The organism is Tianweitania populi (assembly GCF_014652875.1).
GTDB classification, from domain to species: domain Bacteria; phylum Pseudomonadota; class Alphaproteobacteria; order Rhizobiales; family Rhizobiaceae; genus Tianweitania; species Tianweitania populi.
The window spans coordinates 1-56,636 of sequence record NZ_BMZQ01000003.1 but is presented as its reverse complement, the minus strand read 5'-3'; the positions used below and the strand labels follow the sequence as shown (position 1 = coordinate 56,636).

At 60.4% G+C, this 56,636-nt stretch carries 53 protein-coding genes, 2 pseudogenes and 1 other annotated feature (1 of these 56 running past the window's edge); of the genes and pseudogenes, 30 read left to right on the top strand and 25 right to left on the bottom strand.

Translation table 11 applies throughout. The features are described from left to right. The 8 genes from IE166_RS16710 to IE166_RS16675 all read right to left on the bottom strand — a co-directional run. Positions 1-525 carry the beginning of a pyridoxamine 5'-phosphate oxidase family protein gene (locus IE166_RS16710; protein ID WP_189506200.1) on the bottom strand. It extends 1,479 nt beyond the left edge of the window, so 525 of the gene's 2,004 nt are visible here — the first part of the coding sequence; its start codon is at positions 523-525; its stop codon lies beyond the left edge, outside the window. 117 nt (positions 526-642) lie between these two features. After that, positions 643-2,253, bottom strand: coding sequence for a dipeptide ABC transporter ATP-binding protein (locus tag IE166_RS16705; RefSeq protein ID WP_189506199.1), 1,611 nt, complete (start codon positions 2,251-2,253; stop codon positions 643-645). A gap of 14 nt (positions 2,254-2,267) precedes the next feature. After that, complete coding sequence (locus IE166_RS16700; RefSeq protein ID WP_189506197.1) at positions 2,268-3,143, bottom strand: ABC transporter permease; 876 nt, start codon at positions 3,141-3,143, stop codon at positions 2,268-2,270. 11 nt (positions 3,144-3,154) lie between these two features. Then, positions 3,155-4,096: an ABC transporter permease gene (locus tag IE166_RS16695; protein WP_189506195.1), complete on the bottom strand. Its 942-nt coding sequence runs from the start codon at positions 4,094-4,096 to the stop codon at positions 3,155-3,157. A 21-nt stretch (positions 4,097-4,117) separates the two neighbouring features. After that, complete coding sequence (locus tag IE166_RS16690; protein WP_189506193.1) at positions 4,118-5,689, bottom strand: ABC transporter substrate-binding protein; 1,572 nt, start codon at positions 5,687-5,689, stop codon at positions 4,118-4,120. Between the two features lie 93 nt (positions 5,690-5,782). Continuing rightward, positions 5,783-7,249, bottom strand: coding sequence for an amidase (locus IE166_RS16685; protein WP_189506191.1), 1,467 nt, complete (start codon positions 7,247-7,249; stop codon positions 5,783-5,785). After that, complete coding sequence (locus tag IE166_RS16680) at positions 7,242-7,580, bottom strand: AtuA-related protein (RefSeq protein ID WP_189506188.1); 339 nt, start codon at positions 7,578-7,580, stop codon at positions 7,242-7,244. Before IE166_RS16680 ends, IE166_RS16685 begins: the two co-directional genes overlap by 8 nt. Beyond that, positions 7,573-8,922 carry an acyclic terpene utilization AtuA family protein gene (locus IE166_RS16675; RefSeq protein WP_189506185.1) on the bottom strand — a complete coding sequence of 450 codons (1,350 nt, stop codon included), beginning with the start codon at positions 8,920-8,922 and terminating at the stop codon, positions 7,573-7,575. The genes IE166_RS16680 and IE166_RS16675 overlap by 8 nt, the downstream gene beginning before the upstream one ends. Positions 8,923-9,016: 94 nt before the next feature. On the opposite strand from IE166_RS16675, the gene IE166_RS16670 reads away from it, so the two are divergent. Continuing rightward, positions 9,017-9,922, top strand: a complete 906-nt coding sequence (locus IE166_RS16670; protein ID WP_189506181.1) for a LysR family transcriptional regulator — start codon at positions 9,017-9,019, stop codon at positions 9,920-9,922. Between the two features lie 191 nt (positions 9,923-10,113). Here the strand turns inward: IE166_RS16670 and IE166_RS16665 are convergent. Next, positions 10,114-10,931 (bottom strand): annotated as a pseudogene (locus tag IE166_RS16665) (IS3 family transposase); the annotation flags it as partial. Further along, positions 10,567-10,683 (bottom strand) — a sequence feature (AL1L pseudoknot). It overlaps the preceding pseudogene by 117 nt. 189 nt (positions 10,932-11,120) lie before the next feature. Here IE166_RS16665 and IE166_RS16660 point away from each other — a divergent pair. Together IE166_RS16660 and IE166_RS16655 are read left to right on the top strand one after the other, a co-directional pair. Next, on the top strand, positions 11,121-11,405 hold the full coding sequence (locus IE166_RS16660; protein ID WP_210312985.1) for a type II toxin-antitoxin system RelE/ParE family toxin: 285 nt from the start codon (positions 11,121-11,123) through the stop codon (positions 11,403-11,405). Beyond that, positions 11,380-11,724, top strand: a complete 345-nt coding sequence (locus tag IE166_RS16655; RefSeq protein WP_210312984.1) for a HigA family addiction module antitoxin — start codon at positions 11,380-11,382, stop codon at positions 11,722-11,724. Before IE166_RS16660 ends, IE166_RS16655 begins: the two co-directional genes overlap by 26 nt. A gap of 473 nt (positions 11,725-12,197) precedes the next feature. On the opposite strand, the gene IE166_RS16650 is transcribed toward IE166_RS16655, so the two are convergent. After that, a complete protein-coding gene (locus IE166_RS16650) occupies positions 12,198-12,887 on the bottom strand; it encodes a GntR family transcriptional regulator (RefSeq protein ID WP_189506175.1) in 690 nt (229 codons plus the stop codon). Between the two features lie 164 nt (positions 12,888-13,051). Here IE166_RS16650 and IE166_RS16645 point away from each other — a divergent pair, with 164 nt between their 5' ends. The 8 genes from IE166_RS16645 (at position 13,052) to IE166_RS16610 (ending at position 21,789) form a co-directional block, all read left to right on the top strand. Continuing rightward, complete coding sequence (locus IE166_RS16645) at positions 13,052-14,272, top strand: aminotransferase class III-fold pyridoxal phosphate-dependent enzyme (RefSeq protein ID WP_189506173.1); 1,221 nt, start codon at positions 13,052-13,054, stop codon at positions 14,270-14,272. A 53-nt stretch (positions 14,273-14,325) separates the two neighbouring features. Continuing rightward, positions 14,326-15,204 (top strand): transketolase, encoded by an 879-nt coding sequence (locus tag IE166_RS16640; protein WP_189506170.1) that lies wholly within the window; start codon positions 14,326-14,328, stop codon positions 15,202-15,204. Then, positions 15,204-16,232, top strand: coding sequence for a transketolase family protein (locus IE166_RS16635; protein WP_189506157.1), 1,029 nt, complete (start codon positions 15,204-15,206; stop codon positions 16,230-16,232). The genes IE166_RS16640 and IE166_RS16635 overlap by 1 nt, the downstream gene beginning before the upstream one ends. An 80-nt stretch (positions 16,233-16,312) precedes the next feature. Beyond that, positions 16,313-17,908, top strand: coding sequence for an ABC transporter substrate-binding protein (locus tag IE166_RS16630; protein WP_189506154.1), 1,596 nt, complete (start codon positions 16,313-16,315; stop codon positions 17,906-17,908). A 24-nt stretch (positions 17,909-17,932) separates the two neighbouring features. After that, positions 17,933-18,961: an ABC transporter permease gene (locus tag IE166_RS16625; RefSeq protein WP_195826300.1), complete on the top strand. Its 1,029-nt coding sequence runs from the start codon at positions 17,933-17,935 to the stop codon at positions 18,959-18,961. Continuing rightward, positions 18,958-19,806: an ABC transporter permease gene (locus IE166_RS16620; RefSeq protein WP_189506148.1), complete on the top strand. Its 849-nt coding sequence runs from the start codon at positions 18,958-18,960 to the stop codon at positions 19,804-19,806. The genes IE166_RS16625 and IE166_RS16620 overlap by 4 nt, the downstream gene beginning before the upstream one ends. Then, positions 19,803-20,801, top strand: coding sequence for an ABC transporter ATP-binding protein (locus tag IE166_RS16615; RefSeq protein ID WP_189506145.1), 999 nt, complete (start codon positions 19,803-19,805; stop codon positions 20,799-20,801). Before IE166_RS16620 ends, IE166_RS16615 begins: the two co-directional genes overlap by 4 nt. After that, positions 20,794-21,789, top strand: coding sequence for an ABC transporter ATP-binding protein (locus IE166_RS16610; RefSeq protein WP_189506142.1), 996 nt, complete (start codon positions 20,794-20,796; stop codon positions 21,787-21,789). Before IE166_RS16615 ends, IE166_RS16610 begins: the two co-directional genes overlap by 8 nt. 12 nt (positions 21,790-21,801) lie before the next feature. On the opposite strand, the gene IE166_RS16605 is transcribed toward IE166_RS16610, so the two are convergent. Both IE166_RS16605 and IE166_RS16600 read right to left on the bottom strand, forming a co-directional pair. Beyond that, positions 21,802-22,533 (bottom strand): TetR/AcrR family transcriptional regulator, encoded by a 732-nt coding sequence (locus tag IE166_RS16605; protein ID WP_189506139.1) that lies wholly within the window; start codon positions 22,531-22,533, stop codon positions 21,802-21,804. A gap of 27 nt (positions 22,534-22,560) precedes the next feature. Beyond that, a complete protein-coding gene (locus tag IE166_RS16600; protein ID WP_189506137.1) occupies positions 22,561-23,811 on the bottom strand; it encodes a four-carbon acid sugar kinase family protein in 1,251 nt (416 codons plus the stop codon). A gap of 143 nt (positions 23,812-23,954) precedes the next feature. Between IE166_RS16600 and IE166_RS16595 the strand changes: the two genes are divergently transcribed. Further along, positions 23,955-24,602 (top strand): class II aldolase/adducin family protein, encoded by a 648-nt coding sequence (locus IE166_RS16595; RefSeq protein ID WP_385965232.1) that lies wholly within the window; start codon positions 23,955-23,957, stop codon positions 24,600-24,602. A gap of 414 nt (positions 24,603-25,016) precedes the next feature. Here IE166_RS16595 and IE166_RS16590 read toward each other — a convergent pair whose 3' ends face one another. Genes IE166_RS16590 through IE166_RS16575 form a run of 4 tightly spaced genes read right to left on the bottom strand, consistent with a single transcriptional unit; the run spans position 25,017 to position 28,857 of the window. Beyond that, on the bottom strand, positions 25,017-26,063 hold the full coding sequence (locus IE166_RS16590) for an extracellular solute-binding protein (RefSeq protein WP_189506132.1): 1,047 nt from the start codon (positions 26,061-26,063) through the stop codon (positions 25,017-25,019). 33 nt (positions 26,064-26,096) lie between these two features. Further along, positions 26,097-26,900, bottom strand: coding sequence for an ABC transporter permease (locus IE166_RS16585; RefSeq protein WP_189506129.1), 804 nt, complete (start codon positions 26,898-26,900; stop codon positions 26,097-26,099). Then, complete coding sequence (locus tag IE166_RS16580) at positions 26,897-27,763, bottom strand: ABC transporter permease (RefSeq protein ID WP_189506126.1); 867 nt, start codon at positions 27,761-27,763, stop codon at positions 26,897-26,899. Before IE166_RS16580 ends, IE166_RS16585 begins: the two co-directional genes overlap by 4 nt. Continuing rightward, the gene (locus IE166_RS16575; RefSeq protein WP_189506123.1) at positions 27,760-28,857 is read right to left on the bottom strand and encodes an ABC transporter ATP-binding protein; all 1,098 of its coding nucleotides are present in this window, start codon (positions 28,855-28,857) and stop codon (positions 27,760-27,762) included. The genes IE166_RS16580 and IE166_RS16575 overlap by 4 nt, the downstream gene beginning before the upstream one ends. Before the next feature lie 437 nt (positions 28,858-29,294). Between IE166_RS16575 and IE166_RS16570 the strand changes: the two genes are divergently transcribed. The 5 genes and pseudogenes from IE166_RS16570 (at position 29,295) to IE166_RS16555 (ending at position 34,650) form a co-directional block, all read left to right on the top strand. Continuing rightward, on the top strand, positions 29,295-30,929 hold the full coding sequence (locus tag IE166_RS16570) for a N,N-dimethylformamidase beta subunit family domain-containing protein (protein ID WP_385965256.1): 1,635 nt from the start codon (positions 29,295-29,297) through the stop codon (positions 30,927-30,929). A 394-nt stretch (positions 30,930-31,323) separates the two neighbouring features. Further along, positions 31,324-31,728, top strand: a pseudogene (locus tag IE166_RS20715) (recombinase family protein); the annotation flags it as partial. Further along, on the top strand, positions 31,714-31,887 hold the full coding sequence (locus IE166_RS21030; RefSeq protein ID WP_244641554.1) for a helix-turn-helix domain-containing protein: 174 nt from the start codon (positions 31,714-31,716) through the stop codon (positions 31,885-31,887). The pseudogene IE166_RS20715 and the gene IE166_RS21030, both read left to right, overlap by 15 nt. A gap of 123 nt (positions 31,888-32,010) precedes the next feature. Next, a complete protein-coding gene (locus IE166_RS16560) occupies positions 32,011-32,934 on the top strand; it encodes a 3'-5' exonuclease (protein ID WP_189506496.1) in 924 nt (307 codons plus the stop codon). Positions 32,935-33,495: 561 nt separating this feature from the next. Then, complete coding sequence (locus IE166_RS16555; RefSeq protein ID WP_189506118.1) at positions 33,496-34,650, top strand: ABC transporter substrate-binding protein; 1,155 nt, start codon at positions 33,496-33,498, stop codon at positions 34,648-34,650. A gap of 102 nt (positions 34,651-34,752) precedes the next feature. On the opposite strand, the gene IE166_RS16550 is transcribed toward IE166_RS16555, so the two are convergent. The 6 genes from IE166_RS16550 to IE166_RS16525 form a co-directional block, all read right to left on the bottom strand. Then, entirely contained in the window at positions 34,753-34,908 is a 156-nt protein-coding gene (locus IE166_RS16550) for a hypothetical protein (RefSeq protein WP_308430528.1), read from the bottom strand. Positions 34,909-35,023: 115 nt separating this feature from the next. Beyond that, on the bottom strand, positions 35,024-35,803 hold the full coding sequence (locus IE166_RS16545) for a cyclase family protein (protein WP_189506115.1): 780 nt from the start codon (positions 35,801-35,803) through the stop codon (positions 35,024-35,026). A gap of 14 nt (positions 35,804-35,817) precedes the next feature. Continuing rightward, complete coding sequence (locus IE166_RS16540; RefSeq protein WP_189506112.1) at positions 35,818-37,059, bottom strand: SDR family NAD(P)-dependent oxidoreductase; 1,242 nt, start codon at positions 37,057-37,059, stop codon at positions 35,818-35,820. Further along, positions 37,059-38,234 (bottom strand): thiolase family protein, encoded by a 1,176-nt coding sequence (locus tag IE166_RS16535; RefSeq protein WP_189506111.1) that lies wholly within the window; start codon positions 38,232-38,234, stop codon positions 37,059-37,061. The genes IE166_RS16540 and IE166_RS16535 overlap by 1 nt, the downstream gene beginning before the upstream one ends. 15 nt (positions 38,235-38,249) lie before the next feature. Beyond that, positions 38,250-38,678 carry an organic hydroperoxide resistance protein gene (locus IE166_RS16530; RefSeq protein WP_189506109.1) on the bottom strand — a complete coding sequence of 143 codons (429 nt, stop codon included), beginning with the start codon at positions 38,676-38,678 and terminating at the stop codon, positions 38,250-38,252. Next, positions 38,675-39,469, bottom strand: coding sequence for an aspartate/glutamate racemase family protein (locus IE166_RS16525; protein ID WP_244641541.1), 795 nt, complete (start codon positions 39,467-39,469; stop codon positions 38,675-38,677). The genes IE166_RS16530 and IE166_RS16525 overlap by 4 nt, the downstream gene beginning before the upstream one ends. Positions 39,470-39,940: 471 nt before the next feature. On the opposite strand from IE166_RS16525, the gene IE166_RS16520 reads away from it, so the two are divergent. The 6 genes from IE166_RS16520 (at position 39,941) to IE166_RS16495 (ending at position 47,085) form a co-directional block, all read left to right on the top strand. Continuing rightward, positions 39,941-41,095, top strand: coding sequence for an ABC transporter substrate-binding protein (locus IE166_RS16520; protein WP_189506106.1), 1,155 nt, complete (start codon positions 39,941-39,943; stop codon positions 41,093-41,095). 131 nt (positions 41,096-41,226) lie between these two features. Next, positions 41,227-42,273, top strand: coding sequence for a branched-chain amino acid ABC transporter permease (locus IE166_RS16515; protein WP_189506104.1), 1,047 nt, complete (start codon positions 41,227-41,229; stop codon positions 42,271-42,273). Then, on the top strand, positions 42,270-44,042 hold the full coding sequence (locus IE166_RS16510; protein ID WP_189506101.1) for a branched-chain amino acid ABC transporter ATP-binding protein/permease: 1,773 nt from the start codon (positions 42,270-42,272) through the stop codon (positions 44,040-44,042). Before IE166_RS16515 ends, IE166_RS16510 begins: the two co-directional genes overlap by 4 nt. Further along, positions 44,042-44,752 (top strand): ABC transporter ATP-binding protein, encoded by a 711-nt coding sequence (locus IE166_RS16505; RefSeq protein ID WP_385965246.1) that lies wholly within the window; start codon positions 44,042-44,044, stop codon positions 44,750-44,752. The genes IE166_RS16510 and IE166_RS16505 overlap by 1 nt, the downstream gene beginning before the upstream one ends. Before the next feature lie 140 nt (positions 44,753-44,892). Continuing rightward, positions 44,893-45,426 (top strand): MarR family winged helix-turn-helix transcriptional regulator, encoded by a 534-nt coding sequence (locus IE166_RS16500; RefSeq protein ID WP_244641540.1) that lies wholly within the window; start codon positions 44,893-44,895, stop codon positions 45,424-45,426. A gap of 12 nt (positions 45,427-45,438) precedes the next feature. Beyond that, entirely contained in the window at positions 45,439-47,085 is a 1,647-nt protein-coding gene (locus tag IE166_RS16495) for an ATP-dependent acyl-CoA ligase (protein ID WP_189506095.1), read from the top strand. Here the strand turns inward: IE166_RS16495 and IE166_RS16490 are convergent, their stop codons facing one another. Next, positions 47,086-47,814, bottom strand: coding sequence for an alpha/beta fold hydrolase (locus IE166_RS16490; RefSeq protein ID WP_189506092.1), 729 nt, complete (start codon positions 47,812-47,814; stop codon positions 47,086-47,088). 235 nt (positions 47,815-48,049) lie between these two features. Between IE166_RS16490 and IE166_RS16485 the strand changes: the two genes are divergently transcribed. The 7 genes from IE166_RS16485 (at position 48,050) to IE166_RS16455 (ending at position 55,422) form a co-directional block, all read left to right on the top strand. Next, entirely contained in the window at positions 48,050-49,144 is a 1,095-nt protein-coding gene (locus IE166_RS16485) for an NAD/NADP-dependent octopine/nopaline dehydrogenase family protein (RefSeq protein ID WP_189506089.1), read from the top strand. Next, entirely contained in the window at positions 49,141-50,130 is a 990-nt protein-coding gene (locus IE166_RS16480; RefSeq protein ID WP_189506087.1) for a 3-hydroxybutyryl-CoA dehydrogenase, read from the top strand. Before IE166_RS16485 ends, IE166_RS16480 begins: the two co-directional genes overlap by 4 nt. A gap of 105 nt (positions 50,131-50,235) precedes the next feature. Further along, entirely contained in the window at positions 50,236-51,198 is a 963-nt protein-coding gene (locus IE166_RS16475) for a PDR/VanB family oxidoreductase (RefSeq protein WP_189506083.1), read from the top strand. Between the two features lie 46 nt (positions 51,199-51,244). Then, the gene (locus IE166_RS16470) at positions 51,245-52,579 is read left to right on the top strand and encodes an aromatic ring-hydroxylating dioxygenase subunit alpha (protein ID WP_189506081.1); all 1,335 of its coding nucleotides are present in this window, start codon (positions 51,245-51,247) and stop codon (positions 52,577-52,579) included. Further along, positions 52,576-53,049 (top strand): aromatic-ring-hydroxylating dioxygenase subunit beta, encoded by a 474-nt coding sequence (locus tag IE166_RS16465; protein ID WP_189506075.1) that lies wholly within the window; start codon positions 52,576-52,578, stop codon positions 53,047-53,049. Before IE166_RS16470 ends, IE166_RS16465 begins: the two co-directional genes overlap by 4 nt. Positions 53,050-53,052: 3 nt before the next feature. After that, entirely contained in the window at positions 53,053-54,672 is a 1,620-nt protein-coding gene (locus IE166_RS16460; protein ID WP_189506072.1) for an AMP-binding protein, read from the top strand. 21 nt (positions 54,673-54,693) lie between these two features. Next, positions 54,694-55,422: an SDR family NAD(P)-dependent oxidoreductase gene (locus tag IE166_RS16455; protein ID WP_189506070.1), complete on the top strand. Its 729-nt coding sequence runs from the start codon at positions 54,694-54,696 to the stop codon at positions 55,420-55,422. 22 nt (positions 55,423-55,444) lie between these two features. Here the strand turns inward: IE166_RS16455 and IE166_RS16450 are convergent, their stop codons facing one another. Both IE166_RS16450 and IE166_RS16445 read right to left on the bottom strand, forming a co-directional pair. After that, entirely contained in the window at positions 55,445-55,945 is a 501-nt protein-coding gene (locus IE166_RS16450; protein ID WP_244641539.1) for a MarR family winged helix-turn-helix transcriptional regulator, read from the bottom strand. After that, on the bottom strand, positions 55,938-56,417 hold the full coding sequence (locus IE166_RS16445; RefSeq protein ID WP_189506068.1) for a MarR family winged helix-turn-helix transcriptional regulator: 480 nt from the start codon (positions 56,415-56,417) through the stop codon (positions 55,938-55,940). Before IE166_RS16445 ends, IE166_RS16450 begins: the two co-directional genes overlap by 8 nt. Between the last annotated feature and the right edge of the window lie 219 nt (positions 56,418-56,636).

Sequence of the window (56,636 nt, the reverse complement as noted above, 5' to 3'; positions counted from 1 at the left end):
GCTTTCGGAAGCCGTATCGTAGAGTACCGGGTCGCGGCGGCGGTCTGTCTGCCACTGGATGTCGCGTGCATAGATGGCAAGCACGTCATGCGTTGCCTTCAGCCCGGACTGGTCGACCCAGAAGCCGCTCGCCTCGAAAGCCTCGCTCGCTACGAGTTCCATCCGGGTTGGGTGCAGGATGATAACCGTCAGCGGACTGCTCTCATCGGCCGGGAAGGCAGCGATGTCGTCGTCCTGCTGAGAAATGGTGGCGCGAGCGAAGATGCGGAGATAGGCGTTTGAGGCACGGTTGAGGAGGAGCAGAGCTACTTCAGGGTTGCTCAACACGTTGCCGATCGTGTCGAGCCGCTTGTTGCCGACATAGTCGGGCAAGAGCAATGCGCCGTCTTCGCGCAAGCGCAGAACCGAGGGCTGGCCTCCGCGCGGCGAAACATCCATTGCGCCGTCGATGTTGCGCGATGCAATGAAGAGCAGGGTGGATCTTTCGATGAAAGTGCGCGCCTGGTCGTCCATGGTCTGTTTCATCGAACTGCTTCTGCCCTGCGCCCAAAATTGACATCAGCGGCTACGGCTAGCCGGCCTGGGGACTTTGGAAATATGCGGCAACGAACGCCACCATCCGTCCTTTGCATCCCACAGCCGTCAAGCGGCCGGCGTCAGGTCCCATTCTCCCGGGATGGCATTGATCAACTCGCGTGTGTAAGCGGCCTGGGGCGCCGTGAAGATGGTCTGGGTCGGTCCGACTTCCACCACCCGGCCACGATGCATGACCAGAACACGATCGCAGATGTTCGAGGCGACCCTCAGATCATGGGTGATAAAGAGCATCGCGAACCCAAAGTCATTCTTGAGGCCTTCAAAGAGGGCCAGCACCTGCGCTTGAACGGAAACGTCGAGTGCTGAAACAGCCTCGTCGGCGATTACGAGACGCGGCCGCATGGCCAATGCTCTGGCGATGCAGATTCGTTGTCTTTGCCCACCCGAAAATTCATGCGGAAAGCGGTTCATCGCATCGCGCGGCAAGGAGACACGATCGAGAAGCTCATGAGCTCGCCCAACAGCCTCGGCCTTGCTGACCCCGTTTTCGATAGGGCCCTCCGTCAGAGACAGACCGACTTTTCGGCGGGGGTTCAAGGACTTGAATGGGTCCTGGAAGACCATTTGCACGTCGGCCCGATAGCGGCGCAAGGCTTGTCCACGAAGCTTGGTCGCGTCTTCGCCGAACACCTGCAACTGGCCGTTATCGGGCGTTTCGAACAGCATCAGCGTTCGTGCAAGCGTCGATTTGCCTGATCCGGACTCGCCGACGACGCCCAGAACTTCGCCCGGATCGATGTTGAAACTGACTTTGTCGAGTGCCTTTACCTGGCGCGTGCGACCAGTGAAGCCGCGTGTCGTGTAAGTCAGTTCCAGGTCATGGGCGCTAACAAGCGGCGTATCGGACGGCGGCAGGGGAGAACGAAACCGATATTTCGGAACCGCTGCAATCAGGCTGCGCGTGTAAGGGTGCTGCGGCGCCTTGAGGATGTCCGCGGCAGAACCATGCTCGACGACCTGTCCATTCTGCATGACATAGACGGTGTCGGCGACTTCCGTGACGACGCCGAAATCGTGCGTTATCAGGAGAATTCCGCTTTCATGGCGCGTCATCAATTCGCGAAACAGCTTCAGGATTTGAGCCTGCGTCGTGACATCGAGCGCCGTTGTCGGCTCGTCTGCGATGATGAGGGCGGGCTCCAGCGCAAGAGCCATCGCGATGACCACGCGCTGTCGCTGTCCGCCGGACAATTGATGCGGGAATGCCATCAGCGTTGCGGGAGGATCGGGAAGGTGTACGTCGCCAAGGAGTTCAAGAATGCGACGTTTTCTTTCCTGGCTGCCCATTTTAGGACGATGGATCTTGAGGAGTTCGCCGATCTGGTCGCCGACCCGCATAACGGGATTGAGAGCCGTCAAAGGCTCCTGAAAGACCATTGAAACAACACGCCCTCGCAGATCCGCGAGTTGTTCTGCGTTGGCGCCGGTCATCTCGTGACCGTCGAGCAGGATCTGTCCCCCCACCAGGCGCAACCCTCCGGGGAGAAGCTTCATGACCGCCGACGAGGTCACCGACTTTCCGGAGCCGGATTCTCCTATGAGGCAGGTGATCTTGCGCCGCCATACCGTAAGGCTGACGTCATCGACCACCTCCTTTCCGGCAGGAGCATTCAATCCGATCGACAGATTGCAGATTTCAAGAATGGGTTCGTCCATCGGGCTGATCCAGTCTAACGGGCGCGGCTTGCTGATATCCGCGGATCGAGCAGATCGCGCAGACGATCGCCGAGGATATTCACGGTGAGGACAGTGATGGACAGGAAGATACCGGGAAAAAGGATACACCAGGGTGCGCGTTGGAATGCGGTGCGTCCTTCCGCAATCACGTTGCCCCAGCTTGGTATCTCCGATGGGAAGCCGACGCCAAGAAACCCGAGAACGGCCTCTGACAGAATGGCGGAGGCGAACATGTAGGAGAACTGGACGACAAGCGGCGCCACGCAGCCAGGCAGGACGTGCCTGAGGAGGATCTTCCAGCGCGGTATGGACATGCTGACGGCCGCGAAGACATAAGGCTCTTCGCGCAGGGTCAGCACCATTGCCCGTATCAATCGAGCCACACGCGGTATCTCCGGAATGCAGATCGCAACCACGATCGACACGAGGCTGGGCCCTACCAACGAGACGATTGCGACCGCAAGCAGCACGTTTGGAATAGCCATCAGGCCATCCATGACCCGCATGAGGATCTGGTCGATCAGCCGGAACGATCCAGCCAGCAATCCCGCCAGCGTGCCGAAAAAGGCGGCGAGCACAGCTGACAGAAAGCCGACCATCAAGGATATCTGGCCGCCATGCAGAACACGGGAGAAGATATCGCGGCCGAACTGATCCGAGCCGAATAGAAATTCGCTCGACGGCAGCCGATAGCGAAAACGAGGACTGATGCTCAAAGGATCGGCGCTGGAAATCCAGCTGGCCAAGATTGCCGATCCAATGACGAGGCCGAGCATGACCAGAGCCATCATCACGAATGGCTCACGGGCTACGAGTCCTAGGATGCCGCTTGGCGGGGTTGAACGATGGAGCGTGGAAGTATTGGACATCGCCTACCCCATCAATACCGGATGCGCGGATCGACAATCAGATAGATGATGTCGATCGTCAGGTTGATGAGGACGTAGACGAAGGAGAAGACGAGGATCAGCCCCTGCACGACCGGGTAGTCGCGTCCCTGGATCGCATCGATGGTTAGACGACCCAATCCCGGAATGTTGAAAACGCTTTCCGTCACGACGACGCCTGAAATCAGGGTGGCGATGCCGAGACCGATGACCGTCACGATCGATACAGCTGCGTTGGGCAGGGCATGCTTCCAGAGGATGCGCTTCTCGTGCCCCCCTTTTGCCCGCGCGGTGCGAATGAAATCTTCGCCCAGAATTTCCAGTATGCTGGCACGTGTTACGCGGGAGATCAGCGCCATGAAGACGATGGACAAGGTGATCGCCGGCAGGATCACATGGCGCAGGCTTCCCCACGGATCTGCGAAGGGGCTGACATATCCCTGGACCGGAAGAAGTTTGGCGTTGATCGCAAGCAAAAGGACGAGCGTGTAGCCGATAACAAAGCTCGGCACAGAAAAGCCGATCACTGCGAAGGTCATGACAACACGATCACGCCAACCGTCCCGGTTCCAGGCGGCGATCGCTCCCATCGGAACCGCAAGCAGTACAGTGAGGATGATTGTCACGGTGGCAAGGACTAGGGTCGGCTCCAGGCGGTCCGCAATAAGGCTCAGGACCGGCTGTCGGGAAAGCACGGAGTTGCCGAAATCCCCGCTGGCCATTTGCGACATCCACAGCACGTATTGGACTACCAGCGACTGGTCGAGGCCGAGCGCCATTCGAACGCTTTCGATCTGCTGCTGTGAGGCATGCTCCCCGGCGATCACGATAGCTGGATCGCCAGGGCTCAGGCGTAGGAGGAGGAAGACAAAGGTCGCGACCACGAGCATGACGGGGATTGCCGCCAGCAGTCGCGTGAAGATGAGTCGCGCCATGGATCGCCCCCTCTCAGTGAGTTATTTCTTCTCGATACCCCAGACCACCGGGATCGCGGAGGAGATTGGCGGGGTTACGTTGTCGCGATAGGCCGTGTACTGATAGTAGGTCCCCAGCGGCACGAAGAAGATCAACTCGTTGGCGCGCTCCTGGATCTTGGCCGCTACGACCTTCTGCTCTTCCAATGTCGCGGCGCGGGCGAAGTCCACCTTGAGCTTGGAAATTTCCTCGTCGGAAGACCACCCCACGTAACCGTCATTACCCTTCGTATCGAGATTGAGGTTCGAAAGGGGAGACGACAGGTCGGACCCATACCAGCCACCGAACGCGATACTCCAGCCGCCTTCAGCCACAGGAGCCTTGCTGGTCCGCTGTGCCAGATAGGTCGAGAAGTCCATCGTCTGGACTTTTACGTTCATTCCGGATTGGCGCAGATATTGAGCCGTGATCGTAGCCAAGCCCGCGAAGGAGGGCACGTCGGACGCATCGAGGATTACAACCTCCTCGCCATTGTAGCCGGCTTCGGCCATCAAGGCTTTCGCCTTTTCCAAATCGGGCGCCTGCATGCCCAAAGGATTGACGTCGGTCGTCAGCGGAGACTCGCAGCCATAGAGCGAGGGACAGAGCTTGTAGGTCTCCGGGTCGCCGATCGTTGCGGCCATGAACTCCTCTTGCGAGATCATGGCCGCAACCGCCTGACGCATCTTAACGTTATCAAAGGGTTTCTGGAGCCAATTGATACGCAGAACGGGTGTAAAAGTGCCTGCACGCATGCCGTATTTGACGCCGGGAGCATCTTGGATGTTCGGCAGGAGATCGGCGCTCATCGTCTCGATAAGATCGATCTCGCCACTCGTCAGGGCGTTGACGGTTGTTTGCAGGTCGGGGAACGTCAGCCACTCGACACGATCCACCTTCGCAACCTTTCCGCCGGACAGCGAATTTGCAGGTTCCGAACGCGGGACGTAGCCATCGAACCGTGCATAAGCCGCCGAAACGCCAGGACGAAATTCCTCAGCGAGAAAGCGGTAAGGTCCGGAGCCGACGATTTCCTGGATGCCCTGCTCGCCAGCGGTCTCGACGATGCGTTTGGGCATGATGAAGGCGGGAAACGAAGACGGCTTTGCCAGCGTGTCGATGAGAGGACCGAACGGTTCTTTCAGCTTGATCGTGAAGGTCTTTGCATCAACAGCTTCGACGCTGGCCAGGATGAGTGCGATCTGCTGACCCGTAGCATCCTTCTTCATCCAGCGCTGGAGCGAGGCGACGACATCATCTGTCGTGACAGCCGCATCATCATGGAACTTCAAACCGTCGCGTAGCGTGAAGTTGTAGACAAGCCGATCGTCGCTGATCGACCACGTGTCGACCATCTGGGGCTGAGGCTTGCTGTTCTCGTCGACGCTGAACAGCGTGTCGAAAACCATGTAGCCGTGATTGCGAGTGACATAAGCAGTGGTGTTCAGCGGATCGAGCAAACGCAACGTCGCGTTTGGCACCATCTTGAGCACCGTTTCCTGAGCAGAAGCGGCCAAAGGCGTAGCGAGGATCGTCGCAGCCAATGCCAGCGTTTTTAGTGAAGCATATTTCATTTAACGTTCTCCTCTTCTTTCTTGTTATTCCTGGTCATCCAAGCTGACACACGCCGGAAGCGGGCTTGGCCGATCCCGGCATGTGGCCGGGGATCACCCGTTCGCGGGCGTCCGGCATTGTGCGCTACCTGCATAGGGTCCGCGCGGTGCTCTCGGATCGACCGGTGTCCGGCCCAAGGCGCCGACGATGTCTTCGAAGATCTGCGCGGCTGCGAGTAGATCTGCTTCTCCGCGCGGTCGCCCCACCAGCTGGAGGCCGACAGGCATGCCTGATTTGGTGAAGCCGCAGGGAACCGAGATCGACGGACAGCCAAGAAGCGAGATCGTGTAGGTTATTGCAATCCAGTCGATGTAGGCATCGAACTCATGGTCATGGAGCTTGTCCACCCGGCGCCAATCGCAAGGAAAGGGCTCCATGATGCCGGTCGGGCAAACAAGCAGATCGTAGTCGTCGAAGAACGCCATGGTGCGCAGGAACATCTGAGCGCGTTCGCGCTCGCCCCAGGCATAACGGGTGATCGGCAGTTCAGCAGCGCGTTTGACTGAATAGTGGATCTCGGGGATCATCCGGTCGCCATGCGCCTCGCAGAGCGGACCCATATTGGCCAGATGGTTCACCCCGCGGATTGCGTGGAAGACTTCGACGCCGTTTGATAGGTCCGGCGCATCGTGCTCGACTGGGATCCCGGCCTCAGTGAAGCGCTTTGCAGCGGCTTCGACAATGGCTGCGATCTCTGGATCAACCGGCGTAACGCCAAGGTCCGGCGAGAAGCCGATGCGGCGAGGAGCCTTGCGGTTGCTTGCTGCATGCAAGAACTGGCCTTCTGTGACGGGGATGGTCAGCGGATCGGCCCAGTGTTCCGCCACCATGGCGTCCAGCATAAGCGCCGTGTCACCGACGGTTCGAGCTATCGGACCCAGAACCGCAAGCGTGTTGAACGGCATCCCCTTGCGTGCGCGCGGCACACGACCCGGCGAGGGACGAAGGCCCACAACGGAATTGTAGGCGGCTGGAAGGCGGATGGACGAGCCGAGATCCGACCCCGTAGCAAGCCAAACCTCGCCGGTGGCCACAGAAACGGCTGCACCGCCGGACGAGCCCGCTGCGGTTCGCGACGTGTCGTAGGGGTTGCGGGTCGGACCGAACAGGTCGTTGATCGTGTTGGCATTGAAGCCGAATTCCGGGGAATTCGACTTGCCCATCGTGATTGCGCCGTTGGTCTCCAGCGTTTCCACCATCGGAGAGGATTTCGTCGCGACGTATTCTTCGAAGATCACCGACCCGCCATTGGTGTGCCGAACGCCGGCCACCTCATCCAGGTCCTTCACCGAAATCGGCAAGCCTGTCAGAATCGATGCGGACCCTTTGGCATCGTCGAAGTGCCGCGCCTGTGTCCGCGCACGCTCGAAACAGGTTATGGGAAGAGCGTTGACCTTCGGTTCCACGGCCTCGATGCGCCTGATGGATGCTTCAACAAGCTCCAGCGAAGAGATGTCGCGCGACTTCAGCCGTTCCACCGCCTCCACAGCCGTCAAGTTGAGCAGTGCGGCGTTAGACATTGCAGTTCTCCGAAAGAAGGATCGGCATCGAAAGAAGATGGAAGGAGAGGCACTTTCCGTGTGCATCGAGATACAGGCTCGAATTCACGCCACCGCCGAGGGCATTCTCGAGAACGATGTTGAAGCCGCCTAATACCGGTAGATCATGCCGCGTGATGCTGGTCGGTTTGCGCCTGGAAAAATGCTCCCGAATGCGCTCCGGCGTGACCTGCTTCGCCAGCATATGCCAATGGGCGGGATCGTACGGAAACAGGCTGATGTTCAGGCGGTTGTCCTTATCGCCGGCGCGGGCATGGGCAATTTTGTGCAAAGGGACACTGAGCTCAGCCATGAGATGCCTCGTCGAACTTGACCGCATGGCTCGTCACAAGCTCGCGCGGGATCAGAACCGGTTCGGAACTGAGGCGCTCGACAAGATGGTTTCGCACGCCACCACCACCGGCCGGACCGCAGAGATAAAGGCTCTCGACCTCATCAAGCGCGATCTGCGCACGCTCACGCGTGGACGTTTCCACCGCCAGTCGGACACGGATTTCGGGCACCTGTGCCAGCGAAACAGGATCTGCATTGCATGACCCCGAGATGGCATCGACCCCGATCAGGTCGACGCGGTTCTGCGGGATGTCCAACTTGCGCAGTCTGCTATCAAGAATGTCGGCCGCCAGTCGGCCCCGCTTCACGGCGTTCGGACCGGTATAGGAAATCTCAGCCTCGCCGAACCACCCGCCTTTGTAGCAGGCCATGGCGCGTAGTGATCGGGGCTTTTCGCGCCCCTTAGCGCCGGAAAGCGTCACGCGGTCCGGGCCGGCTTCGGCGATGCGGACATTGGTCAGGTCGAGCACGACATCAGGCGTGATGTAGCTTGCCGGATCATCGATCTCGTAGAGAACCTGCTCGCGAACCGTAGAGACGGTCACACATCCTCCCGTTCCGGAGGGCTTGCTGATGGTGATGACGCCATCGCGGGAAATTTCGGCTACGGGGAAGCCGATATTGGCAAGATCCGGAACGTCCTTGATGCCGGGATCTGCAAAATAGCCGCCTGTTACCTGGGCGGCACATTCGAGCACATGACCGCAAAGCGTGCCGGCGGCAAGACGATCCCAATCCTCCCAGCCCCATTTGAAAACGTGCATCAGCGGGCCAAGGGCGAGGGATGGATCCGAGACCCGACCGGTGACAACGATTTCGGCACCATCATCGAGCGCCTCGCAAATGGAAGCCGCGCCGATATAGGCGTTGGCAGCAACCAGCTCTCGCTGATCCATGCGCGCTTTATCCAGTGCGTTGCGCGCCGGTCCGTCCATGACGTTGTCACCCGCAACATAAGCTAGCTTCGGCTTTCTCAAACCGAGTTCGTTACAGAGTTGAGCGATGCGGCTGCAGGCAGCGGCGGGATCGGCCGCGCCGAAATTGCCGATGATGCGGATGCCATGCGAGAGGCAGATCTCCAGAACAGGCTTCAAGAAGGCTTCCGTGCGGGGCAAGTAACCAGGACCGCCATTCATCAGGCGCAGCTGAGCCTGAGCAAGCGTCCGCTCCGCAAGGGTTTCGTAGATCATAAAGCGAGGGCCGTCGCACTTGGACAGCTCTTGCGCTACCGCACGGCCTGCATCGGTGCGATCTCCGGCAAATCCAGCCCCACAACCAATAAAAACTCGGTCTTGTCGCACGCTGCCACAGCCCCATCCACCAGTCTCGCGAATGTTATAGACAGCGCATTTCACAACCAGCTAACATCAAATTCTGCTATATTCAGAACTTGGCATGATGAATTACACTCTTCGACAACTGCGGGCGTTCCGATGCATCGCGGCCCATCGCAACATCACGCATGCCGCGCAGGAACTTGGACTGACCCAATCGGGTCTGTCAGCGATGCTGCGTGAGTTGGAGATCGACGCTGGTGAGGCCCTTTTCGAGCGTACGACAAGAAGAATCGATATCACGCCGGCCGGGATGGTGTTTCACGCACTGGCGGAACGCGTGCTGGGCGAAGCGGAGACCCTCGACCAGGAATTTCACGAGTACCGCACCGGCGCACGGGGCATCCTGCGGCTTGGTGCACTTCCATCCCTCTCTGCGCAAATGCTGCCGCGGCTTTTAACGAGCTTCCGCTCGGATCATCCTTTTGTCGAAGTCGAGCTTGTCGAAGGTCATGCAGGGACACTGTTCTCGATGGTCAGCGAAGGCGCTTTGTCGATCGCTCTTGGCACCGCCTTTGCCAGAGCACGTCATCTTCGCCAAGAAACGTTGTGGCGCGATGAAATCGTGGCAGCCGTACCCATGGGGCACAACCTGGTTGGTGCTGGACCGATCCGATGGAGAGACCTAGCCGACCTTGACTTCATTGCCATCAAGGACACATCCAGCCTCCGAAAGCTTTCTGACGCAGGGTTTGAAGTAGCTGGCACAAGGCCGCGCATGGCTCTTGAGGTCGCCTCAATGGCCACTGCCGTTGCCTTCGCCCGATCCGGCGCAGGATTCACCATCTTGCCACGCTCTGCATTGGAGATGCTCTGCCTGGATGGATTGGAGATACTGCATTTGAAGGAGCCGTCGCTGTGGCGAGACATCTCGATGATCACTCCCGAGCGCCTGCCAAACCAGGTCAGCATCGCCTTTCGTGATCTCGTTCTGCGGGAACGCAGCTCGCGCAGCAGAATAGACTAACGAAGCGAAGCTCGAAGCTTCTATCTTGAGCCGGCTGACGGCTAAGTAAAAAACGCGTTGGGCAGTGGTTTATCATTTCCACCGCCAATCACATGTTTTTCGTACATTACTGGAGCTTTGCTGAATTATGTTGCGCGGCGGTGGTGCAGCAACCAACAGAAAGCGGGCTTTTGTTTAGCTAATGATTAGCCCAGGACAAAGCTCGCATGGGCGGTCCTGCTCACTCGTGAGCCGACAATGCGACGGGCGTAGGCGTCGATGACGAAGGCCACGTAAACGAAGCCCGACCAGGTGCTGACGTAGGTAAAGTCCGATAGCCAGAGCCTGTTCGGCGCCGGGGCATGGAACACCCGGTTCACATGGTCGCGTGGACATGGCGCGGCCTTGTCCTGCACCGTAGTGCGGATCGGCTTGCCTCGAATGACCCCGTGAAGGCCGAGTTCGGCCATCAGGCGTTCGACCGTGCAGCGTGCGACGGCGAAGCCCTCGCGCAGCATCTGACGCCAGACCTTCCTTGCGCCGTAGACCTCGAAGTTCTCGGCGAAGACACGTTTAATCTCTGGCTTGAGCTTCAGGTCCCGCTTCGCCCGCGCCGACAGCTTCTCAGGATCGGCGCGCTTGGCGACATGATCGTGGTAGGTCGACGGGGCGATCGGCAGCACCTTGCAGATCGGCTCGACCCCATGCGCCTCGCGGTGATCGTCAATGAACGCGATCATCGTTTGAATGGGCAGTCGAGCTCCGCCTGGGCAAAATAAGCGCTCGCCTAGCGCAGAATCTCGTTGGCCTGACGAAGCTCCCGGTTCTCCCGCTCCAGAGCCTTCATCTTCTCGGCAGTGTCCGCCGGCAAACCAGCCCTTTTGCCGGCATCGACTTCCGCCTTCTTCACCCAATCCAGTAGCGTGTGCGCCGAGCAGCCGAACTTCGCCGCTATCGACTGGCAGGTGGTCCAGCGGGAGGAATGGTCAGCCTCATGATCCAACACCGACCGAACCGCGCGTTCGCGCACCTCAGGGGAAAACTAGTTCGTCGTTTTGCTCGTCATGGCTCCATCCTATTTGGAAGTTGGAGCCTCCGGTAAACCCGGGGCGGTTCAATAGGCCCAATGCCTTCAGGCCGCGCAAAACAATGAGTATTGCGCCCCTCGCGCCGGATCACCACCAATCGCGCCCGATCCAGCACCATGAGATGTTTGGTAATGGCAGGCTGCGAGACGCCCGATCCTTCCGCTACCCGTTGCGTGAGCGGTCGGCTTGCTCGCAAGCTACCCGGCGACATCCAACGCCCGGCGCTGAAGAAGCTGCGGCAGCTAGATCTGGCCGCTGCACTGGACGACCTGCGCATTCCTCTTGGCAACCGTCTGGAGGCGCTGCCGGGCAACCGTGCCGGCCAGCACAGCATTCGTATTAACGACCAGCCGCGCATCTGCTTTCGATCGGACGCCGGCAACGCCTGCGATGTCGAGATCATCGACTACCACTGACTTTGAGGAGGCAGGCATGAGCGAACAGATCCCCCAAGACTGGCTGCCCAACGTTCACCCGGGCGAGATCCTGCTTGAGGACTATCTGCAGCCTATGGGGTTGACGAAGAACGCGCTGGCCACCGCTATCGGTGAGCCGGCGACACGTATCGGGGAGCTGATCCGCGGGCGCCGTGCGGTCACTGCCGATACCGACCTGCGCCTGTCTCGCTACTTCGGCACGTCCGAGGGTTTCTGGCTCCGCCTGCAGAACGCCTATGACCTGATGGAGGCCCGGCGCTCCGGGCATTATCAGGAAATTGTGCCCCGAGCGGCTTGAGGTGTCAGTCAGGGATGTGATCTGCCAGCCTTGACGTTGGGCGAGCTACAGAACGCAGTATTGCTCGAACCGTGGCGGTTTAGGCGCGAACCGAGTAGTTCTGGCACTGCTAAGGGTGAACGTTCGCCTTTGGTAAAGTGCGCGGCGGCTCAAATGACTAAGATAGGGCCTAGAGCTGCGGTAAGGCAACTCACGCCGAAGCCGTAACCTAAAAAACCACTCGTTTTCCGACAGGGCGTTAGGAGCACGACCATCCACTCCAAGCGCCCAAACAAAATGATGACCTCTGTCTGTACGCCAATCGCCGGCAGTATTGGGGAAGCCGTAGATCAGCATCCAAACGGCAAGGCTGAAAATCAGCCATGTATCATTCTCCGACTCGCTCCGTCATGAAGAACGATAGTTCAAGCTTCGAGCACTGTTCACGAGCTAAGGGAGTTAAAGCCTCGCCAAGCAGCAATAGGGTATTGCCATCATGCACCCCGCAGCCCTTCGCGAGCGTCTATTTCCTGAAGATAGCTTAGGAAAGATCGACCGCCTTCTGTCAAATCGGCACGGAAGGCTGAGGCCAGCGCTTCCGCATCCTGCGCGCGTAGCGCGGCCAAGACATGCAGATGCTGATGCGGCCCGTCATAGCTTGGATGGCCGAAGGGGTAGAGGAAGTTCAGCAGCGGTCCGATTTGGATCCAGAGACGCTCAAGGATTTCGATGAGCTGCGGCATCTCCGAGCGTCTATAGACTGAAAAATGGAACTCGTAATTTGCGAGCAGGGCTGCTGGATAGTCTTTCTCCAGCTCCGCGCGAATGAGCGTCTCGTGAACCGTTTCCAAATGGTCGATGAAGGCTTCGTCAATGTTGGGTAACGCCTTTACCGCTGCATGCGGCTCGAGCATGAGGCGGATCTCGCGAAGCTCGACATATTCTCGAAGGGTGAGCCGACGTACGCGAATATAGTAGCCGGGCTTCATTTCCAGCGCGCCGTCGCGGACGAGTTGCAGCAAGGCTTCGCGCACTGGTGTTTCGCTGGTTCCCAGATTTCGGGCCAGCTCGCGGATCTTCAAGCGCGCGCCTGGCTGCAAACGGGCTGCCATTAACTGGTGGCGAAGCTGGCCGTAGATCTGCCCGGACAAGCTCTTCGGCTGAATATCCGTGAAAGCCTGCATGTCCCTAATGCCTGTCCATTCTTCACCTGCCTGCGCAGCCGCAAGCGGCGAATGCTTGTTTTGCCTTGCAGCAGTTTCTCACATGCTTGGCCACCATAAAGAACTTGATGGTCAGAGATACATGATATATCAAAATTGCAACTGAGTTCATTGGGGTGGAAAAGATGGATCTCCAAGCCTTCGACACCGATGCCGCTCTAAGAGAGCGTGCAGCCAAGGTCATCCCTGGCGGGATGTGGGGTCATCAAAACAGCGCACGCCTTCCGGCCGGCTATCCGCAGTATTTTACGCGCGGCGAGGGTTGCCGCACCTGGGACGCGAACGGACGCTCCTACATCGACTATATGTGCGCCTGGGGCCCCATGATCCTGGGCTATTCCGATCCGGATGTTGAAGCTGCCGCAGCCCGCCAGCGGGCTGAGGGCGATGGTTTTAACGGTCCAACGCCGAGGCTGGTTGAGTTAGCTGAACTTGTCGTGGACACGGTAAGTCATGCCGATTGGGCGATGTTCTCGAAGAATGGTACAGACGCGACGACCGCCTGTGTAACCACAGCGCGTGCTGGAACAGGACGACGCAAGGTTCTCGTTGCGCGCGGCGCCTACCATGGCGCCATTCCGTGGTGCACGCCTTCCGTGGCAGGTGTCACGGAAGAAGACCGCGCTCACCTCGTCCAATACGACTACAATGATGTTGCGAGCCTTGAAGAAGCCGTTGCATTGGTCAAGGGCGATCTCGCCGCGATAATCGCAACCGCTTTCAAGCATGATCTCGGCAAGGAGCACATCCTTCCGACCCGCGAGTTCGCGCAGGCTGCTCGGCGGCTCGCCGACGAAGCCGATGCGGCGCTGATCGTGGATGACGTCCGCGCAGGGCTGCGGCTTGATCTCGGCGGGAGCTGGGACTTGGTTGACGTCAAGCCGGATCTCTCGGCCTGGAGCAAGGCGATCGCCAATGGCCGCGCGCTCGGAATGATGACCGGCAATGATCGCTTCCGCGAAGCCGCCACCAAGATCTACACGACGGGATCGTTCTGGACAGCTGGCGTAGCAATGGCCGCCTCGATCGCCACGATTACCAAGCTGCGGGACTGCGACGGTATTGGCCGGATGAAATCCGCCGGGCAACGGCTGCGCGATGGGCTGCAAGCACAGGCTGACAGATATGGTCTGCCGCTTAGGCAAAGCGGGCCGGTTCAGATGCCAGTCTTCCTGTTTGAAGGCGATGGAGATCGCGAGCTGGGTAATCGCTTCTGCCTCGAAGCCTTGGCTCGTGGCGTTTACTTCCATCCGACCCACACGATGTTCCTGTCGGTCGCGCACACAGACGCGGTGATCGACGAGACGCTGCAGGTCACCAACGAGGTGTTCAAGGCCATCGCCTGAGTACGGATGCCGCTTCAAGCGAGAACGATGATCATGGGGAGGACAGAACATTGATGAGCGAAGGTGAACCAGCTGACCGGCGCAACCTGTCCGAAGCCTATCTGATTGAGCGCGCGAAATTTATCCGTCTGGAAACCATGCGTCTGACGCGCATCGCAGGCGCCGGGCATTATTCCAGCACCTTTTCGGCAGCCGAACTGTTTGCCGCGCTCTATTATGGCCATCTGCGACTAGACCCTAAGAACCCCAAATGGGAGGATCGTGATCGCTTCGTGCTGAGCAAGGGGCATGCCGCGATCGGTCTTTATCCGGTGCTTGCGGATCTTGGCTTCTACCCGCTCTCCAAGCTTGACGACTTTACCCGATTGGGCAGCGCGTTTGGCGATCACCCCGACATGAAAAAGATCCCCGGCATTGATTTCTCGTCGGGATCGCTCGGGCACGGTCTTTCCATTGCCTTAGGCATGGCGTTGGCTGGCCGTCTCACGGGACGTACCTACCGTAGCTACTGTATGCTGGGGGACGGTGAACTTAACGAGGGACAGATCTGGGAGGCAGCGATGGCGGCCGGGCACTTCAAGTTGCAGGGCCTAGTCGGGATCGTCGATCGCAATCAGCTTTCCATCGACGGTCCGACGGAAAAAGTGATGTCCGTCGAGCCGTTGGCGGATCGATTCACCTCGTTCGGCTGGGATGTGAAGCGGATCGACGGCCACGACCTGTCAGCCATCATGGCGACCCTGTCAGCGCTGAAGCCTGCCGGCACCGGCCGACCGCAGATGATCATTGCGGATACGGTGAAGGGGCGGGGCGTCAAATATATGGAGCTTTCGCTCGACTGGCATGTCGGCAATCTGGTTGGCGACGACTACGACGATGCCTGGGCGGAAATCGAAGCCGGGCTGCAGCCGTTCGAAAAGGAAGATGCCTGATGAGCGCTGCAGGACAAGACCAGAGCACGCTGTTTCGCGGCGATGAAGGTGAACTGCGCCTCAAGGATGCAAAATCCGTGCGCGGAACGCCAGCCAAAGCAATGCCGGCCTTTATTCTGGGTGAGGAACTGGCGGATCTTGCCGAGACCGACCCGCGCATCGTGGTTGCGACCGCCGATCTCGCCAACTCCAGTCGCACCCGCGACTTCGCAAATCGCCATCCCGATCGTTTCATCGATTTCGGCATTGCCGAGCGGAACATGATTACGGCTGCGGCCGGCATGGCCTCATGCGGTCTTGTTCCTTATGTCGCGACCTTTGCGTCCTTTGCTGGTATTCTCGCAGCCGAAGCAATCAAGACGGACTGCGCCTACCCACGCATGCCGGTGCGCATCATTGCGCATCATTCAGGTATCTCGATGGGCTTCTATGGCACGAGCCACCACGCGACCGAGGATCTCGGCATGATGCGCACGATCGCCGATCTGACCGTGGTTTGTGCCGCCGACGCCAACCAGTTGCGTGCGATCCTGCGGGCTTCGGTGGATCATCCAGGCGCGATGTATATCCGTCTTGGCCGTGGACGTGATGCGGAGGTTTACGCGCAGGTGCCTGCGGACTTCGCTTTCGGCAAGGCAACGACACTGCGCGAGGGCAAGGATCTGACCATTATCGCGACGGGCTCGCAGGTTCACGCGGCCATCACGGCTGCCGATCGGCTGGCGGAAACTGGTGCTTCCGTTCGAGTAATTGACATGCACACGATCAAGCCGCTCGATGAGTCTGCCGTTCGCGCCGCGGCACGCGAAACCAAGGCCATCCTGACGGTCGAGGAACACAACGTGGTCGGGGGTCTCGGATCTGCCGTGGCTGAAGTGCTGGTTGACGAAGACCGCCTGCCATTCCGTCGTCACGGGATTCAGGACGAGTTCTCGCTGATCGGTCCGCCAGCGGCTTTATACGCGCATTACCGATTGGACGCTGACGGCGTAACGGCTGTTGCCCGAGAACTTTTACAGATCAACTGAGCCGGGAAAGGCCCTCCGCATAAAAGCTTCAAGGGGAAGCGGAGGTCCTGTTCCACCAAGTCTGACCATGGGAGATCGTGATGGAAGGCATCTTAAGAAACGCCGCGCGAGCCGCTGCCGCTTGTGCAACTCTGGGCGCATTAAGCGTGACTTTACCGGCCTGGGCGCAGGAGCGTCCGCTAGTGATCGCGCGCAACCTCGAGATCAACTCCCTCGACCCGCATCGCGCCTTTTGCGACACGTGCCAGATCTATCTAAGCGCAACCTATCAGGGGCTGGTGAAGCTCGCGGCCGATGACCGCTCCATCGAGCCATCGCTGGCGACCGAGTGGAAAGCCAACGACAACCAGACCGAGTTCACCTTCAAGCTCGATCCGAAAGCCGTCTTCTCTGATGGCAGTCCGGTGGAAGCCAAGGACGTGAAGTGGACGTTCGAGCGGCTGAAAAATCTGCAGGCCGACCCTTCCTTCATGATGAAGGGTGTCACTGCCATCGAAACGCCTGATGACAAGACCGTTGTGGTGAAGATGGAAAGCCCGAACTCCGAGTTCATCGGCATTCTCGCAGCACCCTATGCGGGCATCATCAACAGTGAGGTTGCATCCTCGAACGGCGCTTCGGCAGGTGCTGATGCTGCAACGGCCGACAAGGGCGAAACATGGTTCCTGGCCAACTCCGCCGGTAGCGGCCCTTATGTTCTCGACACCTATCGCCCGGATGATGAATTGCGCTTTCGCGCTAATGACAAGTTCTGGGGTGCGGCTCCAGCTGTCAAGGAGATCGTGATCGACCAGTCGGCCGATGCCGTTTCGCAGGCGCAGATGCTGCAAAGCGGTGCAGCCGACATCGCAATGCAGGTCGATCCCGATACGGCCGAAACGGTCGCCTCGCCTGATCTGACGATCGAGACTGTACCGTCCTATAACTACATCTACGTATCCTTCTCGCCGGGTGCCGCCGGCAACCAGACGCCGCTCGACCGAGAGGTTCGGCAGGCGCTGGCCTATGCCGTCGATTATCAGGGCGCGATTGACTTTACCGTGGGCGGCAAGGGTGCGCTGCAGGCTTCACCTATTCCGAATGGCTTCCCTGGCACCGACGATCTGCCGATGCCGGAAGAAAACCTCGAAAAGGCCAAGGAGCTCCTGGCCGCGAAGGGACTTCAGGACGGCTTCACGGTTGATGCCACTGTTGCTTCCATCAACGTCTACGGCGTTGATCTCGCTTTGCTGATGCAAAAGCTTCAGCAGGATCTCGCCCGCATCAACGTCACCTTGAACATCCAGCCGGTTGCTTCCGCCGTTTGGCGTCAGCAGATCGTCAACCCCGGCATCCCCTTCAGCGCACGCTTCTATGCCCCGGACTATTACGGCTCGGCTCAGTATGTGCAGTTCTTCGGCATGGTTCCGGGTTCCTGGTGGGAGCGCAATGCAAGCGGCCAGGGCAAGGTCGACCTTGTGAATCAGAAGGAAGTCGATCTGCTTCAGCAGGCGCTGGCTGCTTCGGGCGATGACGTTGCCCGTCTTTACCGCGAGATCGCGCTTGAGATGATCAACGATCGGATCATCGTGCCGGTTGTCAGCCCGAACCTCATTCTGGCCTATCGCAACGAGGTTGCCGGCGTTCGCTACAGCGCCTGCTGCAACCTTCCGCTTGCCGAACTCAGCATGAAATAGCGGCTCGACGCCGAGGGCATCCCGATGTTCGCCTATGTCGCCAAACGAATTGTCGCGATGCCCTTTCTGCTGCTGGGTGTCATTACCGTCGCATTCCTTCTGACGCATTTCACCGCCGCCGACCCGCTGACCTCGATCATTGGCGAACGGCAGATGAACAATCCGGACGTGGTGGAAGCCGCCCGGCAGCGCTGGGGGCTCGATCGCTCTCTGCCGGAACAGTATCTGGTCTATCTCGGAAACCTCGTGACGGGCGATTTCGGCACGTCCTTCCGCACGCGCCAGCCGGTCGCGCAGGATCTCATCGTGCGTCTGCCCGCCACGCTTGAGTTGGTCATCTCAGCGATGATCCTTGGAACAGTCTTCGGCATCACGCTTGGTGTGTTTGCCGCCCGTTCCCGTGGCGGCGTGATCGACAATCTGGCGCGGCTTTTCGCCTTGGTCGGCGCCTCCGCGCCTGTTTTCTGGTCCGGTCTGCTCGTTCTGTTCGTGTTTTCCGTTCAGCTTGGCTGGCTGCCTGGGCCGGGCCGTATCGACGCCCGCGCGGTCGCGCCGCCATTCGTAACCGGCTTCTTCACGATCGACTCGCTGCTGGCTGGCGACTGGGCTGGGTTTCGCAGCGCGCTTCTGCATCTCCTGCTGCCGGCTTCCGTACTCGGCTGGACGGTGACTGGCATCGTGTCGCGTATGGTGCGCGCATCCATGCTCGACGTTCTTTCGCAGGAATACATCCTTGCCGCGCGCGCGAAGGGCGCAAGCCCGGTGCGGGTCCTGCTTCATCACGCCTTACGCAATGCCATGTTGCCTACCCTGACCATCATAGGCTTCTCTTTCGCCTATCTGATTACCGGCGCGGTTTTGACCGAAACCATCTTCGCCTGGCCCGGCATCGGCTCCTATGCCGTGTCGGCCGCGCGGGGCCTCGATCATCCGGCCATTGTAGGCGTGACGATCGTCGGCGGCGCGGCGTTTCTTGTTTCCAATCTGCTGACCGACATCGCCTATGCCGTGGTTGATCCGCGTGTGAAGCTTGGCGCCAAGGTGGGCGCATGAGCCTCCTAGCGAACCAATCTGCTTCTTCGCGCTTTGTTTGGCCGGAATGGGCGACGCTGCCGTTGGTTGGCGGTGGCCTTGTTATCTTCGCCTGGGTAATCGTCGGCTTGACCGTCACGTCATGGGCGCCCTTTGACCCGGTGAAACTGGCCGGCATGCGCTTCCAGGCGCCAAGCATGGAGCACTGGCTTGGCACGGATTCGCTCGGTCGCGATGTCTTGTCCCGCACGCTTTACGGAGTGCGCCATTCCTTCCCCATCGCAGTTTTTGTGATCGGCTGTGCGGTGGTGATCGGCTGCACCCTGGGCGCAATTGCCGGTTATGTCGGCGGCTGGCTCGACGGTGTCATCATGCGCTTTGTCGACATCACCCTGTCGTTTCCGCCGATCCTGCTTGCCATGGCCGTCACGGCCTCGCTTGGGCCGGGCCTTGGCAACGCCGCCATCGCCATGGTGATCGTGTGGTGGCCGATCTATGCGCGCCTGATGCGTGCGCAAGTTCTTTCGGTTCGCCAGCGCGAGCATGTTGAGGCAGCCGTTGCTTCAGGTGCCACGCGCTCGCGTGTCTTGATCAAGCATATCCTGCCGCTCTGCTGGAGCCCGATCATCGTCAACGCCACGATGGATTTCGGCCAGGTCGTGCTTCTCGCGGCCAGCCTCTCCTTTATCGGCCTTGGCGCAGTGCCTCCCACACCAGAATGGGGCCAGATGATCTCCGAAGGTGCAGTTCAGTTTTATCGCTGGTGGATTGCACTTGGACCCGGCGTTGCAATCCTGTCCATTGTACTGGCATCCAACTTCCTTGGCGACGGCTTGCGCGATTATCTCGACCCGAGGGCAGCATGAGCGTGCCGCTTCTTGAAATCACCGATCTGACCGTCTCCTTCGCGGCTCGCGGCAAAGCCTTTCAGGCGGTCAGTGGCGTCGATCTCACAGTTCAGTCCGGTGAGGTCCATGGGGTCGTCGGTGAATCCGGTTCGGGCAAGAGCGTAACGATGCTGGCCGTCATGCAGCTCCTGTCGCAGAGCGCCACCATCGATGGTTCCATAAAGCTCGGCGGACAGGAACTCACCGGGCTTTCGGATCGTCAGATGCGCAAGATCCGTGGCGTGCGCATCGGCTACATCTTCCAGGATCCGATGACGGCGCTCAATCCGCTGCTGACTGTCGGGGAACAGATTGCTGAAGCGGTGCGGATCCACCGCTCCGATGTCAGCCGCTGGCAGGCGTCCGAGCGGGCAGTTGAATTGTTGCGGCTGGTGGCCATTCCCAATCCTGAAAAACGGGCCGACCAATACCCCCATGAGTTCTCCGGCGGCATGCGCCAGCGCGCCGTGATCGCAATGGCCATGGCCAATGAACCGGACCTGCTGATTGCCGACGAACCGACAACCGCACTCGACGTCACGATCCAGGCGCAGATCATGGAGCTATTGGATCAGCTGCGCCGCGAAAAGGGCATCGGCATCGTTCTGGTGACGCATGATCTTGGCGTGGTGGCGGGCGTCGCGAAAAGCCTGTCGATTATGTATGCTGGGCGTGTGGTCGAGCGCGGTCTGGTAGATGATGTTTTCGCCGCTCCGCATCATCCCTACACGAAGGGACTGCTAGAGAGCTTGCCGCAAATGGATCAGAGGGTCCAGCGGCTCAGGGCCATCGCCGGCGCGCCGCCGCCGATCAGCGCGCGCCCTGCAGGCTGCCCTTTTCACCCGCGTTGCCCTTATGTCATCGAGCTCTGCCACAGCGAGCGTCCGGTTCTGCGCAAGGTCGGGCCGATCGACGTCGCGTGTCATCGCGCCGAAGTCGTGGCTGCTGATAGCGGGGCTTTACAGAATGCTTGATACAACTACCGTTACGAAGCCACTTCTTGCGGTGGATGGCCTGGTCAAGGAGTTTACCATTTCAGGCGGGTGGTTTGGACGCTCGGGCGCATCGGTTCGTGCCCTATCGGACGTCAGTTTCGATATTGCCGGTGGTGAAACGCTTGGCCTGGTCGGCGAGTCCGGCTGCGGAAAGTCTACATTGGCGCGGTGCGTTGCACGGCTTCTGCGACCCACCGATGGCAGTGTCATCTTTGATGGGATCGATTTGACACAATTGACGCATGCGGAAATGCGTCCGTTTCGCAAGCGCATCCAGTTCGTGTTTCAGGATCCGCACGCGTCACTCCACCCACGCATGCGCACGCGCGACATCATCGCCGAACCCTTGCGACTGGAAGACGGGACGGCTTCTTCAAAGCGCGGGCGCATTGCCGAACTTCTTGAACTGGTCAAACTCGATCCTGCCCATGCCGACCGCTATCCGCACGAGTTCTCCGGCGGTCAGCGCCAGCGCATCGGGATTGCCCGCGCGCTGGCCTTGCAACCTGAACTCATCATTCTGGATGAGCCGGTTTCCGCGCTCGATGTTTCGATCCAGGCTGGCGTTCTCAATCTTCTGAAGGATCTGCAGGACAGGTTCCAATTGTCCTACCTGTTCATCGCCCATGATCTGTCCGTGGTGCATCATCTGTGCGACCGGATTGCCGTGATGTATCTCGGCAAGATCGTGGAGATCGGCGATCGCGACCGGCTTTATCGATCGCCCAGCCATCCTTATACGCAAGCCCTCCTGTCGGCCGTGCCACTTGCCGATCCGGCAAAGGAGCGTACCCGTCGCCGCCTTGTTCTACAGGGCGACGCGCCAAGTCCGAGCAACCCGCCATCGGGTTGTCGCTTCCGAACCCGCTGTTCTCGTGCGCAGGGCATTTGTGCCCAACAGGAACCGGTACTGGAGCGCAAGGCCGGTGGTACGAACGCCGCCTGCCATTTTCCGCTGACGGCTTAACGGCGAGAACAGTCAGCGACCGCTTTCTTCCGCAAACGGATTGGCTGCCATCTGCTCGATCGGAATATAGATCCGGTCGATCGCCTTTTGCGTGAGCGGCTTACGAGGCAGATATTCGGGAAGGAAGCGGCGTAAATAGTCGATCGCGGCCGCACTTGCCTCAAGCCGGAAGTCCTCTGTGATCCTTCCATGCCGGCCGTAAGACAGCGCCCAAATGCCGTCCATGCTTGCCCCCGCAATTTCCAGTCGGTCTGCGAGATCGGGAATGAAGGGCATATGGAAATAGGCTTCGAAAAGCCGCTCGCGACTGCGCGCAAGCCGTGCATTTCCCGTCAGATCCGCGTTGCGCACGGCGACGCTGACACCGGCACCCAGAAACAGCCTTAGCGCGGCCGGACGGCTGTTCTGGAAAGCAGCTGCGCGTGCATGCTTCATATGCAGCATTTCTTGCCATGTCTGCGGTTCGGGATCGGTGAGCGGCTGGATGGAAAGCTGATAGATTTCCTCGTTGAACCGAAGTGCGAGTGCCACGAAGGCCGCATTGCGGTTGGGAAAGAAGTGGTAGACCGAGGCCAGCGGGACCTGAGCCCCTTCCGCGATCTGCGCGAGGCTGACATCCTCGTCATTATGGACCGTCAGCAATGTCTCCGTTGCATTGAGCAGAGTGTTATATCGCTCGACACCGCGCTTGCGCATCTGGCGGGATGGAACGCCATCGGTTCGCGTTGGATTGGCTTCCACCAAGATCGGCCGGCTCCTTGTATCGTTAGCTCAGTTGCGCATGGCCTCCACGGCGCGCAGCAAAATATCGTCGGCGCCAAGTTTACCGGGTTTGAGATAGAGCGATAGATGCAGCGGCGCTTCCGCAACGCAGAAGCCTGTGCCGAGGCCTGTATCAGCAAAGGCGCGAACCTGACGAATACCCAGACTTTCGACGATCGACCCTGACGTTTCGCCGCCGGCAACTGCCAGTCGCCGCACGCCGCGTTCCACCAGTCCCTTGCCCACGGCGGCAAGCAGTCGCTCCGCTTTGCGCGCCGCTTGAAGCGATCCATGGGCGCGTTGCGCTTTCTTGACAGCCTCTTGATCCGCAGCCGTGGTCAAGGCGATCGGCTCGGCGCCTATCCGATGTTCAGCCCATTCCAATGCGTCAGCGACGATCGCGTCTTCAGACCGTTCATCGAGGATATCGATCACCAAGACCGGATGCTGCTGCCCAAACGCCGCCAACTGAGCGGTTGCAATCGGGCCGACACTGCCAACAAGAACGGCTGCGGGACCTTCCGCATGGTGCGGAGCGGGCAGACGCTTGTCTGTGCCAGAACCCGCGCAGACCTTGGCGAAGGCAATGATATGCGCGTCGCTACCGATCGTAGTTCGGTGGCTGCCGGCCAAAGCCGCACCGACATCGGCATCTGTATCGTCGGAGCAGTCCACCAAAATGTAGTCGTGGTCCTCCGATCGCAGCTGATCAAGCCGCGCGCGGGCTCCATCGACGCCGGTGTGAAGCGCTGCATGGGACAAAAGGCCGACCTTGCCGTTCGTTTGCCGCGCAAGGGTACGAACCATGTCAGGATCGCTCATCGGAGTGAGCGGATCGAAGCGCTTGATCGACTCCGAGACTAATCGAGCGCGGTAGAACAGGTAGCCCTGATGCACGGTTGTGCCGAAACGTGGAAAGCCTGCGCTGAGCAGAAGCGGTTTTTGCCCGTAGCGCGCCGACAACAGGTCGGCCACTGGTCCGATATTTCCGTCATCCGTGGAATCGAAACTGGCGCAGACTTTATAGGCGACCTTATCGAAGCCGGCTGCGTCGAAGCGGTTTGCGATGGCTTTTACATCGGCAACGGCTTCATCGGCCGGCGCCAGCCGCGTGCGCGTGCCCACCACCGCGACATCACAAGGATCGAGCGATGCGATCGCATCCCTGTCGAACAAAACAGGGCAGGCGATACCGGCACCCTCTATATACCCGGCGACCATCAAGCCGCCGGTGAAATCATCCGCAATGATCCCGAGCATCGCGCCTCCAAAATGATAATCATTTCGATATTCTCAACACAATGACGCGGTTCATCATGGAAGTCTCGCGAAAACTACGATAGCTTTCTCGAATTCCGATTAGCTATCTATGATCGGCTATGCCCTTGGCAAAGGAGGCAGCCTTGGACGAATATCAAGCGCGTCACTCGATCGTCGAAGCCGTGCGCTTCTTGGAAGAAAAGGGTTTGAACCACGGCAGTGCCGGCAATGTCAGCCTTCGCTACGCCGACCATCTGCTTATCACCCCAACCGGCGGTCGCGGCACGACGATGCGCCCAAAAGACATTGTCCAGCTGTCGCTCGATGGATCGGTGCAGGGCGAAGGGATACCGTCCAGCGAATGGCGCTTTCATACAGGTATCCTGTCGCGGCGGTCCGATGCCCATGCCGTCGTCCACACTCATGCCGACAGCTGCGTGGCCTTGAGCTGTTTGCGCAAGCCCATTCCGGCTTTCCACTACATGATCGCGAGCTTCGGTGGCATCACCGTGCCTTGTTCGCGCTACGAGCCTTTCGGCTCGAAGGCCCTAGCCGAGGCGGCCGTCGAGGCGATCGAAGGTCATTATGCCTGCCTCCTCGCCAATCATGGTATGATCGTCACCGGTCGAAGCCTGCAGCATGCGCTCGACCTCACGGTCAAGCTCGAAACATTGGCGCGCCAATACATCCTTGCCTGTCAGGCGGGTGATCCGGTTATGCTCGGCCAAGCCGAGATGGCGGAAGTGCACCGCCGTTACGGCACTTATGGCACCGCGGCGATGCCGGAGTGAGGACAAGCGATGCGGATCACCGGCAAGACCAGGATCATGTGCCACGATCCTGTTCAACTACCCGCAAGCAAAGATTTTCGTCCGCCCCCGCGAAGCCGATCTGCCCGACGCTGTGATCTTATCTTCAACGCGATGTCGCTTGGCATGCATGAACGCGACCCGCTTCCGGTCTCCCCTAACCACATCACAACCGGAACCGCTGTTGCCGAAGTCATCAAGAAACCGTCGACACGCCGCTTCTCGAAGAGGCTGTTCGGCGAGGGGCGAAGGTGATCCCGGGACTGGCGATGATGTAGCCACAACCGCATCTCGTTGCCCAATTTCCCGGCCATTCAGTGCTGCAACGTGACCATTCTACGCCGCCATGTTGCTGAAAGGCCGGCGCTTAGGCCGGCCTTCGCTTGTATAGTAGACTTACTGAGCGAGCCAGGCGGTCCACCGATCCCGTAGCGTCGCCCGGTTTTCACCGATCCACTTGAAGTCCGGGTCAACCAGAACCTCATAGTTCGCGGGGTAGGTTGCAAACAGCTTCTGCTCTTCCTCCGGCAGCTTGGCCAACCCGGCCGATGAAGCCGTGGCATAGCCGACCTTCTGCATGAAGCCGGGATGTCCATCCGAATTGCCGTAGAAAAAGTCGATGTACTTCAAAGCGCCTTGGGGGTTCGGCGCATCCTTCAGGATCGACATGTAGCCCGTGTCGCGCATCGCCCCGTCCCATGCCATGGCAAGGGGCGCGCCGTCCTTGATGGTTGCGAGCGATCGGCCGGAGTAGGACATCGCCATCACGACTTCCTTGTCGCGCAGGATCTGCTGTACCTGGTTGCCGGTCTTCCACCAAACGGCGATGTGCGGCCTGATCTCGTCGAGCTTCTTGTAGGCGCGGTCGAGATCGAGCGGAAACAGATCCTTTCGATCAACCCCGTCGGCCAGGAGTGCCGCGGCAGGCACCCACCAGTCGCGATCGCCGGTGTCGGGCAGGCCGCGCGGTCCCGGGAAATCGGTGACGTTCCAGAAGTCGGCCCAGTTTTTCGGCGTCTTCTCACCAAAGGCTTCGGTGTTGTAGGTCAGAACCATGCCACCGGTGGTGCGGGCCACGCCTTTTGCGGTGCACGCCCCTTCAAGTCCGAACTTCTTCACGTTTTCCAGTGTGTCGCAGGGAATATCCATCAGGAGGTCCGCCTTGTCGACGAGGTCCGGGCCAGTCGCCGTGACGATGTCGAACTCGACATTGCCGCTACGCACCATGCCTTCCGCACGGGCCCACTGATCTGGAACCTCGATGTCGAATGGAATGACTTCCGTTCCCGAGGCTTCCTGGAAGGGCAGATACATCTGCTCTTCAAGCGTGTTGCGCATCAATCCACCGGTTGTCGCAACGACGATTTCGTCGGCCAGCGCCGGCATCGTTGCAGCGAGAAGTGTCGCGCCAAGCAATCCTGTAAGCAATTTCCTGGTTGTCATGTCAGCCTCCTTTGCTGAGTTCCCTTCTTGTTGTCAGGTTTCTTCACGCGCCGTGGAATTGCGGTCTGCGAGGTATTTGAGCAGAGCAGCGGCCAACAGCACGACGATCGAGAGCACCGTCAAAAGCACGGCAATGGCCGGGATAATCGGCGTCAGGTTCTGCTCGATGTCATCGAACATCATGCGCGGCAGGGTCTTGTCGCGGATGCCGGCAAGAAAGAACGCGATCACCGGCTCGTCAAAGGAGATGATGAACGCAAAGAGCCCGCCTGAAATTACATTGGGCAGAATGATCGGCAGAGTGATGAGCCGGAACGCGTTGAAGCGGTTGGCGCCGCAGCTCATGGCTGCATCCTCCAAGGCCGGATCGACGCTCGAAAGGGCGGCTGCGACCGTAAAGACCGTGAAAGGCATCGCGATGATCGAATGCGCTGCGACATAGCCGAACACCGTTCCCGACAGACCGGTATTCTGGAAGAACAGGTAGAGCGCCACAGCCAGGGCGATATGCGGAACCACGATAGGGCCGATGAGAAAAGCCTGGAAGATCGTTCCCATCGTCCGCGCGCCACGCACGAGCGCATAGGTTGCCATGGTCCCGACCACGGCTGTCGTAATGGCCGTCAGCGCCGCAATCTTGGCGCTAAACCAGGTTGCAGCCATCCAGCGTGAGTCACCGAAGAATTCTTCAAACCAACGCAGCGTCACGCCCTGCGGCGGGAAAGTCAGGTAGGTCGTCTCGCTGAATGCCATCGGAAGGATGATGAAGATCGGTAGCAGAATGAACGCCAGAACTGCATAGACATAGGCGTTGAGGAGAAGCGATCGCGGATTCATGCGCGGGCTCCCAGCATGCGTTCAAAGCGAAACACCTTGCTGAAGACGAGGGTGATGATCGTCACCAGAAGCGTAAGCACGCCGACGAGGGCTGCCGCGAAGGGCCAGTCCAGATTTTCGCGGATTTGTTGCGAGATCAGCGTTGCGATCATCATCTCCTGCGGGGACCCCAGCAGGGAGGGCGTGATGAAATAGCCCAGTGCGGTCAGGAAAACGAGGATGAAGCCGCCGAGGATGCCCGGCATCGCAAGCGGCAGCGTGACCTCCCAGAAACTCCGTAGCGGCCCGGCTCCACAAATGGCGGCGGCCCGGTTGTAATCGAAGGGAATGTTGCGCAAGGCGCCATAGATCGGCAGCACCATGAACGGCATCAACACATGGGTCATGGCGATCACAACCGCGCCCTGTGTGTAAAGGAGGCGCAGTGGCTCGGAGGTGATACCGATGCCTTGCAGGAACTCGTTCACGAGACCGTTGCGTTGTAGCAAAATCGACCAGGCTGCAGTGCGCACGAGAACAGAAGACCAGAAAGGCAACAACACACAAGCCGTCAAAAAGACGGCCTTCGGTCCTCTAGAATTGGCCATCAAGATAGCGACTGGCAGGGATAGAGCGAGAGAAAGCAAGCTGACCAGCAGCGCCATCCTCAGCGTTCTATAAAGAACCGTCGCGTAGATGGGATTATCGAACACACGTTCGTAGTTGGTCAGAGTGGGCGAGGGCTCCAGCACCGACAGCGAAAGCAGGCTGCCCAGAGGATACAGGAAGGCAAAGATCACCAATGCGAAGAAAGGTGCCATCAGGAGCAGAATGGCGCCCCGCGACATCTGACGACCATTGGCTTCGAAGAACCCAGCCTTCATCGAGCCGCGTCCGCGGGATAAAGAAGGGCGGCTTCCGGCGGCACTTTTATTCCGATGGCCTGTCCCGGCCGGACCGGGGCTTGCCCGGCACTCGCCACGCGCAGACGAACCTCGCTACCATCATGAAGATGCGTGATCAGCAGACTGCCTGCGCCAGCATAAACCACATCGCTGACCGTCGCGCGCCAGCTGCCCGTTTCACCCGGAGACGTGACAGAAAGCCGTTCCGGCCGAACGGCAAGAACGGCCCGGCCGGATGGGACCGTTTCGATGGATGCGCTATCGGGCAGCCGGATGTGCTCACGTTCTGAGAATGTGGCGTTTGCGCCATCCCATTGGACCGGCAGCATGTTCATTTCGCCGATGAAGCTCGCGGCGAAGAGGTTCGATGGCCGCTCATAAAGCTCGCGCGCCGGCGAAACCTGCTGCAAACGTCCAGCTTTGAGGATGGCGATGCGATCCGCCATTGTCAGCGCTTCACCCTGATCATGCGTCACGAACACGACCGTGAAGCCGAGTTCGGCATGAAGCCGCTTGATCTCGATCTGCATCTCCTCGCGCAGGTTCTTGTCGAGCGCGGATAAGGGCTCGTCCATCAAGAGCACCTGCGGATTGTAGACGATGGCGCGGGCAAGCGCGACGCGCTGCTGTTGTCCGCCAGACAACTGCTTCGGCATCCTGTCGCCATAGCCACCCAAACGAACGATCTCGAGTGCGGCTTCAGCCTGCCTGCGCCGTTCTGCCTTTGCCACGCCGCGCATCTTCAGGGGAAAAGCGACGTTGTCGCCGACGCTTAGATGGGGAAACAGCGTGTAATGCTGAAACACCATGCCGATGTCGCGCTTGTTTGGTGGAAGCCTCGTGCAATCCTTGCCACCGATCATGATCCGTCCAGCGGAGGGACGCTCAAAGCCTGCAACACTCATCAGCACAGTCGACTTGCCGGATCCACTCGGTCCCAACAGTGCGACGAACTCGCCGGGTTCGATGGTGAGCGAAACGTCGTCAACCGCCCTCACGCTTCCGAACGTCTTGGCGAGACGATCGATTTCGATAGACGCGCCTTTGTTGTTCGACGAGACGGTTTGCGACATGGGAGCTCCCGGGTCCTGGACACATTCGTAGAAAGTTAGACGCTACACGATATATCCTTAACCTCAAGTATTTTGATTATCGTTCGGCGTCTTTTGGCTTCTGTTGTCATTCTCGCTCTAAAGGCGACGGCTGCTAGACAACCTAACCAGCATAAAAATGCGGCTCGCATTGAAGTCTTTTTGTGCGTCTTGATAGAAAGATTCCGACCGCCTCGGCATGGCATGGCCGAATAAATTATCATTAAGTTCAGCCTCGCGCTTGACAGGTCACTGCGTTGGCTTTCCTCTGCACTCCGGCAGCCAGCTTTTGCTGCCATGTCGCTTGAGCATCTTGTTTGATGCTCTTTTCGAAAGGTTTGGGTCAGACCCAGATCGATCGGTCGTTCCAACGAGGAATTTAGGCGATCATGACCAAGGAACCGTTCCAGTTTCCCGAGATGGGCCCTCATGCCATTTTGCCGCGTACAGTCCGGAGGGGCTACGCGGACGAGCATTTCCTAGCCGATTATCGCTTTCAGTTCCCGCGCGAAGATCCCGATCTGCCGGAGGTTTTTGTTTACACCGAGCGGATGTCCTTTGATCCCGGCGAGACGGTTGAATTCCATGGATCAACAACCTCGCAGGAATGGTCGATCCAGATCTATCGGGACGGCTTCAAGCCGGAGATGGTGCATGAAAGCTTCGGATTGCCGGGCAGCTTCACCAAGACCTCGGAAACGGCCTATTCGGATGGATGCGACTGGCCGGTGCTGCATCGCTGGACCATTCCGCAAGACCTGCGATCGGGCTTCTACCGCGTTGTGTCGACCTGTTTACGCGCTGGCGGCGAACGTTTCGTTCAGCATCATTTCGTTGTGGTGCGTCCTACCTCAGCAACCCGTCGCGGCCGCATTCTCTTCATGCTGGCGACCGGCACCTGGACTGCCTACAACGACTGGGGCGGCGCCAACCATTACTTCGGCACGTGGGGGCCGAACAAGAACGAAGGTTCTCCTATCCTCAGCCTCAAGCGGCCATGGACACGCGGAATGGTCTGGCTGCCTAAAGGGGCGGCGCGTATCATGACAACGCCTTTGCCGGACATGAATGACGCACCGCGCTTCCCTTCCAAGGAATGGGGCTACTCAGGCGGCTGGGGACAGTACTACGCGGCCGCTGGCTGGGCTCAGTTCGATCGCCATTTCGCTGTATGGGCCGAGCGCGAAGGCTACGACTTCGACATCATCACGCAAACCGACCTTCATTTCCGTCCTGAAATCCTCGACGATTACAGTTGCCTCGTCACCGTGGGACATGACGAATACTGGTCGTGGGACATGCGCAAGACGGTCGAGGCCTTTGTTGAGCGTGGCGGTGGTTTCTCCCGCTTCGGTGGCAACTTTCTCTGGCAGATCCGGCTAGAAGACAATGGCAGCCAGCAACACTGCTGGAAGTTTAAGGCGCCAACCATGGATCCCGTGCGCGACGATCCGGAGCGCAAGCATCTGCTGACCGCATCGTGGGAAAGCGGCGGAGTGAACTGGCCCGGCGCCTCAACGGTTGGCGTGAACGGCTGCCACGGCATGTATGCGAGCTGGGGTGGTTTTGCCCCACGCGGCTCACGCGGCTTTACCGTTTATCGCCCGGATCATTGGGCCTTCAAAGGCACCGACCTGCGCTACGCCGACATCTTCGGCGCGGAAGCCGGGATCTTCGGCTACGAGGTCGACGGCCTCGACTACACGTTCCGCCAGGGCTTGCCTTATCCCGTTGCCGCGGAAGGCGTACCCGACGCGATCGACATCTTGGCGATGAGCCCGGCCGTCCTGCTGGAACATGAGCATGAAGGCGAGGGTGTGCGCTACTACGTTCGAGATAGCGACCTCAACGGTCTGGCCGAACTGGCCGCTGAAGACACTCCGGTTGCCCGACGCAAGTTCCAGTACGGGTCTGGCATGGTGGTCGGCATGAAGCGCGGCAAAGGTGAAGTCATTACCGCGGGATCTTGCGAATGGATCATGGGACTAACCCGCAGTGATCCGTTCACAGAAGCGATCACCCGCAACGCACTGGACCGCTTCTCTAGTTATTAGTTCAGCTGTGCAGCAGTAATTCAGTGCTTATAGATCGCCTGAAACGAACGTCGGCTATATCATTCACAAGACCAAACCTATCCGTCAGCTGCCGCGCAGAAAATATCATGCTAATACATCTTCTTGTCGTGCATTATATGTTAAACAGGCGGCAGGCTTTAGATCAAAGTAACCGTAAGCCATACCCTCCGAGTAAAATGTCTGAGCGGCAGCTCCGTTAGGAAATTTGCAACAGGCTGAAGCTTGCCGAAATACGATGTGTCGGAAAATACATGATTTTCGATCAATGACCTAAGTGCCGCTAGAACGAACCTGTGAGTAGTCCAGGTTTGTACGAAAATTACTTTCGAAATCGTGTAGTGTGCGGGAACATACGATTTAGGGTTTCCCGCACATGCTAGTTGGCTACATGCGTGTTTCGTCCGCTGATGATCGTCAGTCAGTCGATCTGCAGCGTGATGCGCTGATCACCGCTGGTGTTGATGAGCGTCATCTAGACCAGGATAAAGCTTCGGGAACACGGGACGATCGCCCCGGACTAAATGCCTGCATGGAAGACTTGCGCAGTGGTGACTGCCTTGTGGTCTGGAAGCCTGATCGTCTTGGCTGATCTCTGCCGCACCTCCTGTCCATCATCGCCGACCTGAAGGGGAGGGGTGTTGCGTTTCGCTCGCTGACCGAACAGATGGACACGAGCACGCCTCACGGCGAACTGCTGTTCTCGATCTTCGGTGCGCTTGCCCAGTATGAACAGGCGCTCACTCGTGAGCGGGTCATTGCGGGATTGGCGGCTGCTAAACGAAGAGGCAAGCGGGCAGGGCAGCCACAGGCGCTTGATCAGGAAAAGATCGACCAGATCATTGAAGCCCTCGAGGCCGGCGTCAGCAAGTCTGCGGTATGCCGTACCTTCAGCGTTGCGCGTTCTACTCTGATCGACACGCTCGCCCGTATCGGATGATCAGGACCATCCGCTGGCAAATCCGCGCCGTCGAAGAAGGCGAGGGCGGGGGCATGAAGACAGCAACTTCTCAGTTCGACCTTTTTTGACGAGGCTCCGGGCTATCGGCAATCACCGCGACCACTGCGTAAGAAGCGGAAAGAGGCTTTCGCTGCAACTCTGGAGACCTCGAACGCGGAAGTGGCAGCTCAACGGCTAGAACAAAGCGGCCACTACAGAGTGCCGCGCAAGCTGGTTCCCAGGCAGGTAGTTCCACGCCGCCAAAGCGCATACCCGAACCTAGCTGTGTTGGTTGATGCTGAAACAACCGGTCTGCAGCACGCAAGGGACGAGGTGATCGAGATCGGCGCTGTGGCCTGCACGTACAATAATGAAGGCATCGTCGGCGACGTGGTCAGCATCTATAGCGGACTACGTCAGCCCTCTTCGCCTATCCCTCCAGAGATCACCCGCCTTACTGGCATCACAGACGATATGGTTGCCGGACAGGAGTTCGACATCGCCACACTGGATGCTTTGATCGAGCCGGCCAATTTGATAATCGCGCATAACGCAGCCTTTTATCGGCCCTTCTGCGAGAAGCTTTCGCCGTCGTTTGTGCCGAAAGCCTGGGCCTGCTCGGTATCGGAGATCAAGTGGGCTGATCTCGGTTTCGAAGGCAACAAGCTCGGCTATCTCGTTGGCCAGTCAGGTCTCTTCCATGAGGGGCATCGCGCGACTGATGATTGTCATGCGCTGCCTGAGGTGCTGGCAAGGGCTGTAGAGGAGGGCGGGCAATCTCCTTTTGCCGAGCTGCTTCGATCCAGTACACGCTGCAGGATCCGCATCTTCGCCGAGAACTCACCGTTCGACATGAAGGATCATCTAAAAGCGAGGGGATATCGGTGGTCGGACGGCAGTGACGGCAGACCTAAAGCGTGGTGGATCGAGGTGGATGAGGATCTTTACGACGACGAGCTCCACTATCTACGTACGGAGATCTACCGGTGGGATGAGGCCGAGCCGTTGACGATCCGCCTCACCGCTGAGAATAGGTTCCGTCTCTGACTGCACCCTCAAGAGTCTTCTGAAGCGAGAGCGCCAGCACGGCAGCACTTGCTTAGTTAGATCACAATTTGACGCGGTAGTTTTGGGCGCGAACAAGCACAGCTGAATATGGAAAGACGGATTCGTCGAGCCTTGGGAATTCCTGTAGAAAACGGCGCGCCTAGGTAGCAGTTCGTGCCTCTGGCGGCAGTTCCGACTGTGGGTATCGCACTCAAAGCTCGGGTAGGCTTTCGCAGCCGACCACGGTGAAGTCAAAATTATCTACCTCACTGGCAATAGACGATCAGATTGGAGGGCATGACGAATATATTGTTGCATTGGACTCTGACATTCGACCTCTTGGACAAATGCAGCGGCTGCCGTATTCGGAGCGAGGGCCACTACTGCAAAGCCGATATACAAAGCGAGCCTTGAAAATAAGCTTAATGGCCGATCCTGCCGCTATGGCGACTTGACGACGCGACCTTCCCGCTGCTTTGCTCCGAATACGCTTGTTGCGCTGCCAGCAAGAAGGCGTCTGGCTCCGAGCGCGCAGCGGTTTCTTTCCATGGAGAGGTTCTCATGAAGTTTGCTCTCGTTGCTGTCACAGCGCTGTCTATCGGCGCGGCTTCGCAAGCCGCCCAAGCCGAGATCGTCGTTGGCGTTGGAACTGCGCTAAGCGGCGCCGTAGCCTCGATCGGCATTCCCAACCACAAGGGCATCAAAGCCGGCTTCGAATACAAGGGCGAGATCAACGGGGAGCCGATCCGCATGGTTGTTCTCGATGACGGCTCCGACCCATCCACCGCGGCGCGCAACGCCCGCAAATTTGTGGAACAGGAAAATGTCGACATCATCATTGGCACGGCCGGCGCGCCGCAAACGCTCGCAATGGCAACGGCTGCCGCCGAATTGAAGGTGCCGATGGTTGCCATCTCGCCGATTGCTCCGCCACCGGAAGGCGAGGGCGGGCCGTGGGTCGTGCAAACGCCGCAACCTATGCCACTGCTGGTGCAGGGCGTCGTGGATCACATGCAGGCCAACGGCGTGAAAACTGTCGCCTTCATCGGCTTTGCCGATGCCTTCGGCGATCTGCTCAGCGCATCGCTGAAGGCGAGCGCAGAAAAGGCCGGCATCGAGATCGTAACGGACGAGCGCTATGCCCGCACCGATACGAGTGTGGCCGCACAGGCATTGAAGGCCGTGGCCCGCAAGCCGGATGCGGTCATGATCGGCGGCACCGCTACGCCAGGTGCGCTGCCTGCGTTGGCGTTGGCCGACCGTCGCTATAACGGTAAGATCTATGGCAATCACGGCCTGATCTCGGCCGACTTCCTGCGCGTGGCCGGCGAGCAAGCAAACGGCATCATCTGCCCGACCGGCCCGGTTGTTGTGGCTGAGCAACTCTCAGACGACAACCCCATCAAGAAGGTCGCACTGGCTTTCCGCGACGCTTACCAGAAGGCTAACGGCGAAGCCGTGCAGGATGCCTTTGCTCCTTACGCATTCGACGGTTGGCTGGTGTTCGCGGATGCCGCAACGCGCGCGCTGGAAACAGGCGCCAAGCCTGGAACGCCGGAGTTCAAGAGCGCCTTGCGCGAAGCGCTGTTCACCACGAAGGAAGTGGTCGGCACCCATGCAGTCTATAACTACACACCCGAAAGCAGCCTAGGCGTCGATGAGCGCTCGCGCGTCTTGGTGAGGATCGACAACGGCGAATACAAGCTGGTGAATTAAGGGCTGAGCAGACGACGATGGAGGCGCGGCGTTGGCGGCCGCGCCTTTCTTCTTGCCGGGATTCACAAGAACGCGGTGAGGCGGGCACGGCGTTTGAAGCCGTCAGGCGACCGTGCGGTCGAGCCAGCCCGGCATGGGTTCGGGTAAGGGGATCGCGTCGATGAGCTTGCGGGTGTAGGCAGCCTGCGGTGCGGCGAACACGGCATCGCAGGGGCTGATGAAGGCGACCGACAGGCCTGTTTCCCTTGACAGCTCCATCAGGAGGCTCAGCACCTGCGCTCAGCGCGCGCCGTGCTGTTGCAGCCTGATTTCGTGCTCACCAACGAGATCGTGCCGGAGTCGGACTTGGCGACGCAATACGGCTTTATGCCGCCTAGCTCGGCGCGACGCCGAGCACCCGCAACGGGCTGCCGGAGCCGTTGAGGATCTTAAGCGGCGTAGTAATCAGGATCGCGCCGGTGGGCGGCAGTTGGTCGAGATTGCGCAGGCATTGCAGCCCGTAGCGGCCGGCGCCATGAAGGAAATGGTGGGCGGGGTGAGGGGGGGCGAAATGGCTGCCCTGACCGGCATCGGTGCCGATGGTTTCAGTGCCAAAGCCAAGAATGTCGCGCTCGTTGACCAGCCATTCCATGACGTTTGAATCCGGGCCGGGCGTATGGGCGCCGTCTTCGCGCAGATTGGCGAAGTCGCGGGGCCCAAGCTTCGACCAGTCGGTACGCAGGAGAACCCAGTGTCCGGCGAGAATGCGGCCGTGGGATTTTTCCCAGTCTTCCACGAACGCGCGGGTGAGCAGGAAGTCGGGATCGGCAGCAGCCTGCGCCGAACAGTCAATCACGCAGGCCGGTGCGATCATGTGCTCCACCGGCAGCGTATCCACCGCGTTGTTGGGCAGGTCCTTGCCCGTATACCAATGAACAGGTGCATCGAAATGCGTGCCGGTATGTTCCCCAACCGTGATGTTGTTCCAGTACCAGCCAGGCCCGTTCTCGTCGTAGCGCGAGATCTGCTGGATGCGCACGGGCGATGATTGGCCGAATTCCGGCGGCAGCACGATCACCGGCATGTCGGGCGACAGCGTGAAGGTGAGGTCCACGACGCGTAGCGACCCTTGCGCAATGGCGGTCGCGAAAGCGATGGCGGTGTTGTCGGTCATGATCGTCCGCCCTTTCAGGAAATGCGCTGGTTCAGGTCGCGTTCCAGCGCCTTCGGATTCGCAAGAAGCCGCTGGCGCACATCTTCCGCGACATCGCCCACAAACACGTCCTCGGTGCCGTTTTCAAGCGCGGCAACGATGGCGCTGGCAACCGCTTTGGGTGCGAGCTTGGGCGGCGGCACGGTCTGGAACCATTCGGTATCGAGCGGGCCGGTGAACAGGTTGACCACCCGCACGCCGCCGAGACGCAATTCGCCGCGCAGGCAGTGCGACAGGGACAAGGCGGCGGCTTGTGCTGCGCTGTTGGTGCCGAAGGGCGCCCAGTTCGCCAGCGCATAAACGGAAAATACGTTGACCCATGCGGCGGCGCTGTTGACGCCATCGGCGCCGCGCGCGCGCATGGCAGGGCCAAAGGCCTGCGCCAGATGCACGAAGCCGAAATGATGCTGATCCATTTCGTCTTTCACCGCGTTGGTGACGCGCCGGTCCAGCAAGCCGCCGGGACGCACATGCTCCGTTGAGTTGACGAGAATATCGATCTTGCCGCCAAGATCGGCTGCGAGTTCCTGAACGGAACGCTCATCGGCCACATCGAGCGGCACGACATGGTGGTCGCGCTTCAGTGTTTCCTCGCCGGGAAATGGCTTCCAGGGGTCGGCGAGGCCGACATAAACCTCCGCGCCGGCCGCCTTCAGCGCTGCCGCCACAGCCTGGCCAAGCGCGGTGCGGCCATTGGTGACCAAAGCGCGCCGGAATTTGGGTGTTGCCGTCATTTCACGCCATTGCCTGTCATCGGCCTGGTTAGGGGTCTTTTCGGTCGGGCGGGCAAAGGCCACGGCCTGGCCGGACTTGTCGAGCTGCAGGGACATGCGCACGCGCTCGCCGTCATAACAATCGGCATGAAGATGCGCCACCATTTCGGGGCCGCAATCGAGCTTGACGATGCCGATGCGCCAGGACGCGCGCTCGCGGAAATACACATCGGTGGGCACGCGCACGGTTGTTTCGGAAACGATCGTGCCGCCGTTCGGCGCATCGGTCAGCGGAAGGTCGGCCGACAGGCAGTTGGGGCAGGCGTCGCGCGCGGGGTAACAGAACAGGCCGCATTCACTGCAGCATTGCAGGGCAAAGCGCCCTTGCGCGGCAGCGAGCGTGAGCAACTGGCCCTTGCGGCTGCGGCCGGCCGGTGGCAGCGCCTGCTGCCTCGTGCGATCGAGCGGGTTCTTGCGGCCCGGCTTTTGCAGCGGCTCAACCATCAGCCTTCTCCCGCAATGATCATGGCGCCGGACGAAAGGCCGCGATCATAGTTGATCATGCCAAAGCCGGACGCGAGGCCGAGCCGCGCATCCTTGACCTGGGTCGGACCGGCCGTGCCCAGCACCTGGCGGATCGACTCCGTGACGCCGATATAAGCGCCGGCCGCACCCGCCTGTCCCGCCGACAACTGGCCGCCGGTGGTGTTGTGGGGGAAGGTGCCGTCGATCGTCAGGTCATGGCTGCGGACGAATTCGGCGCCTTCGCCCTTTTTGCAGAAGCCGAGATCCTCGAGCTGCATCATCACGATCACCGGATAATCGTCATAGGTCTGCACGAAGTCGAGATCGCCGGGCGCTGCGCCGGCCATGCCCCACAGATCGTCGATGTCGGCGATCCAGCCGCCATGGTTCTGCACGACATCGTCGAGGCGCGCATTGTGGCGCTCGATCGTGCCCAGCACGCGCGCACCCTTGAGTTTGGCGGCGGCGGCCTTTTCCTCGCGCATCACAAGAAAGGCTTCCGCGCCGGCGCAGGGCATCACGCAATCAAACAGGTGGATCGGATCGGCGATCGGCCGCGCCGCCATATACTGTTCGAGCGTCAGCGGCGTCTTCATTAAGGCATTGGGATTGCGCAGGGCGTTGTCGCGCTGCGACACGGCAATGCGGCCGAAATCCTCGCGGGAAATCCCGAAGCGGTTCATGTAATGGCGCGCGATCAGCGCGAAGCTCGCATTGGCCCCCCCCGCGCCATAGGGGTAAGCGGCATCGGCGGCGAAGCGGGAAAAATTCTCCAGCGTGCGGCGGAAGGAATCGACGTGGTTGGTGTCGCCCGCCACGCATGCCACGATGTCGGCGTCGCCGGCCTGCACCGCGCGCGCCGCCCGCCGGAAAGCGGCAACGGCGCTCGCCCCGCCAAGCGGGATATGGTCGAGCCAGCGCACGCTCAACCCGAAATGCTGCGTCAGGCCAATGGCTGTGTCCGGGCCGACGGTGAAGCTCGACAGGCAGAAGCCGTCGATGTCGCGCGGGCTTATTCCCGAAGCATCAACAAGACCGCGCAAAGCACGGCCGATCCACCAATGCGCGCTTTCCACGGAATAGCGCTGGTAAGGGATGGTGACGGGCGTCGTGACCACGACGCCGTCATAGGATGCTCTTCGGGATGTCCTCATCGTCTGCTGGTCGGCTCAGGCGATAGTCAGCTTGACATCGACATTGCCTAGCGTGGCGCGCGAAAAGGGGCAGCGCTCATGCGCGCCGGCCACCAGTTCCTCAGCCGTTTCGCGCGGCACGCCCGGCAGGTCCACCACGAGCTCGGCGGTGAACATGTAGCCGACCTCAACCGTGCCGACGCCGATCCTGGCGGTCACGGTCGACTGGTCGGGGATGGCAACCCTGTTCAGCCGGCCCATCAGCTTGATCGCGCTGAGGAAACAGGCTGAATAGCCTGCGCCAAACAGCTGCTCGGGATTGGTGCCGTCCGCACCCGGACCGCCGAACTCCTTCGGCACGGACAGGGACACGGCGAGCTTGCCGTCCTTGCTGGAAGCCTTGCCGTCGCGGCCGCCGGTGGCGGTTACTTCCGTTGAGTAGATGATCTTCTCAGGGGTCGTCATTGCTGATCCGCTCCGTTGATGGTGGGGTTGAAGGAGTGAAGGCCATGCGCGGCGGCTTGCCGGAAATCGGCCTTGGCGCGTTCATTGGCGAGGGCGAAGGAAGGGCCGCGGCTGGGCTCAAGCCCGCTCAGCGCCCGCAACTGCACCCACATCTCGGCTGATTTCAAAGCAACGGCGGCACAATTCACCACCGGCGCATAACCGACGACAAAACCGGGCTCACCTCCGATCAGCAGGCCCGGTAGAACGCCGGCCGGAACGATCACGTCGGCGCCGGCCTCCACCAGCGGCATGGCGCATGCCGTGAAATCGCGCAGCAGCTGGTCCCTGGCAATGGCGTCGCCGGCAAAACAGGCGTTGAAGTCTTCCGGCCGGCAACCCATGCCTACAACGCCCTGGATGCGTCGGCCAAGCCCATAAAGCTCGGCCTGTTCATGGTGCCACACCTCAAAGGCGCGATCGAGCGTCACGAGGCCAAGACGGCGTCCGAGTTGCGAAGCGGTGTGCAGCGTGGCTTCACCGGCACCTACAACCGGAATGCGCAAAGCCGAGCGCAGCTCATAAAGGCCGGGATCCTGGAAATGCCCCATCACCACGGCATCATAGCCGGCTTCCTCAGCGCCGATGCCCGCATCAATGGCGTGGATGGCGCAGCGAAATTCGGCCAATCGTCCAAAATCGCGATCAGGCGGCGAGATCCCGGACACCTCCACCTGCGTGCCGGCAGCAGCAATGCCATTGAGATAATCTTCGAGGCGGCGGAGATAGGCCGCGCCGATTGTTTTATCCAAGAAGCTTTGCCAGAAAATGCGCACCACGCTTCCTTCCCCGAACAATCAGGCGGTAATCGGCAGACATGGGCGCCTTCATCCCCAACCGAGCATTACGACAGCGATGAGGGTATTATCAACGCATCGAAGCCGTCACGTCCGAAGATGTCTTATGCATAAAATAAATTCTCGACACTTCAAGCCTAAAGTACTAGCGTTTTGAAATCGGCTTCTCGATCGATGTGGCCGAAGGAAGGATTGGAGCCTTCCGGAACATATTCAAGCTGAGGGGCGGTAACGGGTCCACCTACAGCGTAGCGAAACGGGTTTCGACACCGGCGATCATCTGGCTTGTTGGGATCTTAATCGACGCTCAGCTTGCACGAACCAAAGAAAAGAAGGTGCGCAGCCGACTGGCCAGCGCCCCGGCAACAAGCATTAAGGCGGCTTCAGCCGTCAGCTGGTTCAACGTCGCAACAGTGGGGAACACAGATGCGCAGATCGCTCCTACTCGCAGCAACTCTATTAAGCGGGGTGGTGTCGACCACGTTCGCTCATGCCGATATCAAGGTTGGCTTCGTTACGTCTCTTAGTGGCAACGGCGCTTCGATCGGCATTCCTTATTCCAAGGGGATCAAGGCCGGGCAGCAGTATCAAAGCGAAGTCGGCGGCGAAAAGATCACCGTGATCGAGCTTGATGACGGCGCCGATCCTTCGGCTGCAACGCGCAATGCGCGCAAGCTCGTGGAAGAAGACAAGGTCGACATCCTGATCGGCACGGCCACCGCGCCGTCCACCATCGCCATGATGGCCGTTGCCAAGGAACTCAGGGTTCCGATGATCGCCATTTCGCCGGTGAAGCTGGATGAAGGCGACGGTTCCAACCAGTGGGGCGTGACCATGCCTCAGCCGCCCGCGCTGATGGCAAGCGTGATCGCCGACCGGATGGTGCGCGACGGTGAAAAGCGCATCGGCTATATCGGCTTTGCCGATGCCTGGGGCGACCTGGTTTATGAAGGCGCCAAGGCAGCCGAAGAAGCCGGCAAGATCGAGGTTCTCACTAATGAGCGCTATACGCGCACCGACACTTCCGTCACCGGCCAGATCCTGAAGGTGCTGGCATCCAAGCCCGATGCGGTTCTTCTCGGCGGCTCGGCAACCCAGGGCGCCCTGCCGCCGCTGGAACTAGCCAAGCGCGGCTACAAGGGCGAGCTCTACGGCCTGGCGGCGCTGGTGAATGCCGACTTCATCCGCGTCGGCGGCAAGGCGGTTGAAGGCGTCAAGGTCAGCACCGGCCCGATCATCGTGGCCGAACAGCTGCCGGAAGAGCATTTTGCCAAGAAGATCTCCATGGAATTCCGCGACGCCTACCAGAAGGCCAACGGGGAACCCACCACGGACGGTTTTTCCGCCTACAGCTTCGACGCCTGGGTGATCCTGGTCGACGCGGCCGAACGCGCGCTGAAGGCTGAACAACCCGGCACGCCCGCTTTCCGCGAAGCCCTGAAGGAAGAGATCTTCAAGGGCGACGAGGTTGCCGGCGTCCATGGCGTCTACAACTTCCGCAAAGGCAACAGCTATGGCGTCGACGAGCGCTCGCTCGTGGTGGTCAAGCTGGTCGACGGCAAGTGGACCTACGAGCCGTAAGCATTGCAGGGCGGGAGGCATTCGTGCCTCCTGCTTACCGACTGCCCCGGCCACTCTTTTCCCAAAGCCTGAACTGCCTGTCGCCGGCTACCTTGCGCATTTGAGCGCAACCGGTCGTTTGGAGTGTCTTGATGGATTTCGATATTGCTTCGATCCTTGCGATCGATGGCCTTGCTTCCGGTGCGATCTATGTTCTGATCGCCATCGGCACGGTGCTGATCTTCACCGTGACCCGTGTGGTCTTCATTCCCTTCGGCGACATCGCGGCCTTTACCGCCCTGACCCTCGCGGCGCTTGAAATGGGCAGGCTTCCCGGCACTGCCGGCCTTGTTGTGGTTCTAGCCGGCATGGCCACACTCGTGGAAGTGGTTGCGCTTCTGCGCAACGGACGGGCCCACGAAATCCCCGGCGCACTCCTTTACTACCTCGCTCTGCCGCTGGCACTCGTCGGCGTTGTGTGGCTGTCCGAGCCGCTTTATCAGTCGAGCATGGTGCTGCGCATCCTGTTTTCCCTGATCCTGATCCTGCCCATCGCGCCTCTACTTGACCGCATCGTGTATCGTCCGATAGCCGATGCATCCGTGCTGATGCTGCTGATCGTTTCCATGGCGCTGCATTTTGCGCTTGTGGGTCTCGGCCTGCTGTTTTTCGGGCCCGAAGGCGTGCGCACCGAGCCGATGACGGATGCGATCTTCGAGTTCGGCTCGATCATGATCACCGGCCAGGCTGCCCTGATCATGTTTGCGGCCGTTCTGTTCAGCGGCCTCCTTTACCTGTTCTTCGACTTCACGCTGATCGGCAAGTCGCTGCGCGCAACCGCCGTGAATCGCTCCGGCGCACGGCTGATGGGCATCCGCCCCGAGCGCTCCGGTACGATCGCCTATATTGTCGGTTCGCTGATGGCGGGCGTGTCCGGCATCCTGATCGCCCCGGTCAACACCATGTTCTATGATTCCGGCTTCCTGCTGGGGCTGCGCGCTTTTGTGGGGGCGATCATCGGCGGGCTGGTGAGCTATCCCGGCACCGCCATCGGCTCCCTGTTCGTGGGCGTGCTGGAAAGCTTCGCCTCGTTCCAAAGCAGCGCCTTCAAGGACGTGATCGTCTTTTCTCTCCTGATCCCGATCCTGATCTGGCGATCGATCGTGTCCGTGCATACCGAGGAGCATGACGAGGAATGAGCCGCTTCACCCTTCGCCTCGCCGTTCTGATCGCGGTTCTGGCGCTTGTCGGCGCGCCGTTCCTGCTGGGTGCCTTCACCATCACCCTGATGAACTATGTCGGCATCTATGCGCTGGTCGCGATCGGCCTTGCGCTTTTGACCGGCGTCGGCGGTCTCGTGTCCTTCGGACAGGCGGCCTTTGTGGGCCTCGCCGCTTATTCCAGCGCATGGGTCACCGCGCTGAACGGCGGTTCGCCCTGGATCGGCCTCCTGCTCGGCATCGTCATCACCTGCGCGGTCGCCTTTATCCTCGGCCTGATCACGCTGCGCCTCCAAGGCCATTACCTGTCGCTCAGCACCATCGCCTGGGGCCTCGCCATCGGCTTCCTGTTCGGCAATGTGGAAGGGCTGGGCAAGCATAACGGCATCGCGTCCATCCCGCCGATCTCGATCGGTTCCGTGTCGCTGGTTGAAAGCTGGCAGATCTATTACCTGATCTGGGCGGTGGTCTGTGTTGTGCTGCTGCTGGTGTATAACCTTCTGGATTCACGCATCGGCCGCGCCATGCGCGCGCTGCGTGGCGGCAACACGCTGGTTGAAAGCCTCGGCATCAACGTGTTCTGGATCAAGGTCACCTGCTTCGTTTTTGCAGCTTTCCTGGCCGCCCTGTCGGGCTGGCTTTATGCCCATCTCAGCCGCTTCATCAGTCCTACCCCGTTTGAGCCGCTGATGGGCATCGAATATCTGATGATGGCCATGGTGGGCGGCGCGGGCAGCCCGATCGGCGGCGTGATCGGCGCGGCGATCGTGACGCTGCTCAAGAACTTCGTGCAGGATTATCTCCATTACATCATTCCAAGCGGCACGGGTCAGCTCGAAGTGGTGGCCTATGCCGGCCTCTTCATCGTGTTCCTGCAATATGCCCGGGGCGGCGTCGTGGCGTGGGTCCAGCAATATCTTCCCGCAACCGCCATCCCACGTCCCTCGCAAGCCACGCCGCTTGCACGGCGCGACAAGCCCGCGGCCGGCACGCCGCTGCTCAAGGTCGACCAGGCGGAGCGCCGGTTCGGCGGCCTAATTGCCGTCAACAAGGTCAGCTTCGACGTCAATGCCGGTGAGATCCTCGGCCTGATCGGGCCGAACGGCGCCGGCAAAAGCACGATGTTCAACCTTCTGACCGGCGCGCTGCAGACCAACAGCGGCTCGATCACCTTTGCCGGCAAGGACATCACCAGAACGCGGCAGTCCAACATCGCCCAGGCCGGTATTGCCCGAACCTTCCAGCACGTGAAGCTGCGGCCGAAAATGACCCTGCTCGACAATGTCATGCTCGGTGCTTATCCGCGCACGCATACCGGCCTGTTTAGCGGCCTGTTCCGCTTGAACAGGGCGGAAGAAGCCTCCGCCCGGTATGACGCGCTCCAGCAGCTCGAGCGCGTCGGGCTGGGCGACAAGCCTTTTGAGCTCGCCGGCAACCTGCCGCTCGGCAACCAGCGCATTCTGGAAATCGCCCGCGCGCTTGCGGCCGATCCCGTTCTGCTGGTGCTGGACGAACCGGCCGCCGGTCTGCGCCGGGGTGAAAAGCAGCAGCTTGCAGCCCTGCTCAAGTCGCTGCGCGACAATGACAAGCTCACCATCCTTCTGGTTGAACACGACATGGAATTCGTGATGGGACTGGTGGATCGCCTCGTCGTGATGGATTTCGGCGAGAAGCTCATCGAGGGCCAGCCGGAAGCCGTGCGCGAAGATCCGCGCGTTCAGGAAGCTTATCTCGGGGGAACCGCGTGATGCCGCTTCTCACAATCGAAGACGTCAGCGTTTCCTATGGCAAGGTGGATGCGGTCCGCTCGGTGTCGCTCCAGGTCGAGGAAGGCCAGATCGTTACCGTGATCGGCCCCAACGGCGCCGGCAAGACCACGCTGATGCTGGCCACGATCGGGCTTTTGCGCTCATTCGGCCGCATGACCTTCATGGGTGAGGATCTTTCCCGCCTGTCAGTGGAAGACCGCATCGAAAAGGGGCTCTGCCTCGTTCCGGAAAAGCGCGAGCTGTTTGCCGAAATGAGCGTGCGCGACAACCTGCTGCTCGGCGCTTATACCCGCTACAACCGGGCGACGATCAACAACGAGCTGGAAGCCGTTTACGAGCGCTTCCCGCGCTTGAAGCAGCGCCATAAGCAGGATGCCGGCACGCTGTCGGGCGGCGAACGCCAGATGCTGGCGCTCGGCCGTGCGCTGATGACCAAACCGAAGCTGCTGGTTCTCGACGAGCCGAGCCTCGGTCTTGCGCCGCTGATCGTGCGCGAAATCTTCCACACGGTCGCCTCTTTGCGCGAGCTCGGCGTTTCCGTGCTTCTGGTGGAACAGAATGCGCGCGCAGCACTCGAAACCGCGGATGTCGGTTATGTCTTGGAAACAGGCGAGATCGTGCAGTCCGGCGAAGCAAGCAGCCTGATCCACGATCCGCGCCTGATGGCCGCTTATCTGGGCGGTCACTGAGGAGGGGGGCGGAGCAGCAGTCGAAACATCCGACCGCTGTTTCTTGTCCGGGAAGCGCAACCGGCAGGCGGTTGCCGAAAGGCGCATCGACCGGCTCCATCGTCCCGAAAGGTGCGCGCAATGGTGAAGCAAGGGGGAACTTGGACACCATCACCAATCCGTTTGTTGAGGACGAGGATCTCGTTCATCCCGCCGATCAGCAAGCCGTCATTCGCTTGTGGCTGCGCATGCTGGCCTGCACCACGCTGGTGGAATCCGAACTGCGCAAGCAGTTTCGCGTGCAGTTCGATTTCACCCTGCCGCGCTTCGAAATTCTCGCGCAGCTCGATCGTCGCCCCGGCGGCATGATGCTGAGCGAATTGTCGAAGCGCCTGATGGTGCCGGCCGGCAATGTCACGCCGATCATCGACCGCCTGATCGCCGACGGGCTCGTGACGCGCACGGCGCTGGAAATCGATCGCAGGGTGCAGATCGTGCGCCTGACGATCGAAGGCCGGCGCAAGTTCCGGCGCATGGCCAAGAAGAACGGCGAAATGATCGCCGGTATCTCCAGCGGCCTGACGCCAGGCCAGGTGGAAGCGCTGACGGCGCTGCTCAGCGAAACAAAGGCCGCGGTCTCCGCCAGCACGCAAAAACCAGAAGAGCCGGCGCGCCGCCGCCAGGTGGAAACCTGACAAGGAAGATGCATGAACGCTCCTGCCGCCGTCGATCCCGTCCGCCCTGCCGAAGGGGATCGCTATGACGCGATCGTCGCGCAGTTCGCGCCACGCGAGCGCGTGTTGTCGACGATCCTCCTGCGGCAGGCGAAGCGCTATGGTGATGCGCTTCTTCTGCGCTGCGGCGGCGTGGAATGGACCTATAATGACACGCTCGCGGTTGCCGCGGCCTGGGCAGGGCAGCTTGCTTCGGCGGGCATCCAGGCAGGTGACCGGGTCGCCATTTTTTGCGGCAATCGTCCGGAGTTCCTTCAGGTTTATCTCGGCTGCGCCTGGCTTGGCGCGATCGCCACGCCCATCAACATCGCCTTTCGCGGGGCGCAGCTTTCGCATGTCCTGAACAACGCCAGACCCAAGCTGCTGGTGGTCGAAAACATCCACCGCGCCGTTTTCGACAGTGTTGACGAGGGTGCCACCATACCCTCGCTGGTCTGGACCGTTGGCAAAGATGGCATCACCGACGGATCGGATGCGGTGCTTGCCCCTGCTTCCGCTTCCCCCGACGAGATCGCTTCGCCGCCCCTCGTGCGACCGGGCGATACGGTTGCCATTCTTTACACATCCGGCACCACCGGCCCTTCCAAGGGTGTGTGCTGCCCGCAGGCGCAGTTGTTCTGGTGGGGTATCTATTCGGCCCGCGCGCTGGGCATCCGCGAAGGCGACGTGCTTCTGACTACGCTGCCGATCTTCCATACCAATGCGCTAAACGCCTTTTACCAGGCGCTGCTCAACGGCTGCACCTATGTGCTGGAGCCGAAGTTTTCGGCCTCGGGCTTTTGGCCGAGCGTGCGCCGGCACAAGGTCAATGTCACCTATCTCCTGGGGGCCATGGCAGCGATCCTTCTTTCGCGGCCAAGCGAGCAGGGCGATCGCGACCACGGGCTGCGCGTCGCGCTTGGCGGCGGCGTGCCGGAACGCTTCCACGCCAGTTTCCTCGAGCGCTTCAACGTGCCGCTGGTGGATGGCTATGCGTCCACGGAAACCAATTTCGTGTTTGCAAGCCCGATTCCGTCGGATCATCCCGGCAGCATGGGCTACCTGATGAAGGGCGCCGAAGCGATCATCGTGGATGGAGACGACGCACCGGTGCCCGATGGCGAGGCTGGCGAGCTTTTGTTGCGACCGGTTGAACCCTTTTCCTTTGCCACCGGCTATCTCGATATGCCCGAAAAAACGGTGGAAGCCTGGTGCAACTACTGGTTCCATACCGGCGACCGCGTCCTGCGCGGACCGGGCGGAGTGTTCCGCTTCATCGACCGCGTGAAGGATGCGATCCGAAGGCGGGGCGAGAACGTGTCGTCCTGGGAAGTGGAACAGGTGCTGATGCAGCATCCCGCCATTTCCGCCTGCGCGGTTTATGCCGTGCCGTCCGAAATGGGCGAGGACGAGGTGGCGGCAGCACTCGAACTCAAGCCAGACATGGCGTTCGATCCGGTTGACGTAACCAGCTTTTGCGAAACGCGGCTCGCTTATTTCGCGGTTCCGCGCTTCCTGCTCGTTCTCGCAGCCATGCCGCTCACCGAAAACGGCAAGATCAAGAAGATCGAGCTGCGCGAAGCGGGCATCACCCCCGACATGTGGGATCGCGAAGCCGCAGGCTACAAGCTCAAGCGCTGACTAAGCCGGGTGCTCGAGGAGGAAGTCGCAGACGGCCCGCGCAAAGACATCCGGCATCTGGTCGGGGAAGGGCACCATTGCGCCCGGCACGCCCTGCACCCGTGCGCCAGGGATCGCCGCACCGACCCGGCGCGCCGACGGATAAGCATGCGAATCATCCGTTGGCGCCAGAACCAGTGTGGGACAGCGCACAAGGCCGATGCGCTCTTCCATATGGTAACGGTTCACCACGCGGTGGCCTTCGCTCATCATCGGCCCGGCCTTGAGGGCATCGCGCATCAGCCTCTCCAGAAGCGCCACCCTGTTGTCTTGCGGATAATGAGGCGCACGCCGCTGCCAGAGTTCAGCAAGATGGCTGCCATCGGCTCGCGGCTCCACCTCGTCGATGACTCGGTGCCCAGCGTGGCGGGCGCGCCGCTCCGCATCAACAAAGGACATGGCGGACAAAACGAGATGCGTGACGCGTTTCGGTGCGCGCGCCGCAACTTCCAGCGCGATCACCGCGCCCGTGTGATGGCCCGCAACAACAAAGCGCTCGATGCCCAAGGCGTCGGCCAGATCAAGCACCGCTTCTGCCCAACCCTTGATGGATGGCTTCGGAAGGGGATCGGAATCGCCGAAGCCGCGCGTGTCCATCGCGATGGCTCGGAAATGCTCGCCAACCAGCGGCAGCACCTCGCGATATTCGTCCCAGGAGCGTGGCGTCTGGTGCAGCAGAAAAACAGGCATGCCGTCCCCTGCTTCAGCAAGGTGGACAGGGCCCGTTCTGGTTTCAACAAAGCGGCGGGTGATCGTGGCGGGCAAGGCGGCCTCCGGCAGGTGCAACGCCCGCAGTTAAGCACGCGCCGCAGGAATGTTTCAGCTAAAAGATTATGCGGTTGCATAATTCTAAGTATAAAATACACTTCGCCTGCCTGAGAAAAAATCGGATATAGGGGCGTCCGGCAGGAAAATGGAGGGGAGCATGCGGATCACTGTTCTTGGCGGTGGTAACGGATCACTTGCGGCTGCGGGCGACTTCGCGCTTTCAGGACACGAGGTCACCTTGTGGCGGCGCGGTGAAGCAGACATTGCCCGACATCGCGAAACCAACAACACCATTACCGTGCGCGATAAGTCGGGCACGCGCGAAGCAGCACTCACGCGGGTCACGAGCCGCATCGACGAGGCGCTTGCCGATTCCGAACTGATCTTCTGCCCGGCGCCGGCCACGGCCCATGAAGACATCGCCCGCGTGGTTGCGCCGCATCTGCGCTCGGGCCAGGTCATCTTCATGCCGCCGGGCACGCTGGGCACGATGATCTTTGCCCGCGCGGCAAAGGAAGCCGGCACGGTGGAAGGGGTTGCCTTTGCCGAATCCGGCACGCTGCCATGGCTGGTGCGCAAACATGGCTTTGCGGAAGTGCTGATCACCACCCGCGCTACCCGCCTGCCCACCGGCGTGTTTCCGCTGACCCTTGCCGACCACGCGATTGAAGTCACAAGCCGCGCCTTTCCGGGCGTGATCGAGCTCTGCGGCGATGCCGTGTCGGGCGCGCTGATGAATGCCGGCCCGATCATTCACCCGCCCCTGATCATCATGAATGCCTCGCCGCTCGAACATTTCCCGGCCTGGGATATCCATAACGAGGGCACGCAGCCTTCCGTGCGCCGGGTCACCGACCAACTCGATGCGGAACGCATCCGGGTTCGCGAAGCGCTGGGCTACGGCGAACCGCATTTCCCGCTCGCCAACCATTACAACACGGAGGGCGAGGAATGGATGTATGGCCACCGCTCCCATGGAGACCTGAAGGACTCCGGCGATTGGCGCGAAAAGATCGTGCTCACCGAACATCGCTACATGATGGAAGACGTGCGGCTCGGCCTGTCGCTTCTGGTTTCGCTAGCCGAGCTTGCCGGCGTGGATGTGCCGATCATGCGCGGTTTGCTGGGGATCGGCAGCGCCATCTGCGGCGAGGATTTCGCGACGAATGGCCGGCCACTGGCCAAAGTCGGCTTGGGCGACATGGACCGCGCGGCGCTGCAAAGCTTTCTCCAGAAGGGCTACGACGCATGAGCGGTGCAGAGCGCATTGCAGCCCTTGGCGCTGGCCGGATGGGGCGCGGCATCGCGATCGTCTTCGCCTATGCCGGGCATTCCGTGTCCCTCATCGACTTCAAGGAGCGCCCGGCCGATGCCTTTGCGGCACTGGCCGGTGAGGTCGAAGCCGAAATCATTGACACGCTGACCCTGCTTGGCGAGATTGGCCTGTTTGAAGCCGCTGCGGACACGATCCGGCAGATCGCGGGTCGCGTGACTGTTGTTCCGAAGCATGAGGCGGCAAGCGTGCTCGGCAAAGCCAACATCGTGTTCGAGGGCTTTCCGGAAGTGCTCGACCTCAAGCTCGACGGTTTGCGCGAGGCATCCGCCCTGTGTTTGCCGAACGCGATCATCGCTTCCACCACATCAACGATCCTCGTGGACGATCTCGCGCCGGCCGTTGAAAGGCCGGAGCGCTTCCTGAACGCGCATTGGCTGAATCCGGCCTTTATCGTCCCGCTGGTGGAAGTCTCGCCCGGCAAGGCCACCGATCCCGGCGTCACCGAACGGCTGAAAACGCTGCTGGAAGCCGTCGGCAAGGTGCCGGTGATCTGTGCGGCAAGCCCGGGCTTCATCGTGCCGCGCATCCAGGGCATCGCCATGAACGAGGCCGCGCGCATCGTGGAAGAAGGCGTGGCCAGCGTCGAGGATGTGGAAAAGGCCGCCAAATACGGGTTCGGTTTCCGCTTTTCCGTACTCGGCCTGCTGGAATTCATCGACTGGGGCGGCGGCGACATTCTATATCACACCAGCCGCTATATGAGCGGCGCGCTCAACAACAGCCGCTATGAGGCGCCTGAGATCATCGAGCGCAACATGGCGGAGGGGCGAACGGGGCTGAAAGCGCGTCAGGGCTTTCTCGATTATAAGGACAGGGATGTCGCGGCCTATCGCAAGGCACGGATGACGGCCATGGTGGAGCGGCTGCGTGACCTCGAACTTGTGCGCGCGCCTCGTGTTTGAAGCTGAAGTCGGCGTCTTACCCCGTGCCTTGATCCTGCCGGATTAACTTAACATGCTTAATAGTAAGAATATGTGAAATCATATTTCTTGGGCGAGAAATCTGTGATGAGCAAAGCGACGGAAGCGCAGCGGACCAAGTTCCGAGTGGCCTCGGTGTCGATGGAAACACCGACGATCCGGCACGTCGTGCTGGCGCCCGTGGACGCTCGCGGCTTTGACTGGACGCCGGGTGCGCATGTCCGGGTGATCCTGCCGGCCGGCGGTGACCGTCCTTATTCGCTGCTCGCCCTGCCGCATGTGGATCGCGCGCATTGCTCGCTCGGCATTCTTCTGGAAGAAAAAAGCGCCGGTGGCTCGCGTTTCATGCACGCGTTGAAGGCGGGCGACGAGATGCTCCTTTCGCAGCCGGAAAACAATTTCGCGCTACATGAGGGCAACGAGCCCGCGCTTCTGTTTGCCGGCGGCATCGGTGTGACGCCGATCGTTTCCATGGCTGCCGAGTTGAACGGGCGCGGCACGGCCTATCACGTGCATTATGCCGGCCGCGCACCCGGTGCGCTCGCCTTTCTCGAACCGTTGAAGGCAATCTGCGGCGATAGGCTTTCCGTGCACCACGACAGCGACGAAACGCGACTCGACATCGAAGCCGCGCTCAGCGCCGCCGATACTGCGGCCCATATCTATGTCTGCGGCCCGTCCGGCATGATCGACGCGGTGAAGGCCGCGGCCGCCGAGGCCGGTTTTCCACCTGAGCGCATTCATTTCGAACTGTTCAAGGCGGCCGCACCCGTCGGGGCCGACGCGCCCTTCGAGGTCGAGATCGCATCAAGCGGACAGGTCATCGAGGTCGCCGCCGACCAGACCATCATCCAGGCGCTTGAAGCCGCAGGACTCGACCCGCTTTATGATTGCCAGCGCGGCGATTGCGGCATCTGCCAGACCACGGTTCTGGCAGGCGAGCCCGATCACCGCGACGTCATCCTGACGGACGAGGAGAAAGCGTCCAACACAGTGATGCAGATCTGCGTGTCGCGGTCGAAATCGCCGCGGCTCGTGCTCGACCTCTAGAACAGCCGGATCCAACGTAGCAACGCGACGCAGGAGGAGTGTATCCATGGCCCAGTACACCGGAAATGCCGAGGCAGTGAGCGCGCTGGTGCGCGACACCGAGGTTCACCGCGACGTTTATGTCGACCGCGAGATCTTCGAGCTGGAAATGGAGCACCTTTTCCCAAGCACCTGGATCTATATCGGCCATGCCAGCCAGCTCCCGAACCCCGGCGACTTCATCACCGCGACGGTGGGACGCCAGCCTGTTCTGGCGACGCGCCATTCCAACGGCACCATCCACGTCTTCCACAATCGCTGCCCGCACAAGGGCGTGAAGATCGCGTCGGAAGCCTGCGGCAACACCGGCAAGTTCTTCCGCTGTCCTTATCATGCGTGGTCGTTCAAGACCGACGGCTCGCTGCTGGCGATCCCCCTGAAGAAGGGCTACGACAACACAGGCCTGAACGAGGTGCAGGCATCCGAAGGACTGGCCAAGGTCGCCGAATTCCGCGTTTATCGCGATTTCCTCTTCGCCAAGCTGAAGCCGGGTGGCCTGTCCTTCGAGGATTTCTTCGGCGAAAGCCTGTCCACGATCGACAACATGATCGACCGTTCTCCCGAAGGCCAGTTGCGCATCGAGGCGACGCCCATCCGCTACATGCATACCTGCAACTGGAAGATGCTGGTGGAAAACCAGACCGACACCTGCCACCCGATGGTGGCGCATGAAAGCTCTGCCGGAACGGCGATCAAGGTTTGGGAGCGCGAGGGCGCGGGTTCAACCGAAACCCCGATGGCGGTGCAGCTTTATGCGCCCTTCATGAGCCCCTACGAGTTCTATGAGAAGGCCGGTCTGCGGGTTTGGGCGAACGGCCATGGCCATAGCGGCGTGGCCAACTCCATCCATGCCGATTATTCTGACATTCCCGGCTATTTCGACAGCATGGTCGCTGCCTACGGCGGAACGCGGGCGCGTGAGATCCTCGGCGACGTGCGCCACAACAGCATCTATTTTCCCAATCTCCTGGTGAAGGCGCCGGTGCAGATTATCCGCAACTTCATTCCGATCGCAGTAGACAAGACGCTGGTGGAAAGCTGGGTGTTCCGCCTCGTGGGCGCGCCCGACAAGTTCTACGAACGAGCGCTGATGTATAACCGCTTCATCAATGCGCCGACCTCGATCGTCGGCCATGACGACTTGGAGATGTATGAGCGCGCCCAGGAAGGCTTGAACTCCGACGGCAACCAGTGGGTGAACCTCCAGCGCCTGTATGACGAGGACGAGGAGGCGGACGTCACCGCCGTGATCAACGGCACGTCCGAGCGTCAAATGCGCAACCAGTTCCATGCCTGGAAGAAGTTCATGACCGGCGCCATGCAGGAAGGAGCCGCAGCGTGAACCGCAAGGACGTCATCGATTTCATCTATAACGAAGCCGACCTGCTCGACAGGATGCAGTGGCAGTCCTGGATCGAACTTTACCACCCGGACGCCCGCTACTGGATGCCGCTCGAATGGCAGCAGACCGATCCCGTTCTCCAGCCCTCGCTGATGTATGAGGACCTTTTGCTCCTGAAGGTGCGCGTCGAGCGGCTGGCTGGCGAGCGCACCTTCTCGCAAAAGCCGAAAAGCCGCTGCCATCATCTGCTGCAAGCGCCGCAGCTCACCGCCCTGGACGAGGCGGCCGGCACGGCATCCACCCGCACCAGCTTCATCTACACGGAAACGCGCGGTGACGTGCTGGAGCGCTTTTCCGGCTGGGCGAGCCATGACCTCGTGACTGTGGATGGCGCCCTCAGGATCAAGCTTAAGCGGATCGACCTGATCAACTTCGACGCGCCCTTCAGCAACATTCAGCTTTTTATGTGATCGATGACCTCCACCGAAACGGTATATTCGCGCTTTCGCGACCAAACCCGCGCGCGTCCCGACGCTTCGTTCCTTGAGGTCTTGGCCGAAACGGCCGCGATCTACGACATTCCGGCGGAAGCGATTTTTTATCGCGCCATGCTCGAGCGGGTGGATGCCCGCCGCGCGAAGCTGCAGGCTGCGGGCTATGGCGAAGGCCATCGCGTCGGATTGCTGCTGCAGAACCGGCCGGCTTTCCTTGAAGCCTGGTTCGCCTTGAACAGCCTTGGCGTTTCGGTGGTGCCGATCAATCCGGACCTGCGCTCAAGCGAGCTCGAATATATCATCGGCCATTCCGAAATGTCGGCGGCCATCGTGCTGGGTGACCGCTTTGCCGAGATCGAGGCGGCGGCTGCAACGGTCGGCCGGGCGATCTCCGTTTCCACGCCCGACGCGGACCTCGGCGCGCCCTTCGGCGGGTCTCGCGCAGCGGTGGACGGCGATGCGGCTACGGAATGCGCGCTGCTATACACGTCCGGCACGACGGGGCGGCCAAAGGGCTGCGTCCTCCCCAACGAGTATTTCCTTTATTCCGGCGACTGGTATCGCGATGTGGGCGGCATTGTTTCGTTGCGTTCCGAAGGCGAGCGCATGCTGACCCCACTGCCAGTTTTCCACATGAACGCAATGGCCGTGTCGGTGATGGCGATGGTGAGTGTCGGCGGCTGCCTGATCATGCTCGACCGCTTCCATCCGCGATCTTGGTGGGACCAGGTGCGCGAAAGCCGGGCGACCTGCCTTCATTATCTCGGCGTCATGCCCTCCATGCTGATGAGCGCGCCGCCTTCCGAGCGCGACCGCAACCATCAGGTCCGCTTCGGCTTTGGCGCGGGCGTAGACAAGCAGCTGCACGCGCCTTTTGAGGAGCGTTTCGGCTTTCCCTTGATCGAAGCCTGGGCCATGACCGAAACCGGCAGTGGCGGCTGCATCGGCGCCACGGATGAACCGCGCAAGATCGGCACGAGCTGCTTCGGCCGGCCATCCGGCGTTGTCGCGATCCGCATCTTAGGCGATGATGGCGCGGATGTGGAGGGCGATACGCCCGGCGAGCTTCTGGTGCGGCGCGCGGGCGAAAATCCGCGCTTTGGCTTTTTCCGCGAATATCTCAAGGATCCACAGGCAACGGCGGAAGCCTGGGCGGATGGCTGGTTTCATACCGGCGACATCGTTTCGCGTGACGCCGATGGCGACCTGCATTTCATCGACCGCAAGAAGAACGTGATCCGCCGTTCGGGCGAAAACATCGCCGCGGTTGAAGTGGAAACCGTGCTCAACCGCCACCCCCTCGTGCGCCAGGCAGCCGTTGCGGCGACGCCGGACGAGATCCGCGGCGAGGAAGTGGCGGCTCTGATCATCATGGCCGACGGCAGTTCGGCGGGAGCGGGTGCAGCCAAAGACATTGCGCGCTGGGCGCTGGAGCGCATGGCTTATTACAAGGTGCCGGGCTGGATCGCCTTGGTGGACAAGCTGCCGCTGACGGCCACCGAAAAGATCCAGCGCGCCGGGCTGAAAACCGTTGTCGCCGAAACCATGGCGCAGGGCGACTTCCATGATCTTCGCGCTCTGAAAAAGCGCCAGACCTGAGACCGGGGCGAGGGGATCACCATGACGCAAACCAGAACAACCCTGATCACCGGCGGCAATTCCGGTATCGGCGAAGCCACCGCAAAGCTGCTTCTGGAGCGCGGCGAGCGCGTCGTGTCGCTCGGCCTCGACCTGCTCTCGTGGGAGCATGAACGGCTGAGCGCCTTTCGCGCCGACCTCACCGATATCGGGGAAACGCGCGCCGTTGCGGCCGAAATCGCGGCCGCCGGGCCAATCGACGCAATCGTGCACAATGCGGGGCTGATCCTGCCGAACCTCTTGGCCGAAGCAAAGGCCGAAGACATCCAGACGCTGGCGCAGCTTCATCTCGGCGCGCCGATGATCCTGACCCAGGCTGCACTGCCCGGCATGGAACAGCGCGGCTTCGGCCGGATCGTCTTTGTGAGTTCGCGCGCGTCCATGGGGGCGCCCACCCGCTCTTCCTATGCGGCAACCAAGGCCGGCATCCACGGCATGGCGCGCACCTGGGCGCTCGAACTCGCCCGTAAGGGCATCACGGTAAATGTCGTGGCGCCGGGTCCCATCCTGACGGACAATTTCTGGGGCATCGTGCCCAAGGATTCACCGCAGCAGCAGAAATTGGCCGACCACATCCCGGTAGGCCGCGTCGGTTCGCGCGACGATGTCGCCAATGCGATCGGCTTCTTTCTTGATGAAAAGGCGAGCTTCGTCACCGGTCAGGTGCTTTATGTCTGCGGCGGTGCAAGCCTGGGCGGCCTGCGGGCCTGAGCCTGTCTAGGGTTAGAGTGTCTCAGACCGGCGATTCACCAATATTGCGGATCATCGCCAAAAGCGTGTTAAGGCACACTTTAAGGTCATCTTCCGGTATATCCTCGATCAGCTTTCCATGATTGCGCACCATGATCGGCCAAAGCTGGCGCAACAGCGCTTCGCCCTTGACGGTAAGCCCGATTTCGCGCCGGCGTAGGTCGTTTGCCGCGATCTGCCGTTTCACCAATCCAGCGGTCACCATCGTGTCGATCGTGCGGCTGGCATTTGACTGTTCCACAATCGCGTAACTGGCAATTTCGTTCACCGTAAGCGTCTTGTAGATGTAAAGAACCGACAGGGTGCGCAGCACAGTGTTGTTGATGCCATGCTCGCTGAGGTCGCGGTTGATGTCGATGTTCCAGCGATTGCTCAGCCGGTTTAGAAGATACGGTAGGTGTGCGTGCAGCTCGGCAGGCATTGACGGGATCTGCGCCGGCTGATCGACATCTTCGTTTGCTGCGGTACGGGCTGGACTACGCATTTGTTCTTTCCTGGACTCGGGCCGACAAGGACCGCAGCGCTAGAAGCTGGTTCTGCAATTCGTCCGATGAGGCAGACGCAAAACAGGCGGCGAGCGTCCGGGCATGCAGCGCGTTGGCCTTGTCGAACAGAGCCTCACCTTCCGGCGTAAAGCGAACGAAGAACGAGCGGCGGTCGTCCTGCGACATCGTTTTTGTGATCAGCCCGTCAGCAACAAGACGCCGAACCAGACCCGACACATTGCCGCTGGTTACCTTCAGATTGGCTGATATTCGCCCCAGACTGATGCCTTCGGGGAAGCGGTTTACTTGGGCCAGGAACTCGAATTTGGCTACCGATAGACCGCATTCTGAAGCAAGCACGCCGTTGAGACGCATGAATACCGTGCTCTCCACCGACAAAATCTGCAGCCATATGCGTGTTTCTAACTTGCGGCGCTCGTTGTCCCCATCCGTGCTCTCGATATCCGGCATTGAGACCTCGTCTGTTGGCAGAACCCTTAGCGCAGCCAAGTCCCTCTCTTATGGTGCACAAGGACTGCTCAGTTTGCCGCAAACCTATTCACGATTTGGCATATTCAAGCAAGGCGTGGCGCAGATCGGCCGGGATCGGGATCGACTTATGCAGGTTGAGGTCCGTTGTCACGACGGTGAATCGCCCGCGCAATGCTTCCTGCTTTCCTTTGAAGGCAT

Coding starts and splice junctions, on each gene's coding strand:
- IE166_RS16700 (WP_189506197.1), bottom strand. CDS start 3,143: ATGTCCAATACTTCCACGCTCCATCGTTCAACCCCGCCAAGCGGCATC.
- IE166_RS16490 (WP_189506092.1), bottom strand. CDS start 47,814: ATGCCTGTTTTTCTGCTGCACCAGACGCCACGCTCCTGGGACGAATAT.
- IE166_RS16570 (WP_385965256.1), top strand. CDS start 29,295: ATGGGCCCTCATGCCATTTTGCCGCGTACAGTCCGGAGGGGCTACGCG.
- IE166_RS16455 (WP_189506070.1), top strand. CDS start 54,694: ATGACGCAAACCAGAACAACCCTGATCACCGGCGGCAATTCCGGTATC.
- IE166_RS16540 (WP_189506112.1), bottom strand. CDS start 37,059: ATGGTTGAGCCGCTGCAAAAGCCGGGCCGCAAGAACCCGCTCGATCGC.
- IE166_RS16660 (WP_210312985.1), top strand. CDS start 11,121: ATGGCAGGCTGCGAGACGCCCGATCCTTCCGCTACCCGTTGCGTGAGC.
- IE166_RS16695 (WP_189506195.1), bottom strand. CDS start 4,096: ATGGCGCGACTCATCTTCACGCGACTGCTGGCGGCAATCCCCGTCATG.
- IE166_RS16620 (WP_189506148.1), top strand. CDS start 18,958: ATGAGCCTCCTAGCGAACCAATCTGCTTCTTCGCGCTTTGTTTGGCCG.
- IE166_RS16460 (WP_189506072.1), top strand. CDS start 53,053: ATGACCTCCACCGAAACGGTATATTCGCGCTTTCGCGACCAAACCCGC.
- IE166_RS16635 (WP_189506157.1), top strand. CDS start 15,204: ATGAGCGCTGCAGGACAAGACCAGAGCACGCTGTTTCGCGGCGATGAA.
- IE166_RS16485 (WP_189506089.1), top strand. CDS start 48,050: ATGCGGATCACTGTTCTTGGCGGTGGTAACGGATCACTTGCGGCTGCG.
- IE166_RS16545 (WP_189506115.1), bottom strand. CDS start 35,803: ATGACCGACAACACCGCCATCGCTTTCGCGACCGCCATTGCGCAAGGG.
- IE166_RS16520 (WP_189506106.1), top strand. CDS start 39,941: ATGCGCAGATCGCTCCTACTCGCAGCAACTCTATTAAGCGGGGTGGTG.
- IE166_RS16645 (WP_189506173.1), top strand. CDS start 13,052: ATGGATCTCCAAGCCTTCGACACCGATGCCGCTCTAAGAGAGCGTGCA.
- IE166_RS16480 (WP_189506087.1), top strand. CDS start 49,141: ATGAGCGGTGCAGAGCGCATTGCAGCCCTTGGCGCTGGCCGGATGGGG.
- IE166_RS16610 (WP_189506142.1), top strand. CDS start 20,794: ATGCTTGATACAACTACCGTTACGAAGCCACTTCTTGCGGTGGATGGC.
- IE166_RS16470 (WP_189506081.1), top strand. CDS start 51,245: ATGGCCCAGTACACCGGAAATGCCGAGGCAGTGAGCGCGCTGGTGCGC.
- IE166_RS16505 (WP_385965246.1), top strand. CDS start 44,042: ATGCCGCTTCTCACAATCGAAGACGTCAGCGTTTCCTATGGCAAGGTG.
- IE166_RS16475 (WP_189506083.1), top strand. CDS start 50,236: ATGAGCAAAGCGACGGAAGCGCAGCGGACCAAGTTCCGAGTGGCCTCG.
- IE166_RS16615 (WP_189506145.1), top strand. CDS start 19,803: ATGAGCGTGCCGCTTCTTGAAATCACCGATCTGACCGTCTCCTTCGCG.
- IE166_RS16630 (WP_189506154.1), top strand. CDS start 16,313: ATGGAAGGCATCTTAAGAAACGCCGCGCGAGCCGCTGCCGCTTGTGCA.
- IE166_RS16555 (WP_189506118.1), top strand. CDS start 33,496: ATGAAGTTTGCTCTCGTTGCTGTCACAGCGCTGTCTATCGGCGCGGCT.
- IE166_RS16515 (WP_189506104.1), top strand. CDS start 41,227: ATGGATTTCGATATTGCTTCGATCCTTGCGATCGATGGCCTTGCTTCC.
- IE166_RS16685 (WP_189506191.1), bottom strand. CDS start 7,249: ATGTCTAACGCCGCACTGCTCAACTTGACGGCTGTGGAGGCGGTGGAA.
- IE166_RS16510 (WP_189506101.1), top strand. CDS start 42,270: ATGAGCCGCTTCACCCTTCGCCTCGCCGTTCTGATCGCGGTTCTGGCG.
- IE166_RS16535 (WP_189506111.1), bottom strand. CDS start 38,234: ATGAGGACATCCCGAAGAGCATCCTATGACGGCGTCGTGGTCACGACG.
- IE166_RS16590 (WP_189506132.1), bottom strand. CDS start 26,063: ATGACAACCAGGAAATTGCTTACAGGATTGCTTGGCGCGACACTTCTC.
- IE166_RS16625 (WP_195826300.1), top strand. CDS start 17,933: ATGTTCGCCTATGTCGCCAAACGAATTGTCGCGATGCCCTTTCTGCTG.
- IE166_RS16450 (WP_244641539.1), bottom strand. CDS start 55,945: ATGCGTAGTCCAGCCCGTACCGCAGCAAACGAAGATGTCGATCAGCCG.
- IE166_RS16530 (WP_189506109.1), bottom strand. CDS start 38,678: ATGACGACCCCTGAGAAGATCATCTACTCAACGGAAGTAACCGCCACC.
- IE166_RS16640 (WP_189506170.1), top strand. CDS start 14,326: ATGAGCGAAGGTGAACCAGCTGACCGGCGCAACCTGTCCGAAGCCTAT.
- IE166_RS16575 (WP_189506123.1), bottom strand. CDS start 28,857: ATGTCGCAAACCGTCTCGTCGAACAACAAAGGCGCGTCTATCGAAATC.
- IE166_RS16655 (WP_210312984.1), top strand. CDS start 11,380: ATGTCGAGATCATCGACTACCACTGACTTTGAGGAGGCAGGCATGAGC.
- IE166_RS16600 (WP_189506137.1), bottom strand. CDS start 23,811: ATGCTCGGGATCATTGCGGATGATTTCACCGGCGGCTTGATGGTCGCC.
- IE166_RS16690 (WP_189506193.1), bottom strand. CDS start 5,689: ATGAAATATGCTTCACTAAAAACGCTGGCATTGGCTGCGACGATCCTC.
- IE166_RS16580 (WP_189506126.1), bottom strand. CDS start 27,763: ATGAAGGCTGGGTTCTTCGAAGCCAATGGTCGTCAGATGTCGCGGGGC.
- IE166_RS16680 (WP_189506188.1), bottom strand. CDS start 7,580: ATGGCTGAGCTCAGTGTCCCTTTGCACAAAATTGCCCATGCCCGCGCC.
- IE166_RS16670 (WP_189506181.1), top strand. CDS start 9,017: ATGATGAATTACACTCTTCGACAACTGCGGGCGTTCCGATGCATCGCG.
- IE166_RS16550 (WP_308430528.1), bottom strand. CDS start 34,908: ATGGAGCTGTCAAGGGAAACAGGCCTGTCGGTCGCCTTCATCAGCCCC.
- IE166_RS16650 (WP_189506175.1), bottom strand. CDS start 12,887: ATGCAGGCTTTCACGGATATTCAGCCGAAGAGCTTGTCCGGGCAGATC.
- IE166_RS16705 (WP_189506199.1), bottom strand. CDS start 2,253: ATGGACGAACCCATTCTTGAAATCTGCAATCTGTCGATCGGATTGAAT.
- IE166_RS16585 (WP_189506129.1), bottom strand. CDS start 26,900: ATGAATCCGCGATCGCTTCTCCTCAACGCCTATGTCTATGCAGTTCTG.
- IE166_RS16445 (WP_189506068.1), bottom strand. CDS start 56,417: ATGCCGGATATCGAGAGCACGGATGGGGACAACGAGCGCCGCAAGTTA.
- IE166_RS16495 (WP_189506095.1), top strand. CDS start 45,439: ATGAACGCTCCTGCCGCCGTCGATCCCGTCCGCCCTGCCGAAGGGGAT.